This window comes from Pseudomonas sp. NPDC077649 (assembly GCF_044542855.1).
Classification (GTDB): domain Bacteria; phylum Pseudomonadota; class Gammaproteobacteria; order Pseudomonadales; family Pseudomonadaceae; genus Aquipseudomonas.
Genome location: NZ_JBITVF010000002.1, coordinates 279,107 through 335,642, shown reverse-complemented (window position 1 = coordinate 335,642; position 56,536 = coordinate 279,107). Strand labels below are relative to the sequence as shown.

General features: G+C 61.5%; 50 protein-coding genes. 37 read left to right on the top strand and 13 right to left on the bottom strand.

What is annotated here, in order from left to right; all coding sequences use genetic code 11:
* The first annotated feature begins 36 nt into the window (after window positions 1-36).
* Complete coding sequence (locus tag ACIGFL_RS08630) at window positions 37-1,038, top strand: AraC family transcriptional regulator (RefSeq protein WP_021442692.1); 1,002 nt, start codon at window positions 37-39, stop codon at window positions 1,036-1,038.
* Between the two features lie 135 nt (window positions 1,039-1,173).
* On the opposite strand, the gene ACIGFL_RS08625 is transcribed toward ACIGFL_RS08630, so the two are convergent.
* Both ACIGFL_RS08625 and ACIGFL_RS08620 read right to left on the bottom strand, forming a co-directional pair.
* On the bottom strand, window positions 1,174-2,628 hold the full coding sequence (locus ACIGFL_RS08625; protein ID WP_021442691.1) for a TrkH family potassium uptake protein: 1,455 nt from the start codon (window positions 2,626-2,628) through the stop codon (window positions 1,174-1,176).
* A gap of 4 nt (window positions 2,629-2,632) precedes the next feature.
* The gene (locus tag ACIGFL_RS08620; RefSeq protein WP_397496873.1) at window positions 2,633-4,087 is read right to left on the bottom strand and encodes a TrkH family potassium uptake protein; all 1,455 of its coding nucleotides are present in this window, start codon (window positions 4,085-4,087) and stop codon (window positions 2,633-2,635) included.
* Window positions 4,088-4,235: 148 nt separating this feature from the next.
* Between ACIGFL_RS08620 and ACIGFL_RS08615 the strand changes: the two genes are divergently transcribed.
* Window positions 4,236-4,607 (top strand): YkgJ family cysteine cluster protein, encoded by a 372-nt coding sequence (locus ACIGFL_RS08615; RefSeq protein WP_122108531.1) that lies wholly within the window; start codon window positions 4,236-4,238, stop codon window positions 4,605-4,607.
* A 61-nt stretch (window positions 4,608-4,668) separates the two neighbouring features.
* A complete protein-coding gene (locus tag ACIGFL_RS08610) occupies window positions 4,669-5,229 on the top strand; it encodes a nitroreductase family protein (RefSeq protein ID WP_397496872.1) in 561 nt (186 codons plus the stop codon).
* Between the two features lie 47 nt (window positions 5,230-5,276).
* On the opposite strand, the gene ACIGFL_RS08605 is transcribed toward ACIGFL_RS08610, so the two are convergent.
* The 5 genes from ACIGFL_RS08605 to ACIGFL_RS08585 all read right to left on the bottom strand — a co-directional run bounded on the left by ACIGFL_RS08605 (window position 5,277) and on the right by ACIGFL_RS08585 (window position 8,713).
* Window positions 5,277-6,608 (bottom strand): sensor histidine kinase, encoded by a 1,332-nt coding sequence (locus tag ACIGFL_RS08605; RefSeq protein WP_397496871.1) that lies wholly within the window; start codon window positions 6,606-6,608, stop codon window positions 5,277-5,279.
* Window positions 6,609-6,670: 62 nt separating this feature from the next.
* On the bottom strand, window positions 6,671-7,084 hold the full coding sequence (locus ACIGFL_RS08600) for a Spy/CpxP family protein refolding chaperone (protein WP_397496870.1): 414 nt from the start codon (window positions 7,082-7,084) through the stop codon (window positions 6,671-6,673).
* A 229-nt stretch (window positions 7,085-7,313) separates the two neighbouring features.
* Window positions 7,314-7,991 carry a response regulator transcription factor gene (locus ACIGFL_RS08595; RefSeq protein ID WP_021442456.1) on the bottom strand — a complete coding sequence of 226 codons (678 nt, stop codon included), beginning with the start codon at window positions 7,989-7,991 and terminating at the stop codon, window positions 7,314-7,316.
* A gap of 5 nt (window positions 7,992-7,996) precedes the next feature.
* Window positions 7,997-8,377 carry a hypothetical protein gene (locus tag ACIGFL_RS08590; RefSeq protein WP_021442455.1) on the bottom strand — a complete coding sequence of 127 codons (381 nt, stop codon included), beginning with the start codon at window positions 8,375-8,377 and terminating at the stop codon, window positions 7,997-7,999.
* A 36-nt stretch (window positions 8,378-8,413) separates the two neighbouring features.
* On the bottom strand, window positions 8,414-8,713 hold the full coding sequence (locus ACIGFL_RS08585) for a YciI family protein (protein WP_021442454.1): 300 nt from the start codon (window positions 8,711-8,713) through the stop codon (window positions 8,414-8,416).
* Window positions 8,714-8,831: 118 nt separating this feature from the next.
* On the opposite strand from ACIGFL_RS08585, the gene ACIGFL_RS08580 reads away from it, so the two are divergent.
* Window positions 8,832-9,698, top strand: a complete 867-nt coding sequence (locus tag ACIGFL_RS08580; protein ID WP_397496869.1) for a PHP domain-containing protein — start codon at window positions 8,832-8,834, stop codon at window positions 9,696-9,698.
* Between the two features lie 13 nt (window positions 9,699-9,711).
* Window positions 9,712-10,338: an L-threonylcarbamoyladenylate synthase gene (locus tag ACIGFL_RS08575; protein WP_021442452.1), complete on the top strand. Its 627-nt coding sequence runs from the start codon at window positions 9,712-9,714 to the stop codon at window positions 10,336-10,338.
* Here ACIGFL_RS08575 and ACIGFL_RS08570 read toward each other — a convergent pair.
* The gene (locus ACIGFL_RS08570; RefSeq protein WP_021442451.1) at window positions 10,335-10,688 is read right to left on the bottom strand and encodes a PA2779 family protein; all 354 of its coding nucleotides are present in this window, start codon (window positions 10,686-10,688) and stop codon (window positions 10,335-10,337) included. The two genes, ACIGFL_RS08575 and ACIGFL_RS08570, sit on opposite strands and share 4 nt — an antisense overlap.
* 163 nt (window positions 10,689-10,851) lie before the next feature.
* Here ACIGFL_RS08570 and ACIGFL_RS08565 point away from each other — a divergent pair, with 163 nt between their 5' ends.
* From ACIGFL_RS08565 to rluB, 5 genes are all read left to right on the top strand, one after another.
* Entirely contained in the window at window positions 10,852-12,066 is a 1,215-nt protein-coding gene (locus ACIGFL_RS08565; RefSeq protein ID WP_397496868.1) for a tryptophan--tRNA ligase, read from the top strand.
* A gap of 128 nt (window positions 12,067-12,194) precedes the next feature.
* Window positions 12,195-12,893 (top strand): ScpA family protein, encoded by a 699-nt coding sequence (locus ACIGFL_RS08560; protein WP_177342873.1) that lies wholly within the window; start codon window positions 12,195-12,197, stop codon window positions 12,891-12,893.
* The gene (gene scpB, locus ACIGFL_RS08555) at window positions 12,890-13,681 is read left to right on the top strand and encodes an SMC-Scp complex subunit ScpB (protein WP_397496867.1); all 792 of its coding nucleotides are present in this window, start codon (window positions 12,890-12,892) and stop codon (window positions 13,679-13,681) included. The genes ACIGFL_RS08560 and scpB overlap by 4 nt, the downstream gene beginning before the upstream one ends.
* Window positions 13,682-13,778: 97 nt before the next feature.
* Window positions 13,779-13,961, top strand: coding sequence for a DUF1289 domain-containing protein (locus tag ACIGFL_RS08550; protein ID WP_021442447.1), 183 nt, complete (start codon window positions 13,779-13,781; stop codon window positions 13,959-13,961).
* Window positions 13,962-14,043: 82 nt separating this feature from the next.
* Window positions 14,044-15,201, top strand: coding sequence for a 23S rRNA pseudouridine(2605) synthase RluB (gene rluB, locus ACIGFL_RS08545; RefSeq protein WP_397496866.1), 1,158 nt, complete (start codon window positions 14,044-14,046; stop codon window positions 15,199-15,201).
* 103 nt (window positions 15,202-15,304) lie between these two features.
* Here rluB and ACIGFL_RS08540 read toward each other — a convergent pair whose 3' ends face one another.
* The 5 genes from ACIGFL_RS08540 to ACIGFL_RS08520 all read right to left on the bottom strand — a co-directional run bounded on the left by ACIGFL_RS08540 (window position 15,305) and on the right by ACIGFL_RS08520 (window position 20,117).
* A complete protein-coding gene (locus ACIGFL_RS08540) occupies window positions 15,305-16,231 on the bottom strand; it encodes a GGDEF domain-containing protein (RefSeq protein ID WP_021444341.1) in 927 nt (308 codons plus the stop codon).
* Window positions 16,232-16,473: 242 nt separating this feature from the next.
* Window positions 16,474-17,214 (bottom strand): YciK family oxidoreductase, encoded by a 741-nt coding sequence (locus tag ACIGFL_RS08535; protein ID WP_021444340.1) that lies wholly within the window; start codon window positions 17,212-17,214, stop codon window positions 16,474-16,476.
* Between the two features lie 54 nt (window positions 17,215-17,268).
* Complete coding sequence (mupP, locus tag ACIGFL_RS08530) at window positions 17,269-17,940, bottom strand: N-acetylmuramic acid 6-phosphate phosphatase MupP (protein WP_397496865.1); 672 nt, start codon at window positions 17,938-17,940, stop codon at window positions 17,269-17,271.
* On the bottom strand, window positions 17,940-18,638 hold the full coding sequence (gene ubiG / locus ACIGFL_RS08525; protein ID WP_397496864.1) for a bifunctional 2-polyprenyl-6-hydroxyphenol methylase/3-demethylubiquinol 3-O-methyltransferase UbiG: 699 nt from the start codon (window positions 18,636-18,638) through the stop codon (window positions 17,940-17,942). The genes mupP and ubiG overlap by 1 nt, the downstream gene beginning before the upstream one ends.
* 159 nt (window positions 18,639-18,797) lie before the next feature.
* Entirely contained in the window at window positions 18,798-20,117 is a 1,320-nt protein-coding gene (locus ACIGFL_RS08520; protein ID WP_397496863.1) for a TRZ/ATZ family hydrolase, read from the bottom strand.
* A 169-nt stretch (window positions 20,118-20,286) separates the two neighbouring features.
* Here ACIGFL_RS08520 and mtnA point away from each other — a divergent pair, with 169 nt between their 5' ends.
* The 27 genes from mtnA (at window position 20,287) to ACIGFL_RS08385 (ending at window position 56,021) form a co-directional block, all read left to right on the top strand.
* A complete protein-coding gene (gene mtnA / locus ACIGFL_RS08515) occupies window positions 20,287-21,363 on the top strand; it encodes an S-methyl-5-thioribose-1-phosphate isomerase (RefSeq protein ID WP_397496862.1) in 1,077 nt (358 codons plus the stop codon).
* Between the two features lie 322 nt (window positions 21,364-21,685).
* Window positions 21,686-24,454: a DNA gyrase subunit A gene (gene gyrA, locus ACIGFL_RS08510; protein ID WP_021445088.1), complete on the top strand. Its 2,769-nt coding sequence runs from the start codon at window positions 21,686-21,688 to the stop codon at window positions 24,452-24,454.
* A 122-nt stretch (window positions 24,455-24,576) separates the two neighbouring features.
* Complete coding sequence (gene serC, locus ACIGFL_RS08505; RefSeq protein WP_397496861.1) at window positions 24,577-25,662, top strand: 3-phosphoserine/phosphohydroxythreonine transaminase; 1,086 nt, start codon at window positions 24,577-24,579, stop codon at window positions 25,660-25,662.
* 1 nt (window position 25,663) lies between these two features.
* The gene (gene pheA, locus ACIGFL_RS08500; RefSeq protein ID WP_021445090.1) at window positions 25,664-26,758 is read left to right on the top strand and encodes a prephenate dehydratase; all 1,095 of its coding nucleotides are present in this window, start codon (window positions 25,664-25,666) and stop codon (window positions 26,756-26,758) included.
* 96 nt (window positions 26,759-26,854) lie between these two features.
* Window positions 26,855-27,964, top strand: coding sequence for a histidinol-phosphate transaminase (gene hisC, locus ACIGFL_RS08495; RefSeq protein WP_397496860.1), 1,110 nt, complete (start codon window positions 26,855-26,857; stop codon window positions 27,962-27,964).
* Window positions 27,961-30,201, top strand: a complete 2,241-nt coding sequence (locus ACIGFL_RS08490; RefSeq protein ID WP_397496859.1) for a bifunctional prephenate dehydrogenase/3-phosphoshikimate 1-carboxyvinyltransferase — start codon at window positions 27,961-27,963, stop codon at window positions 30,199-30,201. The genes hisC and ACIGFL_RS08490 overlap by 4 nt, the downstream gene beginning before the upstream one ends.
* Complete coding sequence (cmk, locus tag ACIGFL_RS08485; protein ID WP_021445093.1) at window positions 30,198-30,863, top strand: (d)CMP kinase; 666 nt, start codon at window positions 30,198-30,200, stop codon at window positions 30,861-30,863. The genes ACIGFL_RS08490 and cmk overlap by 4 nt, the downstream gene beginning before the upstream one ends.
* 146 nt (window positions 30,864-31,009) lie before the next feature.
* Window positions 31,010-32,692 carry a 30S ribosomal protein S1 gene (rpsA, locus tag ACIGFL_RS08480; RefSeq protein WP_021445094.1) on the top strand — a complete coding sequence of 561 codons (1,683 nt, stop codon included), beginning with the start codon at window positions 31,010-31,012 and terminating at the stop codon, window positions 32,690-32,692.
* A 363-nt stretch (window positions 32,693-33,055) separates the two neighbouring features.
* The gene (ihfB, locus tag ACIGFL_RS08475; RefSeq protein WP_003243558.1) at window positions 33,056-33,340 is read left to right on the top strand and encodes an integration host factor subunit beta; all 285 of its coding nucleotides are present in this window, start codon (window positions 33,056-33,058) and stop codon (window positions 33,338-33,340) included.
* A gap of 340 nt (window positions 33,341-33,680) precedes the next feature.
* A complete protein-coding gene (locus ACIGFL_RS08470; protein WP_397496858.1) occupies window positions 33,681-34,949 on the top strand; it encodes a Wzz/FepE/Etk N-terminal domain-containing protein in 1,269 nt (422 codons plus the stop codon).
* Window positions 34,950-35,277: 328 nt separating this feature from the next.
* Entirely contained in the window at window positions 35,278-36,558 is a 1,281-nt protein-coding gene (locus ACIGFL_RS08465) for a Wzz/FepE/Etk N-terminal domain-containing protein (protein WP_397496857.1), read from the top strand.
* A gap of 186 nt (window positions 36,559-36,744) precedes the next feature.
* Window positions 36,745-38,322 (top strand): MBL fold metallo-hydrolase RNA specificity domain-containing protein, encoded by a 1,578-nt coding sequence (locus tag ACIGFL_RS08460; RefSeq protein WP_397496856.1) that lies wholly within the window; start codon window positions 36,745-36,747, stop codon window positions 38,320-38,322.
* Window positions 38,323-38,488: 166 nt separating this feature from the next.
* A complete protein-coding gene (tviB, locus tag ACIGFL_RS08455) occupies window positions 38,489-39,766 on the top strand; it encodes a Vi polysaccharide biosynthesis UDP-N-acetylglucosamine C-6 dehydrogenase TviB (RefSeq protein ID WP_397496855.1) in 1,278 nt (425 codons plus the stop codon).
* A gap of 116 nt (window positions 39,767-39,882) precedes the next feature.
* On the top strand, window positions 39,883-40,911 hold the full coding sequence (locus tag ACIGFL_RS08450) for an NAD-dependent epimerase/dehydratase family protein (protein ID WP_397496854.1): 1,029 nt from the start codon (window positions 39,883-39,885) through the stop codon (window positions 40,909-40,911).
* 176 nt (window positions 40,912-41,087) lie between these two features.
* Window positions 41,088-42,377, top strand: coding sequence for an oligosaccharide flippase family protein (locus ACIGFL_RS08445; RefSeq protein WP_397496853.1), 1,290 nt, complete (start codon window positions 41,088-41,090; stop codon window positions 42,375-42,377).
* Window positions 42,378-42,591: 214 nt separating this feature from the next.
* Window positions 42,592-43,731, top strand: coding sequence for a hypothetical protein (locus ACIGFL_RS08440; RefSeq protein WP_397496852.1), 1,140 nt, complete (start codon window positions 42,592-42,594; stop codon window positions 43,729-43,731).
* A gap of 435 nt (window positions 43,732-44,166) precedes the next feature.
* Window positions 44,167-45,360 carry a glycosyltransferase family 4 protein gene (locus ACIGFL_RS08435; RefSeq protein ID WP_397496851.1) on the top strand — a complete coding sequence of 398 codons (1,194 nt, stop codon included), beginning with the start codon at window positions 44,167-44,169 and terminating at the stop codon, window positions 45,358-45,360.
* Window positions 45,357-46,436, top strand: coding sequence for a glycosyltransferase family 4 protein (locus tag ACIGFL_RS08430; RefSeq protein WP_397496850.1), 1,080 nt, complete (start codon window positions 45,357-45,359; stop codon window positions 46,434-46,436). The genes ACIGFL_RS08435 and ACIGFL_RS08430 overlap by 4 nt, the downstream gene beginning before the upstream one ends.
* Before the next feature lie 23 nt (window positions 46,437-46,459).
* The gene (locus tag ACIGFL_RS08425; protein ID WP_397496849.1) at window positions 46,460-47,494 is read left to right on the top strand and encodes a polysaccharide biosynthesis protein; all 1,035 of its coding nucleotides are present in this window, start codon (window positions 46,460-46,462) and stop codon (window positions 47,492-47,494) included.
* Window positions 47,495-47,497: 3 nt separating this feature from the next.
* On the top strand, window positions 47,498-48,616 hold the full coding sequence (locus ACIGFL_RS08420; RefSeq protein ID WP_397496848.1) for a capsular polysaccharide biosynthesis protein CapF: 1,119 nt from the start codon (window positions 47,498-47,500) through the stop codon (window positions 48,614-48,616).
* Between the two features lie 23 nt (window positions 48,617-48,639).
* On the top strand, window positions 48,640-49,773 hold the full coding sequence (gene wecB / locus ACIGFL_RS08415; RefSeq protein WP_397496847.1) for a non-hydrolyzing UDP-N-acetylglucosamine 2-epimerase: 1,134 nt from the start codon (window positions 48,640-48,642) through the stop codon (window positions 49,771-49,773).
* An 8-nt stretch (window positions 49,774-49,781) separates the two neighbouring features.
* Complete coding sequence (locus ACIGFL_RS08410; RefSeq protein ID WP_397496846.1) at window positions 49,782-51,038, top strand: glycosyltransferase family 4 protein; 1,257 nt, start codon at window positions 49,782-49,784, stop codon at window positions 51,036-51,038.
* Window positions 51,032-51,991 carry a UDP-glucose 4-epimerase family protein gene (locus tag ACIGFL_RS08405; protein ID WP_397496845.1) on the top strand — a complete coding sequence of 320 codons (960 nt, stop codon included), beginning with the start codon at window positions 51,032-51,034 and terminating at the stop codon, window positions 51,989-51,991. The genes ACIGFL_RS08410 and ACIGFL_RS08405 overlap by 7 nt, the downstream gene beginning before the upstream one ends.
* Window positions 51,992-53,008 carry a glycosyltransferase family 4 protein gene (locus tag ACIGFL_RS08400; RefSeq protein ID WP_397496844.1) on the top strand — a complete coding sequence of 339 codons (1,017 nt, stop codon included), beginning with the start codon at window positions 51,992-51,994 and terminating at the stop codon, window positions 53,006-53,008.
* Entirely contained in the window at window positions 53,005-53,592 is a 588-nt protein-coding gene (locus tag ACIGFL_RS08395) for an acetyltransferase (RefSeq protein WP_397496843.1), read from the top strand. Before ACIGFL_RS08400 ends, ACIGFL_RS08395 begins: the two co-directional genes overlap by 4 nt.
* 9 nt (window positions 53,593-53,601) lie before the next feature.
* A complete protein-coding gene (locus ACIGFL_RS08390; protein ID WP_397496842.1) occupies window positions 53,602-55,605 on the top strand; it encodes a polysaccharide biosynthesis protein in 2,004 nt (667 codons plus the stop codon).
* A gap of 92 nt (window positions 55,606-55,697) precedes the next feature.
* On the top strand, window positions 55,698-56,021 hold the full coding sequence (locus tag ACIGFL_RS08385; RefSeq protein ID WP_021445111.1) for a helix-hairpin-helix domain-containing protein: 324 nt from the start codon (window positions 55,698-55,700) through the stop codon (window positions 56,019-56,021).
* Window positions 56,022-56,536 lie beyond the last annotated feature (515 nt).

Here is a 56,536-nt window from a genome sequence, read left to right as displayed (position 1 = left end):
CGTTGACGGCCTGATCCAACCTACAAGAACAAGAGCATGAGCGAGAGAACCACATCCTCCAGCTGGGCCCTGGCCATAGTGCAGGCGCTGGAGCTGGGCGGCGTCGACTGCGCCAGGCTGTTTGCCGAGCTGGGCCTGGATTACGCGGCGTTGAGCGACCCCGACGCGCGCTTTCCGCAGGACGCCATGACCCGCCTGTGGCAGCGCGCGGTGGCGTTGTCCGGCAACCCGGCGATCGGCCTGAACATGGCGCAGGTGGTGCGTCCGGCCTCCTTCCACGTGGTCGGCTACGCGCTGATGTCCAGCCGCAACCTGCGCGACGGCTTCACCCGCCTGGTGCGCTACCAGCGCATCATCGGCGAGGGCGCCGACCTGAGCTTCCTGCCTCAGCCCGACGGCTATGCGCTGACCCTGGCGATCCACGGCGACCGCCTGCCGCCGGCGCGGCAGAGCGCCGAGGCGTCGCTGGCCTACTGCCTGGCGTTCTGCCGCTGGATGACCGGCAAGCCGATCCGTCCGCGCGAGATCCGCCTGCAGGGGCCGCCGCCCGCCGATCTGGCGCCCTACCAGCAGGTGTTCCAGGCGCCGCTACGGTTCAATGCCGAGCACTACGGGCTGATCTTCGAGCGCGGCGATCTGGAGGCGCCGCTGCCCAGCGCCAACGAGGCGCTGGCGCAGTTGCACGACCGGTTCGCCGGCGACTACCTGGCGCGTTTCTGCGGCAGCCGCGTCACCCACCAGGCGCGCCAAGTGCTGTGCCGCCTGCTGCCGCAGGGCGAGCCGCGCCGCGAAGTGGTGGCGCAGGCCCTGCACCTGTCGCAGCGCACCCTGCAGCGGCGCCTGCAGGAGGAGGGCACCAGCTACCAGCAACTGCTCGACGACACCCGCCGCGAGCTGGCCGAGCAGTACCTGGCGCAGCCCAACCTGACCTTGCTGGAAGTCGCCTACCTGCTCGGCTTCGCCGACCCGAGCAATTTCTTCCGCGCCTTCCGCCGCTGGTTCGAGGAAACCCCGGGCGAGTACCGCGCGCGGCTATGAAGGGGCCGTAGCCCGGATGCCATCCGGGCTACGCCCCTTGCGAATACGGGTTCGGGGGATTTCAGCTCGGCCAGGCAATCCGTTGCCTGCGCGCCTCGGCCCTGGGCGGGAGCCGCGGATCCGAACGGCTTGTTCTCAGTGGCGCCAGAAGGCGGGCAGCAGCAGCACCAGCACGGTGAGGATTTCCAGGCGGCCCAGCAGCATGCCCAGGGTCAGCAGCCACTTGGCCAGATCCGGCAGGCTGGCGTAGTTGCCGGCCGGGCCGACCACTTCGCCCATCCCCGGGCCGACCCCGGAGACCATGGCCGCGGCGCCGGTCAGGGCGGTGATCCAGTCCACCCCGCACATGGCCACCGCCAGGGCCAGGCCGGCGATGGTGATGGTGTAGAAGAAGGCGAAGGCGAGGATCGAGCGGACGATGTCCTCGTCCAGGCGGTGGCGGTTGTATTGCTGCTTGATCACCGCGCGCGGGTGGATCAGCTGCTTGAGGTTGGCCTTGAGCAGAATGTAGGCGACCTGGAAGCGGAAGATCTTCAGGCCGCCGGCGGTGGAACCGGAGCAGCCGCCGACGAAGCCCAGGTAGAAGAACATCATGCTGGCGAAGGGGCCCCACAGGTGATAGTCGCCGACGGCGAAGCCGGTGGTGGTCATGATCGAGGTGATGTTCACCGCCACATGGCGCAGCGCGTCGAGCCAGTGCAGGTCGGTGGAGAGCCATTTCCAGCCGGTCAGCACCAGCCAGCTGCCCAGCAGCAGCACGAGAAAGCCGCGCACCTGCGCGTCGCGCGTCAGGGCCCGGTAGTTGCCGCGCAGGGTGGCGACATAGAGCACGAAGGGCAGGCTGCCGAGCACCATCACCAGCACCGCGACCCAGTGCACCGCAGGCTGCTGCCATTTGCCCAGCGAGGCGTCGGAGGTGGAGAAACCGCCGGTGGCGATGGCCGACATGGCATGGTTGATGGCGTCGAACAGGTTCATGCCGGCCAGCCAGAAGGCCAGCACGGCGAAGCTGCTGAGGCCGACATAGGCCAGCACCATGTACTTGGCGACCATGTGCGAGCGCGGCATGACCTTGTCCGAACGGTCCGAGGACTCGGTCTGGAACAGGCGCATGCCACCGATGCGCAGCATCGGCAGGATCGCCACGGCCATGGCGATGAAGCCGATGCCGCCGAGCCAGTGCAGCAGCGAACGCCAGATCAGGGTGCCCGGCGACATGTCGTCCAGGCCGCTGAACACCGTGGCGCCGGTGGCGGTGATGCCGGACATGCTCTCGAAGTAGGCGTCGGTGATGCTGGCGCGTTCGGCGAAGAGGAACGGCAGGGCGGCGAAGATCGACACCATCACCCAGCTCGACACCGTCAGCATGTACATGTCACGCGGGCGCAGCTGGGTCTGCTGCGGGCGCCCCTGGGCGACCATGGCCACGCCGACCAGCGCGGTGATCAGGCTGGACCAGAGGAAGGCATTGATGCCCTGCGGCTGCTCGAACGCCAGCAGGGTGCCGATCGGCACCAGCATGCTGACCGCCAGGGTGATCAGGAAGATGCCGTTGATGAAGGCGAGGATACGCAGGCTGGACAGGGACATCGGCTCAGTGCTTCCAGAAACTGCGGGTGACCAGCACCAGCACGGTGAGGATTTCCAGGCGGCCCAGCAGCATGCCCAGGGTCAGCAGCCACTTGGCCGAGTCTGGCAGGCTGGCGAAGTTGCCGGCCGGGCCGATGGTCGGACCGAGGCCCGGGCCGACGTTGCACACTGCGGTGGCGGCGCCGGTCAGCGCGGTGACCCAGTCCAGGCCGACCAGGGTCAGGGCCAGGGCCAGCACGCCGATGGTGATGGTGAAGAAGAAGGAGAAGGTGATCAGCGAGCGGACGATCTCCTCGTCCAGGTTGTGGTTGTTGTACTGCTGCTTGATCACCGCGCGCGGGTGCACCAGCTGCATCAGGTTGGCCTTGAGCAGCACGTAGGCGACCTGGAAGCGGAAGACCTTCAGGCCGCCGGAGGTGGAGCCCGAGCAGCCGCCGACGAAGGTCAGGTAGAAGAACAGCAGCACGGCGAAGCCGCCCCAGGTGGTGTAGTCGCCCAAGGCGTAGCCGGTGGTGGTGACCACCGAGGTGACGTTGACCGCGACGATGCGCACGGCGTCCAGCCAGCTGTGCTCGGAGTGCAGCCACAGCCAGGTGCCGAACACCAGCCAGGTCAGCAGCAGGAAGCCGAGGAAGCCGCGTACCTGGTGGTCGCGCAGCAGCGCCTGGCGGTTGCCGCGCACGAAGGCGACGTAGAGCATGAAGGGCAGGCCGCCGAGGATCATCAGCAGCACGGAGGTCCAGTGCACCGCCGGTTGGGGCCAGTTGGCCAGGGACGAGTCGGAGGTGGAATAGCCGCCGGTGGAGATCGAGGTCATCGCGTGGTTGATCGCCTCGAAGGGGTTCATGCCGGCGGCCCAGTAGGCCAGGAAGCCGAGCCCGGTGAGGGCCAGGTAGACCAGCAGCAGGTACTTGGCGGCCATGTGCGAGCGCGGCATCACCTTCTCGCCCCAGTCCGAGGACTCGGTCTGGAACAGGCGCATGCCGCCGACCCGCAGCAGCGGCAGGATGGCCACGGCCATGCCGATGAAGCCGATGCCGCCCAGCCATTGCAGCATCGAACGCCAGATCAGGATGCCCGGCGACATGTCGTCCAGGCCGACCAGCACGGTGGAACCGGTGGTGGTGACGCCGCTCATGGTCTCGAAAAAGGCGTCGGTGTAGCTGATATGGGCAATGAGCATCATCGGCAGGGCGGCGAAGCAGCACACCACGCTCCAGCTGCCGGTGGTCAGCAGGTACATGTCGCGCGGGCGCAGCTGGGCGTTCTGCGGGCGCCCGGGAATCACCAGGGCCAGGCCGGCGACCAGGGTGATCAGGCTCGACCAGAGAAAGGCGTCGAGGTCTTCGGGGTGTTCGAAGATCAGCAGGGTGAGCATGGGAATGACCATGCTCACCGCCAGAGTAATGAGAAAGATGCCGATGATGAAACCGATGATGCGCAGCGTCGGCAAGGCCATGGAGTGGGCTCTGGGAGGTTGCAAAAGGCGCCATTCTACCCGCGGACGGGCGGCTGTAAACCGCCGCGGACGGGGCTTTACAAGCGCATGGCGGAGAATAGAATAGCTGCCAGTTGCCGGCGTCCGCCGGTTTCCGAGTCCTCCTCAAATGTCCGACGCTAATCCCTGCCTCACGTGCGGTGCCTGCTGCGCGTTTTTTCGTGTGTCCTTCTTCTGGGGCGAGTGCCAATCGGCCGGCGGTAGCGTGCCGGACGAGCAGGTCATCCAGATCAGCCCGCACTACGTCGCCATGCGCGGCACCGAAAGCAAACCGGCGCGCTGCACCCAGCTACTCGGCGAGGTCGGCTGCGGCGTGCGCTGCACCCTGTACGAACAGCGCTCGAGCAGTTGCCGCGAGTTTGACGCGTCCTGGGAGAACGGCGTGCACAACCCGCGCTGCGACGAGGCGCGCCAGGCCCACGGCCTGCCGCCGCTGACGCCGCCGATCCAGCCGGTGGTGTCGCCCGATCGCGTGGCCTGAGCCGGCGTCGCGCGGCGCGGGCCTGCTAGAATGCCGCCTCTTTGATTCTCGGAGGTGGCCGATGGAGGCTCTCGACGCTCTGCTCAACCGTGTTTCCGTTCCCCGTCTGGTCGACCCGGCGCCGAGCGCGGTGCAGCGCGAGCTGTTGTTTCGCGCGGCCCTGCGCGCGCCGGATCATGGCCAGCTGCGGCCCTGGCGCTTTCTCACCGTCGAAGGCGAGGCCCGCGGGCGCATGGGTGAGCTGTTCGCCGAGGCGCTGCTGGCCGGCGACGCGCAGGCGCCCGCCGAGGCGCTGAGCAAGGCACGCGGCATGCCGTTGCGGGCGCCGCTGCTGGTGGTGGTGATCGCCCGGTTGCAGGCGCATGCCAAGGTGCCGGCGCAGGAGCAGCTGATCGCCGCCGGTTGCGCCGCCCACGGCATATTGCTCGCCGCCCATGCCCAGGGCATCGGCGCGGTCTGGCGCACCGGCGACCTGGCCTACAACGCCCAGGTGGCCAAGGGCCTGGGGCTGGGTGCGGACGAGCGGATCGTCGCCTACCTCTATCTCGGCACCCCGGAACGCGAGCTGCGCCGGCCGCCGGAACTGGCGGTCGAGGATTTCGTCAGCGCCTGGAACGGCTGAGAGCGTCCCCGTCCGGCGAGCCTGGCACCAGCCCGATCGCATCCGGACTACGGGCGATTCTGAGGTTGCAGCGGCAGGCTGAGCGTGGCGACGAAACCGCCCTCCGGGTGGTTGGCCAGCAGCAGTTCGCCGCCATGGCGCTGCGCGGCGCGGCGGGCGATGGCCAGGCCCAGGCCATGGCCGGCGCCGTTCTGCCCCGGCGCGCGAAAGAACGGCTCGCCCAGGCGCTGCAGATGATCGGTCGCCACCCCGGGGCCGTGGTCGCGCACGTTGAGCAGCAGGCGCTCGCCCTGGCGCCGGACCTCGATCTCGATGGGTTGCCCGCTCGGGTTGAAGCGCAGGGCATTGCGTAGCAGGTTGTCCAGCGCCCGTTCCAGCAGATCCGGCCAGCCGTGCAGCGCAGCGCCGTGCTCGAGGCGGATCTGCAGGCGCTGCTCGGGTGCGATCAGGCTCGCGTCCTCTTGCAGCTTGCCGAGCATTGCGGCGAGGTCGACGGGCTGTGCGGCGCCGAGGTCGGCATCCAGGCGGGCGAGGGCGAGAATCTCGCTGATCAGCGCCTCCAGGCGGTCGCACTCCTGGTTCAGGCGCGGCCACAGCTTATCGCGCTCGGCCGCCTCGGCGCGTTCGGCCAGGGCCAGGGCGATGCGCAGGCGCGCCAGCGGCGAACGCAATTCGTGGGAGACGTCGCGCAGCAGCTGGCGCTGGCTGCCGATCAGCCCCTGCAGGCGCTCGCCCATGCGGTTGAAGTCCTTGGCCAGCAGGCCCAGTTCGTCGCGACGGGTGGCCAGGCGCGCCAGGCTGTTCTGCTGGTAGGCGGTCTGCCCGAGGTCGTGCACGGCGCCGCGCAAACGATCCAGCGGGCGGGTGATCGACAGCGTCAGCAGCAGGCTGAACAGGGTCAGCACCACCAGGGCGATGCCCAGCGCGCTGAGCGGCCAGAACAGGCTGCCGCGGTGCCAGGCGGCCAGTTCCGGGTGGGGGATGCGGTAGATGAACAGGTAGCTGTCGCCGCTCTCCGGGCTGGTGTACTCGGCGGTCAGGCGACGCCAGGGCAAGCGGCGGGCCTCGCCGTGGCGGGCTTCGAAGGCGGCGGCGCGAGGCGGGAAGGTGCCCTTGACCAGCGGCTGGCCGCTCTCGCCGATTACCTGGGTGTTGATGCGATATTTTTGCTTGCGCTGTTCGAGGAACTGCTGGGCGGCGTGCGGGCCTTGCTGCTCATAGCGCTTCACCCACTTGCGGTCGAGGTCGTCGAGGCCCGGGTGCAGGCTGAGAACCCAGGCGTCCTGGTTCAGCGCGCGGCCGAGCAGCATGGACAACCCGGCGACCAGGGCGATGGCCAGCCAGAAACTGGCGAAGATGCGCCAGAACAGTGAACGCACGGTGATTCCTCATGCGAAAGCCCGCCGCTTCGGGGAAGCGGCGGGCCGTGGGTTGAGTCGGCTCAGTTGCCCTGGCCTTCCTTCTCGGCCTTCCAGGCCTTGAACTCGGCCATTTCGGCGCGGCGCGCCTCCATCTTCTTCTGGTGTTCGTCGAAGGCCTTCTGCTGCTCGGGATTGAGCAGCTCGCGCAGGGCCTTGTGCTGGTCGGCGCGAGCCTTCTCCAGCTCCTTGTGCATGGCCTGCTTGTCGGCCTCCGGCAACTTGTCCAGGTAGCGCTGAGTGATCTCGCGCTTGCTCTTCATCTGTTCGCCCATCAGCTTGCGAAATTCCTGGCGTTGCTCTTGGCTCAGGTTGAGCTCCTTGAACATGCCGTGGCCGCGGTCGTGATGGCGCGGGCCGCCTTCGTGCATGGGCATGGCCATCGCCAGGGTCGGCAGGGTGGCGGCGAGCAGCAGGGCGGTGAGGGTCTTGCGCATGGTGGTTCTCCTTGTCTCGAAACCGGTCGTTACCGGATGGGCTCAGTATGCGGCGGTCAAGGTCAAGGGCGGTCAGGCCTGGGTAAAGCTTGGGTAAAGGCATTGTTGCGTGGGCTTTACCGGGGCGTGGTGGTATCGAGTGGCGCTGCAGGTGCCGGGTGGAGCCTCGGGTACGCCGGGCGGAGCCGCGGGCGGCTCCCTGTTGGGCTTCGCTGCGCTCAGCGCCAACCTACGGCGCGTAGTAGTAGCCACGGCTGCGCAGGGCGAGGATACGCGGGCGGCCGTCCGGGTGCGGGCCGAGCTTCTTGCGCAGGTTGCTGACGTGCATGTCCAGGCTGCGGTCGTAGAGGGTCAGCTTGCGGCCCAGGGCCAGTTGCGCCAGTGCCTGCTTGTCCAGCGGCTCGCCGGGTTGGCGCAGCAGGGCTTCGAGCAGGCGGCTCTCGGAGACGGTCAGCGGCACGTCGTGCGCGCCGATGCTGACCACGCCGCGGTTGGGGCTGAAGCTCAGGTCGCCCAGCTCCAGCTGGCTGCTGGTCGGCGCCGGTGCGCTACGCCGCAGCACCGCGCGCAGGCGGGCGGTCAGCTCGCGCGGGTCGCAGGGCTTGGCCAGGTAGTCGTCGGCGCCCAGCTCCAGGCCGAGGATGCGATCGAGCGGCTCGCCGCGGGCCGAGAGCATCAGCACCGGCAGTTCCGGATGTTCGCCGCGCAGCTGCTTGAGCAGCTCCAGGCCGCTGCCGTCGGGCAGCATCACATCCAGCACCACGGCGTCCGGCGCCTGCTCGACGAGGGCCTGGCGCGCGCTGCCGGCCTCATGGCAGGCGGTGACCTGGAAGCCTTCCTGGGTCAGCCAGCTGGCCAGCAGCTCGCACAGCTCCTGGTCGTCGTCGATCAGCAGTAAGCGGCTCATGGCGCTCAGTTGATCCACTCGCGGCGGGTCTTGCGGCGGCCGCGCAGCAGGGCGCCGACCAGCACGGAAAGCAGGCTGAGCCCGGCGCCGAGGGCGAACCAGGTCTGCTCCTCGCTGAGCAGGCCGGGCTGCTGCCGGGCCTGGCTCTCCTTGAGCTGCAGGCGCAGGCGCTGGTTTTCCTGGCGCAGGCGTTGCAACTGCGCGGCGCTGTTGGCCTGCTGTTCGCTACGCAGCTGTTCGCTCTGCGCCAGGCGCTGTTCCAGGGTATCGGCCTGCGCCTCGGCCGAGGTGGCCGCGGCGAGCGGCTGGGGAGGTGTTTCCTCGGCTTGCGCCAGGGCGCAGGTCAGCAGCAGGGTAGCCAGCACGGACAGCGGGATCGGGCGCATCGCGATTCCTTGTAAGCGAAAGCAGCGTGGGAGGGATCAGGGCAGCACTTTCTTGAACGGCTTGACCACCACGCTGGCGTACACGCCGGCGGCGCGGTAGGGGTCGGCGTCGGCCCAGCTCTGCGCGGCGGCGAGGGAGTCGAACTCGGCGACGATCAGGCTGCCGCTGAAACCGGCCGGGCCCGGGTCGTTGCTGTCGATCGCCGGGTGCGGGCCGGCCAGCAGCAGGCGGCCTTCCTGCTTGAGCGCCTCGAGGCGGGCGAGGTGGGCGGGGCGAGCGGCCAGACGGTTGTCCAGGGAGTTTTCGACGTCGGTGGCGATGATGGCGTAGAGCATCTCAGTCCTTAGATGGGGTCGATCATGGAGCGGGGGCAGGCTTTTTACTGCGCGGCGGCAGCCAGAAGTCGCATGTGCCGGCATAATAACAAACATCAATCTCAACGAAAGCGCCGCCATGACTGTCGATCTGCACTGCCACAGCACCGCCTCCGACGGCGTCCTGGCCCCCGCCATGCTGGTGAGCCGGGCCTTCGAGCGTGGCGTGCGGCTGCTGGCGCTGACCGATCACGACACCCTGGAGGGGCTGGACGAGGCGCGCCGCGCCGCCGAGGCCCTGGACATGCAGCTGGTCAACGGCATCGAGCTGTCCTGCACCTGGGGCGGCGCCACCATCCACGTGCTGGGCTACGCCTTCGCCAGCGACGCCCCGGCTTTGCGTGCGGCCATCGAGGCGCTGCACCACGGGCGCTGGCAGCGCGCCGAGGAAATCGACCGGCGCCTGGCGGCCAAGGGCATGCCCGGGGCGTTGCAGGGTGCGCGCGCGGTGCAGCAGGAGTTGGGCGACAGCGGCAATGCGCCGGCGCGGCCGCACTTCGCCGAGTTCCTGGTGCGCGCCGGGCATGTGCGCGACCGCGCCGAGGCCTTTCGCAAGTGGCTCGGTTCGGGCAAGTTGGGCGACGTCAAGCAGCACTGGCCGGCGCTGGAGGACGCGGTCGGCACGCTGCGCGCGGCCAAAGCCTGGATCAGCCTGGCGCATCCGTGGCAATACGACTTTACTCGCAGTAAGCGTCGGCGTTTGGTCGCCGACTTCGTTGCGGCGGGCGGGCATGCCCTGGAAGTGGTCAATGGCATGCAGCCGGCCGAGCAGGTCGGCGGCTTGGCGATTCTGGCGCGCGAATTCGGCTTGATGGCCAGCGTCGGCAGCGACTTCCATGCGCCGGGCGACTGGTCCGAACTGGGCATGTACCGCCCGTTGCCCGACGACCTGACGGCGCTCTGGAAGCGCTTCGAACATGCACAGCCACCCGCTGTCACTTCATGAGCAGGGAGCAAACGTGAGTCAGTTTTTCCAGGTTCACCCGGAGAATCCCCAGGCGCGCCTGATCAAACAGGCGGTGGAGATCATCCGCGGCGGCGGCGTGGTGGTCTACCCGACCGATTCGTCCTATGCGCTGGGTTGCGCCATCGGCGACAAGAACGCGGTGGAGCGCATCCGCCGTCTGCGCCAGCTCGACGACAAGCACAACTTCACCCTGGTGTGCCGCGACCTGTCGCAGATCGGCCTGTTCGCCAAGGTCGATACCGCCGCCTTCCGCCTGCTGAAGAACCACACCCCGGGGCCCTACACCTTCATCCTCAATGCCACCCGCGAAGTGCCGCGCATGCTGCTGCACCCCAAGCGGCGCACCATCGGTCTGCGCGTGCCCGGCCACCCCATCGCCCTGGCGCTGCTGGAGCAGCTCGGCGAACCGCTGATGAGCGTCAGCCTGATCCTGCCGGGTGACGACCTGCCGCTGTCCGATCCCTACGAGATGCGCCAGATCCTCGAACACCAGGTCGAGCTGATCATCGACGGCGGCTTCGGTGGCCTGGAGGCCTCCACCGTGGTCAACCTGGCCGACGACGAGCCGGAAATCGTCCGCGTCGGCTGTGGCGATCCCTCGCCTTTTCTCAAGCCCTAGAGAATCAGCGCCACCAGTATCGCCACCAGCAAGATGATGATGAAGTCGGTGCCGCTCAGCGCGCCGGCCACCGGCAGGCTGTCGAGGCGTTGCGACAGGCTGGCGATTTCCGCCGGGGTCATGGCGTCGACCCGTTCGCGGGCCAGTTGCGGCGGTACGTCCATGGCCTGCAGGGCTTGCTGCACGTCGCTGCGGGCGAGCAGGGCGTCGAGCTTGGCGCGTTCGGCGGCGAGGTTCTGTTCGCTGAGGATTTCCTCGGTACCGATCATCTGCGCCTGGGCCGGCAGGGCCAAGGCGAACAGGCAGGCGAACAGCAGGCTGGCGCAGAGGGAGAGGGCATTGTTGTTCATGGTGTGCTCCCGGTGGGTTGTCGTGGGCCCCGGCGCGGCGAGCCGGCGCCGGCATCAATGTTTGGACTGGGCGTGGCGGACGGCGTTCCCGTCGGGGTTTTTCCGTTCGGCGCCTGGCTGCCCTATACTTCGCCGCCTTGTCTGTTCGTTTAGGTAAACCGGTTTGAGCCTTATCGACTCCGAGCGGCGCGTGCTGTCGGGCATGCGCCCCAGCGGCCGTCTACACCTCGGGCACTACCATGGCGTGCTGAAAAACTGGGTCAAGCTGCAGCACGAGTACGACTGCTTCTTCTGCATCGTCGACTGGCATGCGCTGACCACCGACTATGCCGAGGTCGGCCAGCTGTCGCAGCACGTCATGGACATGGCGGTGGACTGGCTGGCGGCGGGCGTCAGCCCCAGCTCGGCGACCCTGTTCATCCAGTCGCAGGTGCCCGAGCACGCCGAGCTGCACCTGCTGCTGTCGATGATCTGCCCGCTGAGCTGGCTGGAACGGGTGCCGTCCTACAAGGAGCAGCAGGAGCGCCAGGCCGGCAAGGACCTGTCCACCTACGGCTTTCTCGGCTACCCGCTGCTGCAGGCGGCGGACATCCTGCTGTACCGCGCCGGCGTGGTGCCGGTGGGAGCGGACCAACTGCCGCATATCGAGTTCGCCCGCGAAGTGGCGCGGCGTTTCAACCACCTGTACGGCAGCGAGCCGGATTTCGAACTCAAGGCCGAGGCCGCCATCGGCAAGCTCGGCAAGAAAGCCGGCAAGCTCTACAGCAGCCTGCGCAAGGCCTACCAGGAGCAGGGTGACGGCGAGGCGCTGGAGACCGCGCGGGCGCTGCTCAAGGAGCAGAGCAACATCACCCTGGGCGATCAGGAACGTCTGTTCGGCTATCTGGAGGGCAGCGCCAAGGTGATCCTCGCCGAACCCCAGCCGCTGCTCGCCGAGCTCGCGCGCATCCCCGGGCTGGACGGGCAGAAGATGGCCAAGTCCAGCGGCAACGCGATCTTCCTGCGCGACGGCGACGCCGAGATCGAGGAAAAACTGCGGCGCATGCCCACCGACCCGGCACGGGTGCACCGCGATGATCCGGGCGAGCCGCAGCGCTGCCCGGTGTGGCCGCTGCACCAGCTGTATTCCAGCGACGAGCAGCTGCATTGGGTGGTCAATGGCTGCCGCAGCGCCGCCATCGGCTGCCTGGACTGCAAGGGCGCGCTGTGCACGGCGCTGCAGAGCGAACTGGCGCCGCTGCAGCAGCGCGCCATCGATTACGAGGACAGCCCCGACCTGGTGCGCAGCATTCTCGCCGAGGGTGCCGAGCGCGCCCGCGACGAGGCCCGCGACACCCTGGCCGAGGTGCGCCTGGCCATGGGCCTGAAGTACCGATGAAGGAGCCGCAGCCGATGAGCGAATCCGTCGACAGCCAGGCCGGCGCGCAGCAGGAACTGCCCTTCGCCCTGGTCTACGGCGAGGCGGTCACCGAGCTGCCGCTGGACCTGTATATCCCGCCGGACGCCCTGGAGGTGTTTCTCGAAGCTTTCGAGGGGCCGCTGGACCTGCTGCTGTACCTGATCCGCAAGCAGAACATCGACATCCTCGACATCCCGGTGGCGGAAATCACCCGCCAGTACATGGGCTACGTCGAGCTGATGCACACGGTGCGCCTGGAGCTGGCCGCCGAATACCTGGTGATGGCCGCCATGCTCGCCGAGATCAAGTCGCGCATGCTGCTGCCGCGCTCGGCCGAGGCCGAGGAGGAAGAGGACGATCCACGTGCCGAGCTGATCCGCCGACTGCAGGAGTACGAGCGCTTCAAGGCCGCCGCCGAGGGCCTCGACGAGCTGCCGCGGGTCGGCCGCGACGTCGTCGTGCCGCGCCTGGACGCCCCCGAGGCGCGTGCGCGCAAGCTGCTGCCAGAGGTCAGCCTGGAAGAGCTGCTGCTGTCGATGGCCGAGGTGCTGCACCGCGCCGACATGTTCGAGAGTCACCAGATCACTCGCGAGGCGCTGTCCACCCGCGAGCGCATGAGCGAGGTGCTCGAACGCCTCAAGGGCGGCGCTTTCGTGCCCTTCGTCGAGTTGTTCGCCGCCGAGGAGGGGCGCCTGGGGGTGGTGGTGACCTTTATGGCGGTGCTCGAATTGATCAAGGAATCCCTGGTCGAGCTGGTGCAGAATGAGCCCTTCGCCGCCATCCACGTCCGAGCCCGAGCCGAATGAACCTGACCGACCCCCGCGAACTGGCCCAGTTGCTCGAAGCCTTTCTGCTGGCTTCCGGCAAGCCGCAGTCCCTGGAGCGCCTGTACGAGCTGTTCGAGGAGGGCGAGCGACCGGAGCCGGCGCAGTTCAAGGCGGCGCTGGAGGTGTTGCGCGATTCCTGCGAGGGGCGCGCCTTCGAGCTCAAGGAGGTCGCCTCGGGTTACCGCCTGCAGGTGCGCGAGCGTTTCGCCCCCTGGGTCGGCCGGCTGTGGGAGGAACGTCCGCAGCGCTACTCGCGCGCGCTGCTGGAAACCCTGGCGCTGATCGCCTACCGCCAGCCCATCACCCGCGGCGAGATCGAGGACGTGCGCGGCGTGGCGGTCAACAGCAACATCACCAAGACCCTGCTCGAACGCGAGTGGATTCGCGTGGTCGGCTACCGCGACGTGCCCGGGCGCCCGGCCATGTTCGCCACCACCAAGGGCTTTCTCGACCACTTCAACCTGAAGAGCCTCGACGAGCTGCCGCCGCTGGCCGCCCTGCGCGAGCTGGAGCCGGAGCCCGAGCTGGCCCTGGACGACGACGCCGAGGTGCCGGCAGGGCTGCAGGCGCGTGCCGACCTGGCGCTGCAGGAAGGCGGCGAAGTCGCCGAACCGCGCGAGGAAACCAGTTTCCGTAGCCTGCTGGCCGAACTGGACACCATGGAGCAGGGGTTGAAGACCGATTTCGACGACCTGCGCCTGGTCGAAGACGAGGAGCAGGGCGACGAGCGTATGGCCGACCTGGATGCCGACGAGTCGTTGCATTGAGTCTGTTTAAGCGCGGCATGCAATTCTTCAATCCCGCCTAGGCGCCTGCTGTCTTTATCCTTGCCCGCATTCGATCAATGCCCGCAAGGTGGCCGTCATGAGCAAGAGTCCCTGCATCAAGGTCTGCGAATTCGAGCAGGATATCTGCCTGGGCTGCGGTCGCAGCCGCCAGGAAATCAAGGGCTGGAAGCGTCTGGACAAGGCCGGGCGGCGGGCGCTGCTGGCCGAGGCCGACATGCGCCTGCTGGCGCTGCAGGCGACCGGCCGGCGCAAGTTGTAACTCTCGGCTACCCTAAGAGTCCTGCCGCGCGTATGATTCGCGCCCCTTCGATCATCCGTTACTACACCGGGAGGTGCCCAAGATGACAGAGCACGAACAACCGCGTCCTGCAGGCGAGAAACTGCAGAAAGTCCTGGCTCGTCTGGGCCTGGCCTCGCGTCGCGAGATCGAGACCTGGATCGGCGAAGGTCGGGTCAAGGTCAATGGCGCCACCGCCAGCCTCGGCCAGCGCGTCGACAGCCATGACGCCATCGCCCTCGACGGCCGCCTGCTCAAGCGCGAAGAGATCGCCGGCTCGGTGCGCCGCGTGCTGATCTACAACAAGCCGGACGGCGAAATCTGCACCCGCGACGATCCGGAAGGCCGGCCCACCGTGTTCGACCGCCTGCCGCGGCCGAAAGAGGGGCGCTGGATCAATATCGGTCGCCTCGACATCAACACCACCGGCCTGCTGCTGTTCACCACCGACGGCGAACTGGCCAACCGCCTGATGCACCCCTCCTATCAGATGGACCGCGAGTACGCCGTGCGCGTACGCGGCGAAGTCACCGAGGAGATGCTGGAGAACCTCAAGCGCGGCGTCATGCTCGAGGATGGCCCGGCCAAGTTCACCGACATCAAGGAAGCGCCCGGCGGCGAGGGCTTCAACCACTGGTACCACTGCGTGGTAATGGAAGGCCGCAACCGCGAGGTGCGTCGTCTGTGGGAGTCCCAGGGGCTGGTGGTCAGTCGCCTGAAGCGGGTGCGCTTCGGTCCGGTATTCCTCACCTCCGAGCTGACCATGGGCCGCTGGCGCGAGATGGACCAGCGCGAGGTGGACATCCTCAGCGCCGAGGTCGGCCTGACCCCGCAGGCGCTGCCGGCGATGAAGGAGAAGGTGCGCGAGAAGCTCGATCGTCTGCAGCGCAAGTCGGCCAAGCCGGTGGACCCGCGGGCCAAGCGCGTGCTGCGCCCGGCCGCGGACGAGGCGGCCGGCGAAGGTGTCCGTCCGGCCCGTGCGCCGCGTTCGCAGGGCGGTGAACAACGTCCGCAGCGCGCACCACGCAAGGACAGCGGCGAGCGTCGCGAGGGTGGTCGCGGCACGCCGGTGGCCGAGCGACCGAGCGACGTGAAGAAACGCCAGCCGCGCCCGGCGGTGGAGCTGGCCGAGCGTCCCGCGCGCAAACCGCGCCCGGCTGCGCCGAGCAAGCGTCCGCCGGCCGGCGACGGCCAGCGTCCGGGCTTCGGCCGCAAGCGCTAAGTGTCAGCCAGAAAAAAGGGGCCTCCGTATGGGGCCCCTTTTTTTGTCCTGCCATTCGTGTTGGTCACCCTTGGGGCTACGAACCTGCAGCTTGCCGCGGCCTCTATCCCGCCATGGTCAGGCGATTGCGTCCCTCGCGTTTGGCGATATACAGGGCGCCGTCGGCGCGGCGCAGCAGGCTTTCGCTGGACTCGCCCGGCAGCAGGCTGGCGCAACCGAGGCTGATGGACACCTCGATCGGCCGGCCGCCGTCCAGGCACTGCAGTTCCAGCACGGCGTAGCGCAAGCGCTCGCCGACCAGCGCCGCGGCCTCGCGGCAGGTGTTGGAGAGCACCACGAGAAACTCCTCGCCGCCGTAGCGGAACACCATGTCGATATTGCGCAGCTGGTTCTTCAGGGTCTGCGCCACGGCCTTGAGTACCTCGTCGCCGAGGGCGTGGCCGTGGCTGTCGTTGATCTGCTTGAAGTGATCGATATCCAGCATCAGCAGCGACAGCGGCTGCAGGTTGCGCCGGGCCAGGTCCACCTCGCGCTGCAGTACCTGGTCCATGGCGATGCGGTTGCCGGTGTCGGTCAGCGGGTCGCGCAGCGCGTTCTGCAGCGCGGTGCGGTAGAGCAGGGCGTTGCGCAGCGGAAACAGCAGGCAGGCCAGCAGCGATTCCAGTTGCGCCAGTTCGTCGTCGGCAAAGCGCAGCTTGCGGCGGAAGATCAGTTCGCCCAGGTACTCGCCCTCGTGGCTCAGGCGGTAGCCGGCCGAGTGCGGCGCCCGTTCGCCCAGCTCCAGGCGCAGGTCGTGGGTCGGATGGGCGAAGGCCAGGGCATCGAGCGGCACCAGGCGCTGCACTTCGCGGAAGAACAGGCTGACGATGCGCTCGGCGTCCAGGCTGGTCTGCAGCTGCAGGCCCAGCTGCTGGCGCAGCTCGACCAGGCTGGCGGGCTTGAGTGGCAGGTTGCGGTTGCCGGTGAAGCCCAGACGCTGCAGCTTGGCCGCGTCGAAATCGATGGTGTTGGTCTGGTTGGGGGGAACCATGGAGCTGATCCTCTGGCGCGATGTAGCGACGACGAGAGGGTTAGAGCGAATTTCATGCCAGCTGGTTCAAATGCGGTGAAAGCCCTGTGAAGTCAGTCACTTATGTGTCGTGAAAGGTGGCCAATGGCCGGCTTTTGCCGGTTGTCCGGCGGGGAGGTGGCAATCTGATGCCGCTTGCGCCGGCGGGCGGCGGATTTCTGTCGCGGCGTAACCCGGCGGCGGGCGCCGGGTCTGCCTTGGCTTTACTGGGCGTCGAAGGCCTGGCCGTTGACGCCGCTGCTGTCCGGGCCCATCAGGTAGAGGTAGACCGGCATGATCTCCTCCGGCAGCGGACGGCTGGCCGGGTTCTCGCCCGGATAGGCCTGGGCGCGCATGGCGGTGCGGGTGGCGCCGGGGTTGACGCTGTTGGCGCGCACGTTGCCGATGCCGTCCAGTTCGTCGGCCATCACCTGCATCAGGCCCTCGGTGGCGAACTTGGATACCGCGTAGGCGCCCCAGTAGGCGCGGCCCTTGCGCCCGACGCTGCTGGAGGTGAACAGCACCGAGGCGTCGTCCGACAGCTTGAGCAGCGGCAGCAGGGTGCTGCTGAGCATGAACATGGCGTTGACGTTGACGTGCATCACGCGCATGAAGTTGTCGCCGGAGAGCTGCTCCAGCGGCGTGCGCGGGCCGAGGATCGAGGCATTGTGCAGCAGGCCGTCGAGGCGGCCGAATTCGTTCTCGATCATCACCGCCAGTTCGTCGTACTGGTGCGGCAGGGCGGTTTCCAGGTTGAAGGGAATCACCACCGGCTGCGGATGGCCGGCGGCCTCGATCTCGTCGTAGACCTGGCTGAGGTTGGCTTCGGTCTTGCCCAGCAGCAGCACGGTGGCGCCATGGGCGGCGAAGCTCTTGGCCGCCGCCGCGCCGATGCCGCGACCGGCGCCGGTGATCAGGATCACCCGATCCTTGAGCAGGTTGGGGCGGGCTTGATAGTCGAACATGGATCGTATCTCGTGATGGCGTAGGTTGGGTTGAGCGCAGCGAAGCCCAACGAGTCAGCAGCTGCAGAGCGCGTGGTCGAGCACGGCGCGCAGTTCCAGCGGGTGGTCGACCACCACGTCGGCGCCCCAATGGCGTGGGTTGTCGTCGGGGTGGATATAGCCGTAGGTGACCGCCGCGGTCTTGCAGCCGGCGGCGCGGCCAGACTCGATGTCGCGCGCATCGTCGCCGATGAACAGCACTTCGCCGGGCTGCACGCCGAGCTGCTCGCAGGCCAGCAGCAGCATGTCCGGCGCCGGCTTGCTCTGTTCGACGTGATCCGGGCAGACCAGCACGGCCGAGCGCTCGGCCAGGCCTAGGCGCTGCATGATCGGCTCGGCGTAGCGCAGCGGCTTGTTGGTGGCCACGCCCCACAGCAGGCGCGCCTGCTCGATGTCGCCGAGCAGGGCGTCGATGCCGTCGAAGGGGCGGGTCAGCACCGCGCAGTGCTCCTGGTAGCGTTCGAGGAATTCCTGGCGCAGGGCCTCGAAGGCGGCCGAGTCCGGGTCGTCGGCGAAGGCGCAGGCGACCATGGCGCGGGCGCCGCCGGAGACCTGGTCGCGAATCGCCTTGTCCGCCAGCGGCGGCAGGCCGCGGGCGGCGCGCATGGCCTGGGTGATGGCGATGAAGTCCGGCGCCGAGTCGAGCAGGGTGCCGTCCATGTCGAAGAGAACCGCGCGCAGGCGCATCAGGCCTCCTTCAGGGTCTGGATCATGTAGTTGACGTCGACGTCGGCTTCCAGCTTGTAGTGCTTGGTCAGCGGGTTGTAGGTCAGGCCGACGATATCCTTGACCTCCAGGCCGGCGGCGCGGCTCCAGGCGCCCAGCTCGGAGGGGCGGATGAATTTCTTGAAATCGTGGGTGCCGCGCGGCAGCAGGCGCAGCAGGTACTCGGCACCGATCACCGCGAACAGGTAGGCCTTGGGGTTGCGGTTGATGGTGGAGAAGAACACCTGGCCGCCGGGCTTGACCAGCTTGTGGCAGGCGCGGATCACCGAGGACGGGTCGGGCACGTGTTCGAGCATCTCCAGGCAGGTGACCACGTCGAACTGGTCGGGCAGTTCCTCGGCCAGGGCTTCGGCAGTGCTCTGCCGGTACTCCACCTCGACGCCGGACTCCAGCTGGTGCAGCTGGGCCACCGACAGCGGCGCCTCGCCCATGTCGATACCCATCACCGTGGCGCCGCGCTGGGCCATGGCCTCGCTGAGAATGCCGCCGCCGCAGCCGACGTCCAGCACGCGCTTGCCGGCCAGGCCGACGCGCTCGTCGATCCAGTTGACCCGCAGCGGGTTGATGTCGTGCAGGGGTTTGAACTCGCTCTGAAGATCCCACCAGCGATGGGCCAGGGCCTCGAATTTGGCGATTTCGGCGCGGTCGACGTTGCTCATAGGGTTCTCTGCAAAAGCCTTGAATTCGGTGTGCCGCCCATGTTGCCAGTTTCGGCGGCGGCATTGGGCGACGCGGGGACTCTCAATGTATGTCAGTTTGTCGCAGTCGTATCGGCGTTGTGGCCTGGACGGACCGCTATTTCCCGGGTTTCAGCCGGATTACCGCTTGGCGATCCGCTCGCCCCAGGCCCTGGCCCGGGCGATCAGCTCGTCTTCGTCCATGCGCGTCAGGCGGCGCTCGTCGAGCAGCTGCTTGCCGCCGACCCACAGGTGCTTCACGCAGTCGCGGCCGCTGGCGTAGATCAGCTGCGACACCGGATCGTAGATCGGCTGCTGGGCCAGCCCCGAGAGGTCGAAGGCGACCAGGTCGGCGAGCTTGCCGACTTCCAGCGAGCCGATCTGGGCGTCCAGGCCGAGCGCGCGGGCGCCGCCCAGGGTAGCCATGCGCAGTGCGCTGTGGGCGTTCAGGGCGGTGGCCGAGCCGGCCACGGCCTTGGCCAGCAGCGCGGCGGTGCGGGTCTCGCCGAGCAGGTCGAGGTCGTTGTTGCTCGCCGCGCCGTCGGTGCCGATGGCGACGTTGACCCCGGCCTGCCACAGGCGCTCGACCGGGCAGAAGCCGCTGGCCAGCTTGAGGTTGGATTCCGGGCAGTGGATCACGCTGCAGTTGTGCTCCACCAGCAGCGCCAGGTCGGCGTCGTCGATCTGGGTCATGTGCACGGCCTGGAAGCGCGGGCCGAGCAGGCCGAGCCGGGCCAGGCGGGCCAGCGGCCGCTCGCCGCGCTGGGCCAGGGCCTCGGTCACTTCCTGGGCGGTCTCGTGCACGTGCATATGGATGCCGGCGTCCAGCTCGTCGGCCAGCACGCGGATTTGCTCGAGCTTGTCGTCGCTCACCGTGTAGGGCGCGTGCGGGCCGAAAGCGATGCGGATGCGTGGGTGCTGCTTGAGGTCGTCGAACAGCTGCAGGCCCTTGCGCAGCGCCTCGGCGGCGTCGCGCGCGCCGGGGATGGCGAAGTCCAGCACGGGAATGGTGATCTGCGCGCGCATGCCGGCGTTGTGCACCCGCTCGGCGGCGACCTGCGGGTAGAAGTACATGTCGGAGAAACAGCTGATGCCGCCCTTGAGCTGCTCGGCGATGGCCAGGTCGGTGCCGTCGCGGACGAAGGCCTCGTCGACCCACTTGGCCTCGGCCGGCCAGATGTGCTCGTGCAGCCAGGTCATCAGCGGCAGGTCGTCGGCGATGCCGCGCAGCAGGCTCATGGCGGCGTGGCCGTGGGCGTTGACCAGGCCGGGGGCGAGCAGGCAGTCCGGCAGTTCGCGCACCTCGCGGGCGGGCAGGCGCAGGGCCTCGGCGCGCGGCGCGAGCAGGGCGATGCGGCCGTCGCGGATGCCCAGGGCATGCTCGCGCAGCACCACGCCGGCCGGCTCCACGGGCACCAGCCAGGTGGGCAGGAGCAGCAGGTCGAGAGGGGCGTCGGGCATGGTCGGCGGTCCGCTTGGCGTGAAGGTTGCGTGTGAAGGTCGCCAGTGTATAGAGGAACATCCGGCGCTTGAAGTCGAAGGCCGGCGCGGCGCGGCTGGATTCTTCGGTCGGCAGCTGCTTGTCTGCGTATAATCCGCGATTTTTTGGCGGCGAAGGGCGAGGTGTGCGATGCGCGAGCAATTGCTGGCGGCGGAGAAGGTTCAGGCAATCGACTGGCGCGACGGCGCCCTGTACCTGCTCGATCAGCGTCGGTTGCCGCAGCGCCAGACCTGGCTGCGCTTCGATTCGGCGGCAGCGGTGGCCGAGGCGATCACCGACATGGTGGTGCGCGGTGCGCCGGCCATCGGCATCGCCGCCGCCTATGGTCTGGTGCTGGCGGCGCGTGCGCGGCTGCAGGCCGGCGGCGACTGGCGCGCGGCGCTGGAGGCCGACTTCGCCCGGCTCGGCGAGTCGCGGCCGACCGCGGTCAACCTGTCCTGGGCGCTGCAGCGCATGCGCGAGCGCCTGCAGCGGCTCAAGGACGGCGAAGAGGTGCTGGCCCAGCTCGAAGCCGAGGCCGTCGCCATCCACACCAGCGACCGCGAAGCCAACCTGACCATGGCCCAGCTGGGCATGGAGCTGATCCGCAAGTATCAGGGCAATCCGCAGGTGCTGCTGACCCACTGCAACGCCGGCGCCCTGGCCACCGGCGGCTTCGGCACCGCACTGGGAGTGATCCGTGCGGCTCATCTGGAGGGCCTGGTCGAGCACGTGCATGTCGACGAGACCCGGCCCTGGCTGCAGGGCGCGCGCCTGACCGCCTGGGAGCTGGCCGGCGACGGCGTGCCGGTGAGCCTGAACGCCGACGCCGCGGCGGCGCACCTGATGAAGACCAAGGGCATCAGCTGGGTGATAGTCGGCGCCGACCGCATCACCGCCAACGGCGACGTGGCCAACAAGATCGGCACCTATCAGCTGGCGGTCAACGCCATGCACCACGGCGTGCGCTTCATGGTGGTGGCGCCCAGCTCGACCATCGACATGGCGCTGGAAAGCGGCGAGGACATCGTCCTGGAGGAGCGTGACGGCGCCGAGCTGCTGGAAGTCGCCGGGCAGCGGGTGGCGGCGGAGGTGGCGGTGGTCAATCCGGTGTTCGACGTGACGCCTGCCGATCTGATCGATTACATCGTGACCGAGAAAGGTGTGGTCGAGCGCCCGGACAGCGCCAAGATGGCCCAGTTGATGTGTCGCAAGCGTCTGCACTGAACGGGCTGTGCTGCTTCGCACAAGGTGAGGCGGTGTCGTTCGCGGCGTCCATCGGTGCTCGACCCTCGCCATTCGCGGTGGGCTGGCCCGCCGTCCTCTCGTCCCGCCCAGGGCCGGTTCCGGGGTAGGTGTGCGGCACGCTTTGTGGTAATCTCCGGCAGTTTTCAAGGGGGCTGCTCGCGGCCGCCTTCACTGCATCGAATCGTGGCATAACTCGTTGATTTGTCGTGAGTCGCTGATGGCCTGAGGCCATGGCGACGTACTCCATGGCGTTCAGGAAGAATGACGCGGAGTTTCACCAGAAAAAGGAACCAGGCTTCTCATGGGCGAACTGGCCAAAGAAATCCTCCCGGTCAATATCGAAGACGAGCTGAAACAGTCCTACCTCGACTACGCGATGAGCGTGATCGTCGGGCGTGCACTGCCGGACGCGCGCGACGGCTTGAAGCCGGTGCACCGTCGCGTGCTGTTCGCGATGAGCGAGCTGGGCAACGACTGGAACAAGCCGTACAAGAAGTCCGCCCGTGTGGTCGGTGACGTGATCGGTAAGTACCACCCGCACGGCGACACCGCCGTGTACGACACCATCGTGCGCATGGCCCAGGACTTCTCCCTGCGCTACATGCTGGTGGACGGCCAGGGCAACTTCGGTTCGGTGGACGGCGACAACGCCGCGGCCATGCGTTACACCGAGGTGCGCATGGCCAAGCTGGCGCATGAGCTGCTGGCCGACTTGGACAAGGAAACCGTCGACTGGGTGCCCAACTACGACGGCACCGAACAGATTCCTGCGGTGATGCCGACCAAGGTGCCGAACCTGCTGGTCAACGGCTCGTCCGGTATCGCCGTGGGCATGGCCACCAACATCCCGCCGCACAACCTCGGTGAAGTGATCGACGGCTGCCTGGCGCTGATCGACAACGCCGACCTGACCGTCGACGACCTGATGCAGTACATCCCGGGTCCCGACTTTCCCACCGCCGGCATCATCAATGGCCGTGCCGGTATCATCGAGGCCTATCGCACCGGTCGCGGGCGCATCTATATCCGCGCCCGCGTCGAGGTCGAGGACATCGACAAGGTCGGCGGCCGCCAGCAGCTGGTGGTCACCGAGCTGCCGTACCAGCTGAACAAGGCGCGTCTGATCGAGAAGATCGCCGAGCTGGTCAAAGAGAAGAAGATCGAAGGCATCACCGAGCTGCGCGACGAGTCCGACAAGGACGGCATGCGCGTGGTGATCGAGCTGCGTCGTGGTGAAGTGCCGGACGTGGTGCTGAACAACCTGTACGCCCAGACCCAGATGCAGAGCGTGTTCGGTATCAACGTGGTGGCGCTGGTCGACGGCCAGCCGAAGACGCTGAACCTCAAGGACATGCTCGAAGTGTTCGTCCGTCACCGCCGCGAAGTGGTGACCCGGCGTACCGTCTACGAGCTGCGCAAGGCGCGCGAGCGCGGCCATATCCTCGAAGGTCAGGCGGTCGCCCTGTCCAACATCGACCCGGTGATCGAGCTGATCAAGGCCTCGCCGACCCCGGCCGAAGCCAAGGAGCGCCTGATCGCCACCGCCTGGGAATCGTCCGCCGTGGAGGCCATGGTCGAGCGCGCCGGCGCCGACTCCTGCCGCCCGGAAGGCCTGGATGCGCAATACGGCCTGCGCGACGGCAAGTACTACCTGTCGCCGGAGCAGGCCCAGGCCATCCTCGAGCTGCGCCTGCACCGCCTGACCGGCCTGGAGCACGAGAAGCTGCTGGCCGAGTACCAGGAAATCCTCCAGCTGATCGGCGAGCTGATCCACATCCTGACCAGCCCCGAGCGGCTGATGGAAGTGATTCGCGAGGAGCTGGAGAAGGTCAAGGCCGAGTTCGGCGACGCCCGCCGTACCGAAATCGTCGCCTCGCGCATGGATCTGACCATCGCCGACCTGATCACCGAAGAAGAGCGCGTGGTCACCATCTCCCATGGCGGCTACGCCAAGAGCCAGCCGCTGGCCGCCTACGAGGCGCAGCGCCGCGGCGGCAAGGGCAAGTCGGCCACCGGGGTGAAGGACGAGGACTACGTCGAACACCTGCTGGTCGCCAACAGCCACGCCACCCTGCTGCTGTTCTCCAGCAAGGGCAAGGTCTACTGGCTGCGCACCTTCGAGATTCCCGAGGCCTCGCGTACCGCGCGCGGTCGTCCGCTGGTCAACCTGTTGCCGCTGGACGAGGGCGAGCGCATCACCGCGATGCTGCAGATCGACCTGGAAGCCCTGCAGCAGAGCGCCGGCGCCGACGAAGACCTGGACGACGAAGGCGTGCTGATCGAAGGCGAAGTGGTCGAGGCCGAAGCGCCTGCCGCCGAGCCGGCCGAAGACGGCGAGACCGAACTGGCCAACGACGAGCCGACCGGCGCCTACATCTTTATGGCCACCGCCTTCGGTACCGTGAAGAAGACCCCGCTGGTGCAGTTCAGTCGTCCGCGCAGCGCCGGTCTGATCGCGCTGAAGCTGGAAGAGGGCGACACCCTGATCGCCGCGGCCATCACCGATGGCGCCAAGGAAGTCATGCTGTTCTCCGACGGTGGCAAGGTCATCCGCTTCCAGGAAAAACACGTGCGCATCATGGGCCGTATTTCCCGTGGCGTGCGCGGCATGCGCCTGCCGGAAGGCCAGCGCCTGATCTCCATGCTGATCCCCGAAGCCGGCGCGCAGATCCTCACCGCCTCCGAGCGCGGCTATGGCAAGCGTACCCACCTGGGCGACTTCCCCCGTCGCGGTCGCGGCGGCCAGGGCGTGATCGCCATGGTCAGCAACGAACGTAACGGCAAGCTGGTCGGCGCCATCCAGGTGCAGGACGGCGAGGAAATCATGCTGATCTCCGACCAGGGTACCCTGGTGCGTACCCGCGTCGACGAGGTCTCCAGCTCCGGCCGCAACACCCAGGGCGTGACCCTGATCAAGCTGGCCAAGGACGAGACCCTGGTCGGCCTGGAGCGGGTGCAGGAACCGACCGTGGTCGAGGACGAGGAGCTGGTCGAAGGCGAGGAGGGCGCCGAAGTCGCCGAATCCGCCGAGGCGCCGGTCGCCGACGCCGAGGACGGCAGCGAGGAGTGAAATCGGGCTCCGTGGGGGCTTCAGCCGCGACTGTCGCCGTTGAAGCGCCCCCACAGGCGCGGTGACAGTGTGGACATGCCATCGCCTGGTGGTGGCGTTCTGTGAATCTGAGAGAGACAGACGTGAGCAAGCGAGCTTTTAACTTCTGCGCCGGCCCGGCCGCGCTGCCGACCGCCGTACTGGAACGCGCCCAGGCCGAGATGCTCGACTGGCAGGGCAAGGGTCTGTCGGTGATGGAAATGAGCCACCGCAGCGACGAGTACGTGGCCATCGCCAGCCAGGCCGAACAGGACCTGCGCGACCTGCTCGCCGTGCCCAACGACTACAAGGTGCTGTTCCTTCAGGGCGGCGCCAGCCAGCAGTTTGCCGAGATTCCGCTCAACCTGCTACCGGAAGACGGCGTGGCCGATTACATCGAGACCGGTATCTGGTCGAAGAAGGCCATCGAGGAAGCGCGTCGCTACGGGCGCATCAACGTCGCCGCCAGCGCCAAGGCGCACGACTACTTCGCCATCCCGGGGCAGAACGACTGGCAGCTGTCCAAGGGCGCGGCCTACCTGCACTACTGCAGCAACGAGACCATCGGCGGCCTGCAGTTCGACTGGGTGCCGCAGACCGGCGATACCCCGCTGGTGGCGGACATGTCCTCGGACATCCTCTCGCGCCCGCTCGACGTCTCGCAGTTCGGTCTGATCTACGCCGGCGCGCAAAAGAACATCGGCCCCAGCGGCCTGGTGGTGGTGATAGTGCGCGAGGACCTGCTCGGCCGCGCCCGCTCCAGCTGCCCGACCATGCTCGACTACAAGGTCTCGGCCGACAACGGCTCGATGTACAACACCCCGGCCACCTATTCCTGGTACCTGTCCGGCCTGGTGTTCCAGTGGCTCAAGGAGCAGGGCGGTGTCGAGGCCATGGAGCGTATCAACCGCGCCAAGAAGGACCTGCTGTACAAGGCCATCGACGGCAGCGATTTCTACAGCAACCCCATCGCCCACAACGCCCGTTCCTGGATGAACGTGCCGTTCCGCCTGGCCGACGAGAAGCTGGACAAGGTCTTCCTCGCCGGCGCCGACGCGCGCGGCCTGCTCAATCTCAAGGGCCATCGCTCGGTGGGCGGCATGCGTGCCTCCATCTACAACGCGGTCGGGATGGATGCGGTCGAGGCGCTGGTGGCCTATATGGCCGAGTTCGAGAAGGAGCATGGCTGAGATGTCCGAGCAGGAACTGCAGGCCCTGCGCCTGCGCATCGACAACCTCGACGAACGCATCCTCGAGCTGATCAGCGACCGCGCGCGCTGCGCCGAAGAAGTGGCGCGGGTGAAGATGAAGGAACTCAAGGAAGGCGAGTCGCCGGTGTTCTACCGCCCTGAGCGCGAGGCCCAGGTGCTCAAGCGCATCATGGAGCGCAACCAGGGCCCGCTGGGTAACGAGGAAATGGCGCGGCTGTTCCGCGAGATCATGTCCTCCTGCCTGGCCCTGGAGAACCCGCTGAAAGTCGCCTATCTCGGTCCTGAAGGCACCTTCAGTCAGGCCGCGGCGATGAAGCATTTCGGTCACGCGGTGATCAGCGTGCCGATGGCGGCCATCGACGAGGTGTTCCGCGAAGTGGCCGCCGGCGCGGTGAACTTCGGCGTGGTGCCGGTGGAGAACTCCACCGAGGGTGCGATCAACCACACCCTGGACAGCTTCCTCGAGCACGACATGGTGATCTGCGGCGAAGTCGAGCTGCGCATCCACCATCACCTGTTGGTCGGCGAGACCACCAAGACCGACAAGATCACCCGCATCTACTCCCATGCCCAGTCGCTGGCACAGTGCCGCAAGTGGCTCGATGCGCACTACCCGAACGTCGAGCGCGTGGCGGTCTCCAGCAACGCCGACGCCGCCAAGCGGGTCAAGAGCGAGTGGAACAGCGCGGCCATCGCCGGCGACATGGCGGCCAATCTGTATGGCCTGACCAAGCTGGCCGAGAAGATCGAGGACCGCCCGGACAACTCCACGCGCTTTCTCATCATCGGCAGCCAGGAAGTGCCGCCGACCGGCGACGACAAGACCTCGATCATCGTCTCCATGCGCAACAAGCCGGGCGCGCTACACGAGCTCCTGGTGCCGTTCCACAACAACGGCATCGACCTGACCCGCATCGAAACCCGGCCGTCGCGCAGCGGCAAGTGGACCTACGTGTTCTTCATCGACTTCGTCGGCCACCACCGCGACCCGCTGATCAAGGACGTGCTGGAGAAGATCGGCCAGGAGGCCGTGGCGCTCAAGGTGCTGGGTTCCTATCCGAAGGCGGTGCTGTAACCCGCGTCCTCGTAGGAGCGGCTTTAGTCGCGATATTGGCGACTGAAGTCGCTCCTACGAGGCCTATGGCGCTCGGTCGAGACAATGAGGTTTGTGATGAGTTGCGATTTCCTAGCCCTGGCCCAGCCAGGCGTGCAGAAGCTGTCCCCCTATGTGCCGGGCAAGCCGGTCGACGAGCTGGCCCGCGAGCTGGGTCTGGATCCGGCCGGCATCGTCAAGCTGGCCAGCAACGAGAACCCACTCGGCCCCAGCGCCAAGGTGCTGGCGGCGATCCGTGCCGAACTGGACGAGCTGACCCGTTATCCGGATGGCAATGGCTTCACCCTCAAGACCGCGCTGGCCGCCCGCTACGGCGCGGGCGCGGCGCAGGTCACCCTGGGCAACGGCTCCAACGACATTCTCGAGCTGGTCGCCCGCGCCTACCTGGCGCCGGGGCTTAACGCCGTGTTCAGCGACTACGCCTTCGCCGTCTACCCCATCGCCACCCAGGCGGTCGGCGCGCAGGGCAAGGCGGTGCCGGCCAGGGACTACGGCCACGACCTGGACGCCATGCTCGCGGCCATCGACGCCAATACCCGCGTGGTGTTCATCGCCAACCCCAACAACCCGACCGGCACCTGGTTCGGCCCGGCGGCGCTAGACGCTTTCCTGGCCAAGGTGCCGGAGTCGGTGCTGGTGGTGCTGGACGAGGCCTATATCGAATACGCTGAAGGTGATGAGCTGCCGGATGGCCTCGATTACCTGGCCCGCTATCCGAACTTGCTGGTTTCGCGCACCTTCTCCAAGGCCTATGGCCTGGCCGCGTTGCGCGTGGGCTATGCGATCAGCTCGCCGGCCATCGCCGATGTGCTCAACCGCGTGCGCCAGCCGTTCAACGTCAACAGCCTCGCGCTGGCCGCTGCCTGCGCGGCGCTCGCCGATGCCGAGTACCTGGCCGAGAGCCGTCGCCTCAACGATGCCGGCATGCAGCAGCTGCAGGATGGCTTGCGCGCGCTGGGTCTGAGCTGGATTCCCAGCAAAGGCAACTTTATTGCCGTCGACTTTGGCCGCGACACCGCGGCGATCAACCAGGCGCTGCTGCGCGAGGGCGTGATAGTGCGGCCGATGGCCGGCTACCGCATGCCCCACTTCCTGCGCGTATCCATCGGCCTGCCGCAGGAGAACGCGCGCTTCCTCGAGGCCCTGGCCAAGGTGTTGTCGGCGTGACTGTCACCGCAGTGCAATCGAGCGCCCCTAAGATCGGCCGCCTGGTGGTGGTCGGCCTCGGCCTGATTGGCGGCTCCTTCGCCAAGGGCCTGCGCGAGCGCGGCCTGTGCCGCGAGGTGGTGGGCGTCGATCTGGATGCCGAGTCGCGGCGCCTGGCGGTGCAGCTGGGCGTGGTCGATCGCTGCGAGACCGATCTGGCCGCCGCCTGTCAGGGTGCCGAGGTGATCCAGCTGGCGGTGCCTATCCTGGCCATGGAGAAGCTGCTGGCCGAGCTGGCCAAGCTCGATCTCGGCGATGCGGTGCTGACCGACGTCGGCAGTGCCAAGGGCAATGTGCTGCGCGCCGCGCGCCTGGCCTTCGCCGGCAAGAGCGTGCGGCTGGTGCCGGGCCATCCCATCGCCGGCTCCGAGCAGAGCGGGGTGGAGGCGGCCAAGGCGACGTTGTTTCGCCGCCACAAGGTCATCCTGACGCCTTGCGAGCACAGCGACGAGGCGGCCCTGGCGCTGGTGGAAGGCCTGTGGCGCGAGCTGGGTGCGGATGTCGAGTCGATGGAGGTGGAGCACCACGATCAGGTGCTCGCCGCCACCAGCCACCTGCCGCACCTGTTGGCCTTCACCCTGGTCGACTCGCTGGCCAAGCGCAGCGAGAACCTGGAGATTTTCCGTTACGCCGCCGGCGGCTTTCGCGACTTCACGCGGATCGCCGGCAGCGATCCGGTGATGTGGCACGATATCTTCCTCGCCAACCGCGAGGCCGTGCTGCGCACCCTGGACACCTTTCGCGACGACCTCGACGCCCTGCGCGACGCGGTCGACGCCGGGGATGGGCATCAACTGCTGGGCGTGTTCACCCGCGCCCGCGTGGCCCGCGAACATTTCAGCAAAATTCTGGCCCGCAGGGCCTATGTGGACGCTATGCACTCGACCGATCTGATTTTCCTGGCAAAACCCGGTAGCAGCCTGTCCGGACGCATTCGCGTGCCCGGCGACAAGTCCATCTCGCACCGCTCGATCATGCTCGGCTCGCTGGCCGAAGGCACCACTGAGGTCGAGGGCTTCCTCGAAGGCGAAGACGCCCTGGCCACCCTGCAGGCCTTCCGCGACATGGGCGTGGTGATCGAAGGCCCGCACCACGGTCGCGTCACTATTCATGGTGTCGGCCTCAATGGCCTGAAGGCGCCGGCCGGCCCGCTGTACATGGGTAACTCCGGCACCTCCATGCGCCTGCTCTCCGGCCTGCTCGCCGCGCAGCCGTTCGACACCACCCTGACCGGCGACGCCTCGCTGTCCAAGCGTCCGATGAACCGCGTGGCCAAGCCGCTGCGTGAAATGGGCGCGGTGATCGAGACCGGCCCGGAAGGGCGTCCGCCGCTGACCATCAAGGGCGGCCAGCGCCTGACCGGCATGGACTACGAGATGCCGATGGCCAGCGCCCAGGTCAAGTCCTGCCTGCTGCTGGCCGGCCTGTACGCCGCCGGCAAGACCTCGGTGACCGAGCCGGCGCCGACCCGCGACCACACCGAGCGCATGCTGCGCGGCTTCGGCTACCCGGTGAGCGTGGAGGGCAGCACCGCCACTGTCGAGTCCGGGCACAAGCTCAGTGCTACCCGTATCGAAGTGCCGGCCGATATTTCCTCGGCGGCCTTCTTCCTGGTGGCGGCGAGCATTGCCGAAGGTTCCGAACTGGTGCTGGAGCACGTCGGCATCAACCCGACCCGCACTGGGGTGATCGACATCCTCAAGCTGATGGGCGGCGATATCAGCCTGGAAAACCAGCGCGAGGTGGGTGGCGAGCCGGTGGCCGATATCCGCGTGCGCTCGGCCAAGCTCAAGGGCATCGATATTCCCGAAGACCTGGTGCCGCTGGCCATCGACGAATTCCCGGTGCTGTTCATCGCCGCCGCCTGCGCCCAGGGCCGCACCGTACTGCGCGGCGCCGAAGAGCTGCGAGTGAAGGAGTCCGACCGTATCCAGGTCATGGCTGACGGTCTGGTCGCCCTGGGCGTGAAGGCCGAGCCGACTCCGGACGGCATCGTCATCGAAGGTGGCGCCATCGGCGGCGGCGAAGTCTGGGCGCACGGCGACCACCGTATCGCCATGTCCTTCAGCGTCGCCTCGCTGCGCGCCAGCGCGCCGATCCGCATTCACGACTGTGCCAACGTCGCCACCTCCTTCCCCAACTTCCTCGCCCTGGCGGCCGAAGTCGGCATCCAGGTGGCCGAAGAGGGCAAGGCATGAACGCCCCGGTGATCACAGTCGACGGGCCGAGCGGTTCCGGCAAGGGCACGCTTTGTGCCCTGCTGGCCAAGCAGCTGGGCTGGAACCTGCTCGACTCCGGTGCGCTGTACCGCCTGCTGGCCTTCGCCGCCGGCAACCACGGCATCGACCTGACCAACGAGGAGGCGCTCAAGCAACTGGCCGCCCACCTCGACGTGCAGTTCACCGGCAAACGCATCGTCCTCGAAGGCGAGGAAGTGACCGACGCCATTCGCAACGAACAGATCGGCGCCGGCGCGTCCATGGTCGCTTCGCTGCCGGCGGTGCGCGAGGCGCTGCTGCAGCGCCAGCGCGCCTTCCAGGAGGCGCCGGGGCTGGTGGCCGATGGCCGCGACATGGGCACCGTGGTGTTTCCCGATGCGCCGCTGAAGGTCTTCCTCACCGCCAGCGCCGAGGAGCGTGCGCGTCGCCGCTACTTGCAGTTGAAGGCCAAGGGCGATGATGTTAATCTCGCGAGTCTTCTCGACGAGATTCGGGCGCGCGACGAGCGCGATACCCAGCGCGCGGTGGCGCCGCTCAAGCCGGCTGCTGACGCAATCCTGCTGGATTCCACCGAGCTGTCCATCGAGCAAGTGTTAGAGCGCATTCTGCGCGAGGTCGCCGATCGCGATCTCGCCGGGTAAGAGCCACAGCTGCCTAAGCTGACCGGCTCGCAAGGAGGCATGCGGGAGACCAGTCCTAGTCCCGCAGGCCTCTTTTTACATGAACGAACCCACATTGTCTGGAGTGTGGTTTGGGCGAATCCCCGCCCTTGACAACAGGAATCAACATGAGCGAAAGCTTTGCAGAACTTTTTGAAGAAAGCCTGAAATCCCTCGACATGCAGCCGGGCGCCATCATCACCGGCATCGTCGTCGACATCGACGGTGACTGGGTTACCGTCCATGCCGGTCTGAAGTCCGAGGGCGTCATCCCGCTCGACCAGTTCTTCAACGAACAAGGCGAGCTGACCATCAAGGTCGGTGACGAAGTCCACGTTGCGCTGGACGCGGTTGAAGATGGCTTCGGTGAAACCAAGCTGTCCCGCGAGAAAGCCAAGCGCGCTGAGTCCTGGCTGGTTCTGGAAGCTGCGTTCAACGCTGAAGAAGTGGTCAAGGGCGTTATCAACGGTAAGGTCAAAGGCGGCTTCACCGTTGACGTCAACGGCATCCGCGCGTTCCTGCCGGGTTCCCTGGTCGATGTCCGTCCGGTGCGTGATACCACTCACCTGGAAGGCAAAGAGCTCGAGTTCAAGGTCATCAAGCTGGACCAGAAGCGCAACAACGTTGTCGTTTCCCGTCGCAGCGTGCTGGAAGCCGAGAACAGCGCCGAGCGCGAAGCCCTGCTGGAATCCCTGCAGGAAGGTCAGCAGGTCAAAGGTATCGTCAAGAACCTCACCGACTACGGCGCCTTCGTGGACCTGGGCGGCGTAGACGGCCTGCTGCACATCACCGACATGGCCTGGAAGCGCATCAAGCACCCGTCCGAGATCGTCAACGTTGGCGACGAGATCGACGTCAAGGTCCTGAAGTACGACCGCGAGCGCAACCGCGTCTCCCTGGGTCTGAAGCAGCTGGGCGAAGATCCGTGGGTTGCCATCAAGGCCCGTTACCCGGAAAACACCCGCGTCATGGCGCGCGTCACCAACCTCACCGACTACGGCTGCTTCGCCGAGCTGGAAGAAGGCGTGGAAGGCCTGGTACACGTGTCCGAAATGGACTGGACCAACAAGAACATCCACCCGTCGAAAGTCGTCAACGTCGGCGACGAAGTGGAAGTCATGGTTCTGGACATCGACGAAGAGCGTCGTCGTATCTCCCTGGGTATCAAGCAGTGCAAGACCAACCCGTGGGAAGACTTCTCCGGTCAGTTCAACAAGGGTGACAAGATCTCCGGCACCATCAAGTCGATCACCGATTTCGGTATCTTCATTGGTCTGGACGGCGGCATCGACGGCCTGGTTCACCTGTCCGACATCTCCTGGAACGAAGCCGGCGAAGAAGCCGTGCGTCGCTTCAAGAAGGGCGACGAGCTGGAAACCGTCATCCTGTCGGTTGACCCGGAGCGCGAGCGCATCTCCCTGGGCATCAAGCAGCTGGAAGACGATCCGTTCAGCAACTACGTCTCGATCAACGACAAGGGCACCATCGTCCGCGGCGTCGTGAAGGAAGTGGATGCCAAGGGCGCCATCATCGACCTGGGCAACGAGATCGAAGCTACCCTGAAAGCCTCCGAAATCAGCCGTGACCGCGTTGAAGACGCGCGCAACGTCCTGAAAGAAGGCGACGAAGTCGAAGCCAAGATCATCAGCGTCGACCGCAAGTCCCGCGTTATCAGCCTGTCCATCAAGTCGAAAGACGTCGAGGACGAGAAGGACGCGATGAAGGAACTGCGTAACAAGCAAGACGTTGAAAGCACCGGCCCGACCACCATCGGTGATCTGATCCGTGCTCAGATGGAAAACCAGAACTAAGTTCGGGTAACTCCATCAAGAAAAGGGCGACCCTCGGGTCGCCCTTTTTGTTTCTCGCCTTCCTGAATCTCGCCACTGCCGAGATGGATTTACCCGCAAACCTCGCGCGTGAAGCGCCATGGCTGTGGGGTAGGGTGGAAGCGTTTTCCGCCGGCATGCGTACAAAGGTGCGGTATATGCCTGATGCCGCCATGGCCTGCGCGGCGTTGCCGGGCAAGGGCTTGCGCGCATGCGCTCGGCGATATAAGGCGATCACTCCCCAGATTGCGCTAACACCTTGTTTTTTAGGCTGTTCAAATGCTGATCAGCATGCTAAAACCACTCTATCGAGTGATCTAGCCGCTTGAAAAAGAAGGGAAAACCATGACCAAGTCGGAGTTGATCGAAAGAATTGTCACCCACCAAGGTCAGCTGTCCTCCAAGGATGTCGAGCTGGCTATCAAGACCATGCTGGAACAAATGTCCCAGGCACTGGCCACTGGCGACCGCATCGAAATTCGCGGCTTCGGCAGTTTCTCTCTCCACTACCGCGCCCCGCGCGTGGGTCGCAACCCGAAAACCGGCCAGTCGGTGCGCCTGGACGGCAAGTTCGTGCCGCATTTCAAGCCGGGCAAAGAGCTGCGCGACCGGGTGAACGAAGACGAGTAGGCCGGCGCTGTAGAGCCATGCCTCAGGGCAGGCTGCTTTGGCGTTGTGTTTGGTCTGCAGGTAAGACGAATGCTCGGTTCCGGCGACCCTCCTGAAGCGCTAGGTTTTGCGCGCGAGTTCCTTCGCTGACATGCAGCCCGATGCTCTTGATTTCTATGGATTTTCCCATCGGTCCCGATTGTGCGGAGTAAATCACTGTAATAGGGGAACATTTCGAAGGAAAAACTGCCATATTCTCCCTGAGCACATGTGGATGCGCGCTCTGCCGATCCTGAAGTCGGGTTGGTGGAGGTTTATGGAGGAGCGTTGACGAATTGCTCATATGGAGTTTCCTCGCGATATGCAAGACCAATCTCCGCGGCCCCGCCGTGATGATGAGATCGACCTGGTCGAACTGCTTCAATCCCTGTTTCGGCAAAAATATCTGATTTTATTCATTGCTTGCATGGTCGTTTTGGTGGCTGTGGCATATGCCTTTCTGGCGACGCCGTACTATCAAGTGCAAAGCATCCTTCGTCCTGTTGAGCGGGGGAGTCTCGATGAGCTCAACGGTACCGGTGTCTATGAATTGACCCCGGAAGAGGCGCTGGGGCGCGTTGCCTCAAGCCTCTCTTCTTACGAAAGCCGCCTTAGATTTTTCCGCGATCGCCAAGAGTTATTCGCGGGGCTGATCCAGCCCGGCCGCTCGCTGGAGCAGGCGTTCGAGGAATTCAATCGCACCGCGTTCAGCATGCTGCAGCCCGACCCCAAGAAAACCAACAACCTGAGTGCATTTGTAGGTATCTCTTTGACTTACCCAGAGGGGGTCGCCGGAGTTGAAGTGGTCAACGCGCTGGTCGCCGATGTGCTGAGGGGGGAGCGTGAGCGTATCGCGAGTGATTTAGAGGTACTGATTGCCAATCGCCTGCTCTCGCTAGAGAAAAAGGTCGAAGCGGCGCGCGCGAGTTACGAGGCTGGCAAGGAGGCAGAAATAGCCAGTCTGCTGGAACAAGACACTTTGCGCCGCGCCGAACTGCAAGATGAGCTGCAAGCCTTGCGTGGTGAGTTGAAAGCTCGCCGCGAGAGCCGTATTAAATTGCTCGACGAAGCTATCCAAATAGCCGAGTCGCTGGGTATCGGTAAGCCTACTACGCCTTCCGCCATGGCAGACGCCCAGCGTCAGGGGCAAGTGGTGCGCACCGAAGTGAACAATCGCGAAATTCCGCTTTATTTCATGGGGAGCGAAGCGCTGCGGGCCGAGCGGCAGGCGCTGAGCGAGCGTCGTTCGGACGACTTCAGCGAACCTCGAATAGCCGAGATAGAGAAGGAGTTGGCTCTGTTGAGCCACAATCGGCAGGTGGAGATCCTCAAACAGCGCAAGAATGAAGACCTGTACCTCACAGGCTTGGCGGAATGGCGGCAAGAGGCGGCTCAGCTTAGAGGGATCAAGTTCGATAGCAGTACCTTGCAACTGGTCCGCCTAGATCAGCTGGCGCTCGAGCCGCTCGCAGCGCTCAAGCCGAAGAAGACGTTGATCATTGGTCTTGGCGCTGTCGCCGGTCTGATGCTGGGGGGCGTGGTGGCATTGCTGCGTAACCTGCTCCATCCCCGCATGCGCGAAGTCCCCTAGCGTTAGAGGTTTGCAATTCTATGAGCAGCTTTGCAGCTTCCGCTTGCACCTGGAGGATAAAGCGTTAATGGGCGAGGTGTGGAGAATATGCTGTCCATCACAAAGTTCCCGTCCGTCTGTCATTGACTGCAAGGTGGTTGTCAAGACTTGAAATGTTGTGTGGCGCAGGCAAAATGCCGCCACGTCCTTACAGGTGGGGCGTAAGCCCTCTATGCCGCGCTCCAAAGTGAGCGGCGCGTGGCAGAAAAGTGCGACGGCGTGCTTTCAAGGATCGCTGCCGCCCACCGATGCATGAGTGACGCATTTTTTGGAAGATGGATCTCAAGTCGTGAATGCAATCTCTCCCGCCGTACAGCAAGCCCCCAGCGACGAAATCGACCTGGCTGCATTATTTCATTCGCTCTGGGAGCAGAAGTGGCTGGTTGCACTGGTCACTCTGCTGGTTGGTTTGGCTGCCGTAACCTATGCCTTTCTGGCCACTCCGGAGTATCAGGTGCAAAGCGTGCTGCGCCCTGCAGCTATTAAAGACCTTGATGCCCTGAACGGTACCGACATTTATGAGCTCGAGCCGGCTCAAGCCATGCGCCGCGTTGGAGCCGCTTTGGAGTCCTATGACAGCCGTCTGGAGTTCTTTCGAGCGAATCAGGGGTTGTTCGAGGCCTTGCGCCAACCCAATCGTAGCCTCGAGCAAACCTTCGAGAGCTTCAATCGGGAGGCTTTCAAGATGCTCCAGCCCGATCCGAAGAAAACCGACAGCCTCAGCGCTTATGTCGGTATCCAGCTGACCTATCCGGCGGGTGTCGACGGCGTTGCCTTGGTCAATGGCCTGGTCGAGCACGCCATCCAGTTGGAGCGCGGGCGGATCGCCGCGGATCTGCAGGCGGTAATCCAGAACCGCCTTAATCAACTCGAGCTGAAGACTGCCGCAGCTCGTGCAAATTACGAGGCCAGCAAGGAAGCCAGGATCGCCGAGTTGCTCGAGGCGGATAGCCTCAAACGTGCGGAGCTGCAAGATGAACTGAAGGCGCTGCGCCAGCAACTCAAGGCCCGCCGCGACAATCGCATCATCCAGCTCGATGAGGCGATCCGCATCGCCAAGGCGCTGGGGATCGCCAAACCCACCACGCCTTCCGCGCTAGGCGAAGGCGAACGTGTAGCGCAAGGCAGCGTGATCCGTACCGAGGTCAATAACCAGCAGATACCGCTCTATTTCATGGGCAGCGAAGCGCTGGAAGCCGAGCGCAACGCCTTGCTGCAGCGTCGCTCCGACGACTTTACCGAGCCGCGCATCGCGCAGATCGGCAAAGAACTCAAGCTGTTGGAAAGCAACCGCCAGGTCGAGGTGCTCAAGCAGCGAGAGAATGAAGACCTGTTCCTCAAGGATCTGGCCATTTGGCGCGAAGAGGCTGCTCGCCTGCGTAACCTGCAGTTCGAGGTTGCCGATCTCAAGCTGGTAGCGATCGATCAGTCCGCCGTGGAGCCCCTGAAACCGATCAAACCCAAGAAGGCGCTGATTCTGGCAGTGGGTCTGGTGCTCGGCGGCATGCTAGGCCTGTTTATCGCCCTATTGCGCAATATGTTGCGCCGCAAGCCCGATGCTTTCGCCTAGGTGAACGCTGTACGAGAATCGGCGCATAGCCTGTAGGGGCAGGGGGCACCCAGTCCTTGCCGCGGCTCGCATTCCGGCGATCCATTTGTAGGGTGCGCTGTGCGCACCAAGTTTACAAAGGCAAGCAATGGATCGCAGCCGGCGCTCAGCCGCCGGCATCGTTAACGGATTAACAGGATCGAGCAGATGAATTACCCCGATATCCTGCATCACGGCTCCAAGGATGGTGTGACCGGCTCCTGCCACCAACTGCTGATGGACGCCGAGCACAGCCTGCTGATCGATTGCGGCCTGTTCCAGGGCGCGGAGACTTCGCCCGAAGGCAAATCCGGCGCCGGCCACCTGGCCATTGAGTTTCCCCTGGACACGATCAGGGCCCTGGTCGCCACCCACGTGCATATCGATCACGTCGGGCGTATCCCCTACCTGCTGGCTGCCGGCTTCAAGGGGCCGATTCTCTGTAGTGAACCCTCTGCCAAACTGTTGCCCATCGTGCTGGAGGATGCCTTCAAGCTCGGTTTCAGTCGCGAGCAGAAGCAGGTCGAGCGCTACATCAAGCTGATCGAACAGCGCATCATCGCCTTGCCCTACAAAACCTGGTTCACCCTGCACGATACAGAGAACCTGATCTGCCGCATTCGTCTGCAGCGCGCCGGGCATATCCTAGGCTCGGCCTATGTGGAGATTGACCTGCACTATCCCCAGTCCAGCGAGAAGAAACGCATCGTTTTCTCCGGCGACCTGGGTGCGCCACATGCGCCTCTGTTGCCGGCCCCCAAGCCGCCGTACCGTGCGGACATCCTGGTGATCGAAAGCACCTACGGCGACCGCCTGCACGAGGATCGCCGCAGCCGCCGGCGACGCCTGGAAAGTGTCATCGAGCACGCCCTGGCCGACAACGGCACGGTACTGATCCCGGCTTTCAGCATCGGCCGTACCCAGGAACTGCTCTACGAGCTGGAAGACATCATCCACCGCAAACTCAATGCTGATGGAAAAGGGCGAGGGAGCAGAGTCGCTCTTAGTCCCCGCCTCCCTCCGGGAGACGACTGCATGGATGCAGGAGATAGAGCGACGCAGGATGCCAAAGCCGAGGGGCTAGGTGTGAGGGAAGGCGGGGTGAGAGGCAAAGCCGGTAGCGACAGCAAAGCCAACATCGACTGGCCTGCATTACCCATCATTCTCGACTCGCCCCTGGCCAGCCGATTCACCCAGGTCTACCGCGACCTCAAACCCTTCTGGGATAACGAAGCGCTGCAGCGAGTGAAACAGGGCCGCAACCCACTGGAGTTCGCGCAGCTGCTCACCGTTGACAGCCACCAGGCGCATCTGGCCATGGTCCGCCACCTGACGGAAACCGCTCGTCCGGCCATCGTCATTGCAGGGAACGGAATGTGCAGCAGCGGTCGAATTGTCAATTATCTGAAATCCATGCTGCACGACCCGCGGCACAACGTCCTCTTCGTCGGCTACCAGGCCCAAGGCACCCCGGGCCGGGTCATCCAGACCTATGGCCCGCGTGGCGGCTATGTAGATCTGGACGGGCAACGCTATGACATTCGAGCTCAAATCCATACCATAGGCGGCTATTCGGCCCATGCGGACCAGAAGGGATTAGTAAATTTTGTTACGCGAATGCGGGAATGGCCGTCAGAAGTGAGGATTGTGCATGGCGAGCCAGAGGCGAAGCAGCAACTGAGTGCGGCATTGCATGTCAGATATAAAGAGGTGGAATGGGATGTAAGTATTGCTATTCCGCGCTAGGTCGTGTGGAGCGCACCTGACTGGGATGCACTCCTCACAGGAAGGCCGCATGGTAACGCGATAGAAGCATCAGCAGTGCACCTCCTGGTTAGAGTGATTGCAGAAGCGAAGCGGCCTCTGGATTTCGCTCCAGTGCCTTGATTCAGTAAGACTTTTAGGAAAGACAATGCTCAAGCTTGAAGATGTAAGACTGGCAGTTATTGGCCTTGGCTATGTCGGGCTGCCGCTGGCTGTCGAGTTCGGCAAGGTGCGTTCGGTAGTGGGGTTCGATATCAATGCTCCGCGTATTCGCGCCCTTGAAGAGGGACATGACACGACCCTAGAGGTAAGTAATGAAGACCTCACCAGTGCAAAGCAACTGAGTTTCACAACGAGCATTGCAAGTTTGACTGAATGCAATGTGTTTATCGTTACTGTCCCGACGCCTATCGATGAGCATCGGCAACCTGATCTGACTCCGCTGGTGAAAGCTTCGGAAACTATCGGGAAAGTTTTGAAACGTGGTGACATCGTCATCTATGAGTCAACAGTATACCCAGGTGCAACAGAAGAAGACTGTGTACCGGTTCTAGAGGAAGTTTCCGGCCTGAAGTTCAATGTCGACTTTTTTGCCGGGTACAGCCCTGAGCGTATCAATCCGGGTGACAAGGAACATCGTGTTACCACCATAAAGAAGGTCACTTCTGGCTCTACTGTAGAAGTTGCGGAATTGGTAGATGCGCTCTATAAGCAAATCATCGTTGCTGGCACACACAAAGCGGGCAGTATCAAAGTAGCCGAAGCTGCTAAGGTCATCGAGAACACTCAGCGGGATCTCAATATTGCATTGATTAATGAGTTAGCCATCATCTTCAATAGAATGGGAATCGATACTGAGGCTGTACTCCAGGCCGCCGGCACCAAATGGAACTTCCTGCCCTTTCGTCCTGGGCTGGTCGGTGGACATTGTATCGGAGTCGATCCGTATTATCTCACGCACAAAGCGCAATCCATCGGCTATCACCCCGAGATCATTCTTGCCGGTCGCCGCTTGAATGATGGCATGGGTGCTTATGTGGTATCACAGCTGGTCAAGGCCATGCTCAAGCGGCGGATTCATGTCGATGGCGCTCGAGTATTGATTATGGGCCTGACCTTCAAGGAAAACTGCCCAGACCTACGCAACACTAAGGTAGTGGATATTATTCGTGAGTTGGCGGATTACAACATTGAGGTCGATGTCTACGATCCTTGGGTTAGCGTCGAAGAGGCACAGAATGAATATGGTATCACTCCTATTATAGAGCCAGCAGTCAATACTTACGACGGTATAATACTCGCTGTAGCCCACAATGAATTTTGCGCTTTGGGCGCAAAAAACATTCGCAAGCATGGTAAGGTCGATCATGTGTTATATGATCTTAAATACCTGCTGAGCGCTGAGGAGTCCGACCTCCGCCTGTAACTGTCGTCGATGGGCTCGTACGACAGGGATTTATAAAACCTGGCACATTGCTTTAATCGACATCCCTTTCGAAAGCAGCGAGCGTGCCGGTCCACCTCAAAAATAGAATTGAGTTTATGACATCCTACGAATCTTTGTTGCAAGAACTACCTGCTACTCCGAAAGTCTGGCTCATAACCGGAGTAGCCGGTTTTATCGGCTCCAATCTGTTGGAAACGCTACTTAAACTCGACCAGCGTGTAATTGGGGTGGACAACTTTGTCACTGGTCACCGTCGTAACCTCAACGAAGTTCAAAGCCTAGTTACTGCTGAGCAATGGGAATGTTTTCGCTTTATTGAAGGCGACATTCGTAATCTACAGACATGCCAAAAAGCATGTGACGGTGTTGATTACGTCCTTCATCAAGCCGCACTAGGCTCAGTTCCGCGCTCTATCGCTGATCCGATAGCCACCAACGACACTAATATCAGCGGCTTTCTTAATATGCTAGTCGCCGCACGCGATGCAGAGGTGAAAAGCTTTACCTACGCCGCGTCTAGCTCCACCTACGGCGATCACCCCGGCCTGCCCAAAGTAGAAGACGTCATCGGTAAACCGTTATCGCCGTATGCCGTGACCAAGTACGTCAACGAACTCTATGCAGACGTCTTTGCCAAAACCTACGGATTCAACACCATCGGTTTGCGTTACTTCAATGTATTCGGTAAACGGCAGGATCCAGAAGGGGCTTATGCCGCTGTCATCCCCAAGTGGACCGCTGCCATGATTAAGGGGGAATGTATTCATATCAATGGAGACGGTGAAACCAGTCGAGATTTTTGTTTCGTGGAAAATGCTGTTCAAGCCAATCTACTGGCAGCAGTTACTTTTGCGTCTGAGGCGAAAAACCAAGTATATAATGTTGCAGTTAGTGGTAGAACCACTCTGAATGAGCTTTTTATACATATAAAAAATGCATTAATAGTAAATGGCATTAATTATGATGGGGAGCCTATCTTCAGGGGGTTTCGTCCAGGCGATGTTCGTCACTCTCAAGCCAGTATAGTTAAGGCGGAACATATGTTGGGGTATTCGCCAAGGTATGACATCAGAAGTGGAATCGATAGCAGTATGCCTTGGTATATTGGGTTTGTTAGGGGGTGATTTGGTTGTCGTATGTATTGCGGGGGGGGGGGGCATATTTTTTTGTTAGGTTGTTGCGCTAAGGAAGCGACAAGCTAGGCACTTCGTGCAGGGATGCTGCCTGGCTTTTTAGGTGTTTGTGGGTAAGGTTTATAACGCCGTGCTGAGTGGGGTCGAGTAACTAAAAGATATGAATAATGCAAGCTAGGAATCGTGGAATAGTAACGGGTATTATCGGTGGTGCTCTGGGGAAGTTTATTTCACTGGCGGCGCCTTTCGTTGTTATGCCTGCAATGCTGCGCTATTTGGGAGAGGCTGATTTTGGAGTTTGGATGACTGCAGTTTCTCTTACGAGTGCAGCAATGTTTTTGGATTTCGGGATTGGTAATGGGTTGTTGACACGGCTATCTAGGGCGTTTGGTCTAGGAGACTATGTCACTATGCGCTCTTACATTGTAAGTGCGTATGTAGCACTTACTGTTGTAGCGGTAGTGCTGGGTATCAGCCTTGTAGTCGTTTACGTGATTGTCAACAGTGGATGGGTAAGTTTCACATATCAGGTAACTGCTAATTTTTTAGCTATCGCAGCAGCATGCATTTTTACTTTCATATTTGGCATCCCTGCATCCGTAATTCAACGGGTGATGCTTGCTTGCCAAAAAACATGGATGAGCAATGTATGGCAGATCATGGCTGCCTTGCTTTCTGTTGTGCTTTGCTTGTTGTCGATCTGGCTAAAAATGGCCAGCTGGATGGTTGTTCTCGCATATGCGTTACCTCCAATCGTCATGATGTTCTGTTCTGCTTTCTGGTTTTTCTCTAAGCATCTTGAGCTAAAGCCAAAATTAACCGAATTTTCTCGGGCATATTCTTTCGACCTATTGTCCATTGGCTCTCGCTTCTTTGTACTGTCGATCTTCACATCGATTGCGCTGAATATCGACAACTTTATCATCGCACAGCGTCTAGGGGTCGAGGCGGTAACCGAATATTCGGTTCCAGCAAGGTTGGCCGGGCTCCTAGGGTTGGTAGTCAACGTACTATTCATGCCTCTCTGGGCCGCAAATGGTGAAGCATTGGCAAAAAATGACTATGTATGGCTCAGGCAGACCATGATGAAAATGAGTTTTCTGGGCGGGGGGGCGATACTTATTTTGAGCATACTCCTGATCGCGCTAAGTACCCCAATTCTCAACTTATGGATGGGCAGGAGTTTCGAGGGGCAAGAAGCAAATATAGCCGCACTCTGCCTACTGTCATTTTTTATGGCTGTGACTTCTCCTTTCAATATGCTTCTCAATAGTGCTGGTGATTTGAGGGTTCAAGTAATGGCATGGAGTTTGTTCTTGTTGGTAACAGTGCTTGCAAAGTACTGGTTCATCTCGGGGCAAACCGTGTGGGTTGTTCCGTTGATCAGCGCCCTAGCCTACCTATTTATTATTTCCCCTTTCGTTGCTTTAAGCGCTCGAAGAATTGTGCGCGGATGAAACTGAGGGGGATAGAGATCAGATCGCTGCCATTTTGGGCTGAAACTAAATGTTTGGTTTAATTTCTCTACTTGCGGTTTTAGTGTCTATTCTGTGTGGGGTAGGTTGGTTTGCTCTGCTTCTCTATGGAGTCCTAGGTTCGGACAGAGACGGATATGCGTTTCTGCAGTATCTATCTGAAGGGAACGAATATTACAAATTTTTCATGAGGGGCATGTTTTTGCTCATCTATGGTTACTGTTCTTTATACTATATTAAAGTGCGGCATACCCTCGCTGGAAGTCTAAATGTTGCGATAATTTTCTGTCAGGTTCTTAGCTTCTATATACTGCTCTCCAGCTTCTTAAAGGGCTACGGACCTTTAGAGGTGCTCTCGTTTCTCGTTTATTCCGGTGTTCCTGTGTTTGTCTCCTGGGTTGTTTATTCTTCGCAAAAAGATCATGCAAGAGGTTTTCTGATTTTTGTATTTGTGCAGGTGTTTTTGGCGATATTGGTGCTTGCTTTTCCGGGGTTGGAGTTTCTTGATGGTGGAAAATATAAAGCATTAGAGGGGGTCTATGTTTTGCCTCGAGATGGAATAAGTCTAGATATTCCCGGGGTGTCAACCATGAAGGGAGATGTCGGTGCATATGCCCAGTTCCATAATCCTAATGCCTTAGGCTTCTATTCGGTAGTGTCGATTGCTTGCGGTATTGCTATATTGCTTGGGCGGGCTAGCGCATTAAAATATATTGCTGGTTTTGTTTTTATTATCTTGGGCGGCATGGCTTGGTTGAATGCTTTGACAAGAGGTCCGATGCTTCTCCTTATATTGGCTATTGGCGTGATCCTATTATTTTATCCTATTGATAAGCATAGGTTCGGGTTGCATTTAAAGTCATTGTTCTTGCTGCTCGTGGCGACGCTTCTTGTGTTGGCATTAATGCAGTTTCAAATATTTGCCTATTTGGTTCCTGACTCCTCGTCTGTGTCAGTATCCGCAAGATTTATTGGGTATGCGCGGGGAGTCGAGGCCATTTTCACTTACCCTCTGTGGGGGGTAGGCATGGACTGGGAGTGGGGAGAGTTGGGGTATCCTCACTTTATCAGCTTGGCATTCGCTGCTGATTTTGGGATATTTGCCGGTGTGCTTATATCGCTAATGATCTTCGGTGGCGGGGCGGTGGTTGTAGTTGAGTTGCTGAAAAAAATATCTAATAGGCGAGGTGAGTTTGGGAGTTTGGCAAGCGGCGTTTTTCTGGTTTTCATTGTGTGGGGGGTCGCGTCGACGAATAATATTGTCTCGCCAATTTTATTTTGGATTTGTCTTGCTCAGGCTTCATTGCTGGCTTTTCCTTCGCAGTATAGAAGGTAGTTTTAAGTATAAAAATTGTGAGCTTTATATCTATCTGTTTTTAAAAAATGACTCTCTAGACCTGTGTCAGATGTCTTGGGGCGTGTGCGGTGATGTCGGATATGTCACATTAAGCTAATTATGTTGAGTGGAGAGTCTTGGTTTATTGGCCCCGGAAGTAATGTTCATTTTGTCAGTGGTGCAAACTCACCATTCACGATGGCGGGGCTGGTTGTTAGAGGAGGCTACGCTTGAAATGATTGCTCCGATAGTCGTTGGTGTCGGCTCTATCGTTACAGACCTCCGAGTAATGGTGCACATGTGGGAGTGTTTTATGCGTTCCTTGGATGACGTACCTAACGTCTGGCAAAGAACGCTCCCTTGGTTATGAGGCTCTTTCTGTGAAATATAAGGAAGCGCCCCTGAAAGAGCATTTTTGAGTTAATGGTGTTAGTCATGGATAAAAAGTGGGTTGCATATGTTGGGCCTATAAAATTCCCTTGGGGGCAAGCAGCGTCAAAGCGCGTCAGAGGTAATGCGCAGGCCATTCTTGAGCTTGGATACGATGTAATTGTCGCCAGTGGTGAGAAGGCTTCGCCTGTGCAGCGGCTGGAGGAGACAGCATCTGGTGCTACCTTGTCTTGGTGCGGGCTTGGTGAACTCCGAGAAAGTGGCAGGAGCCTAGGTAAGCTTCTTCACCAGTTGTTCTTTTGTGGTAGTAGAACTGCGAAGTGGTTAGATAGGCAAGAAAAGAAGCCTGAGTTTGTGATAGTTTACGGTGGGTTGTCGACCTTCGCTTGGCATGTCAGGCGCTGGTGTCGTGCAAATAATGTTCCGGTGGTAATTGATCTTGTTGAATGGTATGACCCAAGCCAGATGTTGGGTGGGCGATTTGGGCCCTTCTATCTTAGTTCATGCATAGCAATGAACTGGGTATATCCCCGCTTTGATGGTGCAATAACAATTAGTACCTTCCTAGATAGTCATTTTAAGAAAAATTATCCTACTGTGATTGCTCCGCCTCTTTTGCAGGTCCCGCTTTCTTCGATTATGCAATCTATGTCTGGGCGGTTAAATCTGATATATGCAGGTACTCCAGGGAAAAAGGACTTGCTGAAAGATATAATTCTCGGGGTCGAGGAAGCTGTGTCACTAGGGCGCAATGTAAAGCTAACTATCCTTGGTCCCGACTGTGAAGAGGTCAAGTATTTATGTGGGCTGGACAGTTTGCCTTCCTCTGTGTCGGTCTTAGGAAAGGTCTCGCAGCAGGAAGTTGAGGCCTACTATCGGGCAGCCGATTTTAGTGTGATATTGCGCGAGTCAGAGCGTTTTACGAATGCTGGCTTTCCTACTAAATTTGTAGAAAGTCTTTCGTTTTCCACTCCGGTCATATCAAATATAACGTCTGATCTTGGTATGTATTTGAAGGACGGTGTAAATGGCTACGTCGTGAGTTCGGTTGGGGTGGCGGATATAAGTAGTGTTCTTTGTAAGGCTGCTGACCTTTCTGGAGGCGAGAAAAGCGAAATGCGAAAACAAGCGCTCGTAACAGCAATTGAGTCGTTTTCGCCGAGCAGTTATTCAGAAAGGTTTAGGAGTTTTTTTGATCGCGTCGGGAGTTCGCGATCCGGGCGGAGTGATTTGTTATGAGCTTGCGTGTTCTTTTGGTGTCCCCGTTGCCGCCGCCATACGGTGGAATAAGTCATTGGACGGGGATGATAGAAAAACACTCTAAGTTGCAGGGTAACTTAGAGTTAAAGGTTCTAGATATATCTCCTCGTTGGCGCAGTGTATATGATTATGCAGTTTGGAAGCGCGCCCTGGGTGGTGGCATTCAATTGGTTCGTGACGTTTTCCGGTTTCTCCACCTGCTGTACAGATTTCGGCCAGATGTTGTGCATATCACTACACCCGGTCAGATGGCGTTGGTGAGGGATGTATTTATCTTGCTAGTGGCTCGAGTTGTTGGGGTTCGATCTGTTTATCATATAAGATTTGGTCGCGTTCCGGTGTTACTGGCTAGAGATGCAGGTCTTGAAGCAAAGCTTTTTAAATTTGCGGCGCGTCTTGCTGGTGTAGTTGTGTCTATCGACAAAAAGACATTTGATGCTGTGTCTTCACTGTCAAGAGTAAGGCGATCCCTTCTCATTCCAAACTGCTATGACCCAGCGGTGCTGCCTGTTGTTAATGTGGAGTTGAAGCAGGTAGTGTTCATCGGATGGGTAATTCCAACAAAAGGCATAGAAGAGCTTCTGGACGCTTGGTCTTCTCTTCGGCGGGAAGGATGGACACTGTTGGTGGTTGGTCCCGGAGACCCGGATTACGTCAATTCACTCGCTTTGCGATCTGACGATTCAGTGAAGTTTCTTGGTGGCATGAGCCACCCAAAGGCAATGGAGGTTCTTGCCTCGGCGAGCATGCTCGTACTTCCAAGCCACACCGAAGGTTTCCCCAATGTGGTTCTGGAGGGGATGGCGCTAGGTAAGGCAGTTGTGGCTACCAGTGTCGGGGCGATCCCCGAAATGTTGGCGAGCGAGTGCGGTACATTGGTGCCAGTTAAGGATCGCCAGAATCTGGCGGCAGCGATCGGCGAGCTCATCTTGAATGATGCCAAACGAAAAAGCCTAGGGGCTGCAGCATTGTGTCGGGCAAGGGAAGAGTTTTCGCTGGATAAAGTATTTAGCTCTTACCATTCGGTCTGGGCTGACCGCAAACTAGATGTCTAATTTTGAAGGGTTGAGTGGTTTATATGTTTAAAGATAAAAAACTTTTTATTAGTGGTGGTACTGGATCATTTGGTAATGCAGTCCTGAAGCGTTTTCTGGATAGCGATATTTCCGAAATAAGGATATTTAGTCGGGACGAAAAAAAGCAAGATGACATGAGGAGGCGATACGCCAATTCAAAACTAAGGTTCTATGTTGGCGATGTTCGTGACTTTCGGAGTTTGTTGGACGCTACTCGCGGCGTGGATTACATTTTTCATGCCGCGGCATTGAAACAGGTACCCTCCTGCGAGTTCCATCCGATGGAGGCGGTCAAGACCAATGTGATCGGTACTGAAAACGTGTTGGAGGCAGCGATCCAGAATGGTGTCAAGCGCGTTGTCTGCTTGAGCACTGACAAAGCGGTTTATCCGATCAATGCCATGGGTATTTCCAAGGCGATGATGGAAAAGGTCATGGTCGCCAAGTCGCGCAATGCCGATGATGATAGGACAGTCATTTGCGGTACTCGTTACGGCAATGTCATGGCCTCGCGTGGTTCGGTGATCCCCTTGTTTATCGAGCAAATTCGTGCCGGTAAGCCGCTGACGTTGACCGACCCGAACATGACTCGTTTTATGATGACGCTGGCCGATGCTGTTGATCTGGTGCTGTATGCCTTCGAGCATGGCAACAACGGCGATCTGTTCGTGCAGAAGGCACCTGCGGCGACAGTCGAGATCCTGGCCCGAGCACTGACACTGATGCTCGACAAGCCTGAGCACCCGATTCAAGTGATCGGCACGCGGCATGGCGAAAAGCTGTATGAAGCACTGCTTAGCCGTGAGGAAATGGCTTGTGCCGAAGACATGGGCGATTACTATCGCGTGCCGCCGGATTTGCGAGACCTCAACTACGCGAAGTTTGTCGAGCAGGGCGAAGAGAAAATTTCTCATATGCAAGACTACAACTCGCACAACACCGAGCGCTTGGATGTCGAGGGGATGCAGCGTCTGCTGCTCAAGCTGGATTTCATGCGTGCCATCCAGCGTGGTGAGCACGCCACCCCGGAGGAGTGATCGATGAAAGTACTGGTCACCGGTGCCAACGGCTTTGTTGGGCGGAATCTTGTCGCGCATCTGGGGGAGCGACAAGATATAGAGGTGTTGCGCTTTACCCGGAATGATTCGTTAGAGACTCTGTCGGAGCTTGTAGAGCAGGCAGACTTCGTGTTTCACCTGGCTGGCGTCAATCGCCCGCAAGATCCCCTGGAGTTTCAAAGCGGCAATGCTGACCTGACGCGTAAGTTGTGTGAGGCCATTGAGGCCAGTGGCCGGCAAATTCCTCTGCTGTATACCTCATCCAGTCAGGCTGAGTTGGACAACCCATATGGCAGTAGCAAGAGAGGTGCCGAGGAGGCGCTGCTCGATCTGGCTAACAGGCATGGCTCTGTTGTGCACCTTTTCCGCTTACCCAACGTGTTCGGCAAGTGGGCGCGCCCGAATTACAACTCGGCGGTGGCGACCTTCTGTCACAACATCGCTCGCGACCTACCTATCCAGATCAACGACCCCCAGGCGTGTATCACCCTGGTTTATATTGATGATGTGATTGGCCATTTCATTGCGGTAATGGAAGGTCGGCTGGTCGGTACCCCCTTTATTACGGTCGATCCGCAGTACGGCATCACGGTTGGCGAACTGGCAGAACAACTGCGCATCTTCCGCGACAGCCGTGGCACGTTGATTACCGAGGCGGTCGGCACTGGGTTTTTGCGTGCGCTGTACTCCACCTACCTCAGTTATTTACCGCCCGAGAGCTTCACTTACGAGGTGCCGAAATATGGTGATTCGCGTGGTGTGTTCGTTGAAATGCTGAAAACCCGCGACTCGGGTCAGTTTTCCTTTTTTACTGCACATCCGGGCATTACCCGAGGTGGCCATTACCATCACTCCAAGACGGAGAAGTTCCTTGTTATCAAGGGCAAGGCATGCTTCCGTTTCCGTCATATTGCTACTGGCGAATTCCATGAACTATTCACCATGGGAGACAAGCCGGAAATAGTCGAAACTGTACCCGGTTGGACCCATGACATCACCAATGTCGGTGATGACGAGATGATCGTGATGCTCTGGGCCAACGAGATTTTTGATCGCGAACACCCGGATACCTATGCGCGCCCTGTTGGTACCGAGGCATAAACGTAGCTGTGAAGAGAATTGCAATGAAGAAGCTAAAAGTCGTTACCGTAGTGGGTACGCGCCCGGAAATCATCCGTCTGTCACGGGTCATGGCCAAGCTGGACCTGTACTGCGAGCATGTACTGGTCCACACCGGCCAGAATTATGATTATGAGTTGAACGAGATATTCTTCCAGGATCTTGGTATCCGGAAACCGGATCATTTTCTCAACGCCGCTGGCACGACAGGTGCTGAAACCATCGGTAACGTGATTATCGCCGTGGATCGCGTATTGGCAGAAGTGCAGCCGGAGGCCTTGTTGGTGCTGGGTGATACCAATAGCTGCATGGCAGTGATTCCAGCCAAGCGGCGCAAGATCCCGACTTTCCACATGGAAGCTGGAAACCGTTGTTTCGATATGCGTGTACCGGAAGAAATCAACCGCCGCATCGTGGACCATACTGCCGATATCAACCTGACCTACAGCACCATCGCCCGTGACTATCTCTTGCGAGAAGGACTACCGCCGGACATGGTGATCAAGACCGGCAGCCCGATGTTCGAGGTGCTCAATCACTACCGTGATGGTATCGAGGCTTCGGACGTGTTGGAGCGCTTGGGGTTGGAGGCAGGGAAGTTTTTTGTGGTCAGCGCTCATCGCGAGGAGAATGTCGATTCCGACCGGAATTTTCTCAAGTTGGTGGATGTGCTTAACACCGTGGCTGAACACTATGGCTACCCGGTGATCGTCTCCACCCATCCGCGTACCCAAAAGCGTGTGGACACCATGGGTGTGAAGTTTCATGCCAATGTGCGTCTACTCAAGCCCTTAGGCTTCAAGGATTACAACAAACTGCAGCTCAAGGCTAAGGCGGTGCTGTCAGACAGTGGCACCATCAATGAAGAGTCCTCGATTCTCAACTTCCCGGCGCTGAACATCCGTGAAGCACATGAGCGCCCGGAGGGCATGGAAGAGGCCGCTGCGATGATGGTTGGATTGGAAGTCGAGCGAGTCATGCAGGGATTGCAGATACTGGAGTGCCAGGCACGTGGGGAAGAGCGTGGCTTGCGCATGGTAGCCGACTACAGCATGCCTAACGTTGCTGAAAAAGTGGTGCGGATCATTCACAGCTATCGCGATTATGTGATGCGCAATGTCTGGAAACGGAACGACTGAGCTTTCGTATGCCTGAGCAAAAGTTGAAAGTTCTGATCGTCAGCCAGTATTTCTGGCCGGAAAACATGCGTATCAACGATCTCGTCGAGGGATTGATACAGCGTGGGCACGAAGTCACCGTTTTGACTGGCTGGCCGAATTATCCTGAAGGACACGTATTCGAGGATTACCGCCGGTCACCCGAGCAGTACGCCGAGTATCGGGGGGCAAAGATCGTGCGGGTGCCGTTCATTCCACGCGGCAAGCGTAGCATCACTCTTATCCTGAACTACGTGTCGTTCTTCGTTAGTGGCTCTGTGCTAGGCAGTTGGAAGCTACGCGGAAGAGAATTCGACGCGATTTTCGTCTACGCGGTATCGCCGATCATGTCGGCTATTCCTGCGCTGGTGATCGGTAGGTTTAAGCGGGCGCCTGTGTTTATCTGGGTTCTGGATCTGTGGCCCGAGACATTAAAGGCGGTTGGTGTATTGAGTAATGCGCGCCTGCTTGCTCTAGTGGGCAAAGGGGTGTCCTGGATATATAACAGGGCCGATTATTTGCTCCTTCAATCGAGAGCTTTTGGCCCCAGTGTGCAGAAGTACTGTACGCGGGAAATGCCTTCCGAGCGGCTGGTGTACTTCCCAAGTTGGGCCGAGGACGGTTTTTCTAGCCTGCCGGCGGAGGGATCGTCTCTGATCAAGCGTGATCCGCAGTCTTTCACCATTCTGTTTGCCGGCAACTTGGGTGAAGCGCAGGACTTTCCCGCCATCTTGGATGTCGCCGAGGCTTCGCGCGGCAAGTTGGCCATACGTTGGTTGATCGTCGGAGACGGCAGGATGAGCGAGTGGCTGGAGCGGCAGGTCGCCGAGCGGGGGTTGGACAATGTTTTTCTATTGGGTCGCCATCCTCTGGACGCCATGCCCCCTTTGTTTGCGACGGCAGATGCATTACTGGTCTCGCTGAAAACTAATGAAGTCTTCGAGAAAACCATCCCTGGCAAGGTGCAGGCCTATTTGGCAGCCGGTAAGCCAATCCTGGGGATGATCGATGGTGAAGCCGCCCGTGTCATTGAAGAGGCTGGTGCCGGTCTGGCTTGTTCTTCGGGGGATCGTCAGGCCTTCGCCAGTATTGTCGAGCAGATGGCGCTCATGAGCTCGCCGCAACGGGAGGCGATGGGGGCGTTGGGTAAACGTTACTATGAAGAACATTTCTCCAAGGGAAAGCTCTTCTCGGATCTTGTGAGTTTGTTTCGTCAGGCCACTCTTAGGGACAGCAAGCCATGCTGAAGAAAGTGCTGTTGACCGGTGGTACAGGTTTCGTTGGGAGGACTGTACTCGATCGCCTTTGTAGGGACGGCCTGAACGTAGTTGCCTGTTCGCGAGCCGAGACGATGAATGTGCCAAGCGGCGTTATGCATTTGTCCGTGCGTGGACTCGATTCCAACACAGATTGGAAACCTGCACTCGACGGGATCGAGGTGGTTATTCACAGCGCTGCTCGCGTTCACGTGATGCACGATACCTCTTCCGACCCACTCGCCGAGTTCCGCAAGGTCAATGTCGAGGGCACGTTGAACCTTGCCCGCCAGGCGGCGGTATCGGGTGTGCTCCGCTTTATCTTTATCAGCTCGATCAAGGTCAATGGTGAAGGAACCGCACTTGGTAAGCCCTACACCGCGGACGATACGCCGATGCCCGTCGACCCTTATGGCATTTCCAAGTTGGAGGCTGAGCAGGGCTTGCAGGCACTCTCGCAAGAAACCGGGATGGAGGTGGTGATTATTCGGCCGGTCCTGGTCTACGGGCCAGGCGTCAAAGCCAACTTTCGCAGCATGATGAACTGGTTGAAGAAAGGCGTCCCGTTGCCATTAGGTGCCATTCACAACAAGCGCAGTATGGTCGCGCTGGACAATCTGGTTGATCTGATCGTGACCTGTATCGACCACCCGAAGGCTGCCAATCAGGTGTTCTTGGTCAGCGATGGGGAGGATCTGTCCACGACCGAGCTGCTGAGACGTACCGGGCAATCTCTCGGTAGGCCAGCCCGGCTCTTGCCCATACCGACCTTCATGTTGGCGACAGCCGCTCGATTACTGGGTAAGCCCGGTATTGCCCAGCGTCTGTGTGGTTCGCTGCAGGTCGACATCGGCAAAACCCGTGCATTGTTAGGCTGGCAGCCGCCTGTGACGGTCGATGAAGCGTTGGCCAAAACTGCTCGCCATTTCCTGGATCAGTACTAAATGTCTCTCTGGTTATTTTTGCCGGTTGTGGCCGGCCTGGCTTTGGCTTTGACCGGTGTTTTGCGTCGGTATGCCTTGGCTCGCAGCATCATCGATATCCCCAATGCACGTAGCTCGCATACGGTGCCTACGCCGCGCGGTGGGGGAGTGGCCATCGTGGCAAGTTTTCTTCTGGCCCTGCCTTTGGCCGCTGTATCTGGTTTGGCAAGTTGGTCGGTCGTCGTGGCGCTGTTGGGGGCAGGAGCAGGGATTGCTCTGCTGGGGTTTCTCGATGATCACGGTCATATCGCTGCGCGTTGGCGGTTGTTGGGGCATTTCGTCGCGGCCATTTGGGCCTTGTTCTGGCTGGGCGGGCTGCCGCCGCTGAGCCTGTTCGGCATGAGCTTCGACCTGGGCTGGCTGGGGCATGCGTTGGCCGCGCTCTACCTGGTTTGGTTGCTCAATCTCTACAATTTTATGGACGGTATCGACGGTATCGCCAGTTTAGAGGCCATCTGCGTATGTATCGGCGGCGCTTTGCTCTTCGTCTTATCCGGGCATGCGGGCGAAGCGGCCTTGCCGTTGCTGATGGCGGCGGCTGTCGCCGGCTTTCTGTTTTGGAATTTTCCACCCGCTCGCATTTTCATGGGGGATGCCGGTAGTGGCTTCCTGGGCGTTTCCCTGGGCATTTTGTCGCTTCAAGCGGCTTGGGTGGCGCCGCAGTTGTTGTGGAGTTGGCTGATTTTGCTCGGCGTGTTCGTGGTGGATGCGACCTTCACCCTGTTGCGGCGTTTATTGCGCGGCGACAAGGTTTATGAGGCGCATCGCAGCCATGCTTATCAATATGCCTCACGCCGGTTTGGTCGACATTTGCCCGTAACCCTGGCGGTCGGTGCGATCAATCTGCTGTGGTTGCTACCCATTGCCCTGTGGGTTGGCGCGGGAGGGCTTGATGGGGGGCTGGGCGTAGTACTGGCCTATACACCCCTATTGGCCTTGGCCGTCAGGTTTCGGGCTGGCGAGCTGGAGCGTAAATGAAGTCGGAGCGTACTTTACTGGTGCTGGGGGCTGGCGGTCATGGTCAGGCGGTTGCCGAGGCGGCATTGCTATCCGGTGATTGGCAGCGTGTGTTGTTCGTGGATGATCGCTGGCCGCAACTGACGGAGTCGTCTGGCATTGCGGTAGTTGGCAATCTGCAGTCTGTGGCCGCCTTGTCATGCGAGGTCGATGCCGGGATCGCGGCCGTGGGCAACAATGCGCTGCGTCAGCGCTGGCAGGAGGCGCTCACTGTTGCGCAGATCCCGCTGGGGCGTGTGGTGCACCCGCGAGCTTGGATTAGCCCTAGGGCTGAAGTTGGGGGTGGTTGTGCCGTTATGGCCATGGCCGTGGTAGGCACCAATGCGCGTCTCGGAGACGGTGTTATTGTGAATGCCGGTGCGATTGTCGATCACGATGCGGTGGTGGCGGATTTCGCGCATCTGGGCGTCGGCGTCAGTTTGGCTGGCGGAGTGCGGGTAGGGGCTGCGGCTTGGTTACAGGCCGGCTGCAATGCAGGTTACGGGGTTGTGGTTGAGCGTGGTGTCGTTGTTCTTCCCGGCACTGCCCTGACTTCCATGGAGTAAGGAACGGATATGGTTTGGCATCGGGTTGATCAATTTCGTCAGCAGCTGTTGCGCTTGCCCCGGCGGAAAAAGCGCGTGCTGCAGGTGGTTGTCGATGTGGTTTTGGTCTGGATCGCCCTGTGGCTGGCCTTTGTTGTGCGCTTGGGCGACTTCGGTGCCGTGCATCCCTTTGCCGGGCATGGCTGGTTGTTCATCAGTGCACCGCTGATTGCACTGCCTTTGTTCATTCGCTTTGGCATGTACCGGGCTGTGATGCGCTATCTGGGTAACGATGCGCTGGTTGCTATTGCCAAGGCTGTTTCGCTTTCGGCCCTTATATTGGCCTTGGTGGTGTACTGGTACCGGGAAAGCCCTATAGCGATACCGCGCTCGATGGTCTTCAACTACTGGTGGCTGAGCCTCGTCCTGCTGGGTGGCCTGCGTCTGATGATGCGGCAGTTCTTTATGGGCGACTGGTTCGATCCCAATGTGAGAGCGAATGTTGCCCGCGGTGATGGTCGTGTGCGCGTGGCTATCTATGGCGCTGGCGCGGCAGGCAATCAGTTGGTCGCCGCTTTGCGGATGGGGCGCTCTATGTTGCCGGTAGCTTTTATCGACGATGATTCTTCGATTGCCGGCCGGATAATCGCCGGTCTGCGAGTGTACAAGCCCAAGCATATCCAGCAGATGATCGACGAAACCGGGGCTGAAGAGGTGTTGCTGGCTATCCCTTCGACCTCGCGTGGTCGCCGCCGGGAGATGTTGGGCATGCTGGAAGCTTACCCGTTGCACGTCCGTTCGGTGCCGGGATTCATGGATTTGGCCAGTGGCAAGGTCAAGGTCGATGATCTGCAAGAGGTGGATATCGCCGACTTGCTCGGCCGTGATGCGGTACCGCCACAGCGGGAGTTGTTCGAGCGCTGCATCAAGGGGCAATCGGTATTGGTGACTGGTGCGGGCGGCTCGATCGGTTCGGAGCTGTGCCGGCAGATTCTGTCCTCTGGCGCCCGGGTTCTGATCCTATTCGAGCACTCCGAGTTCAACCTCTACAACATTCATCGCGAGTTGGAGCGGCGCATCGTGCGTGAGTCGCTGAGCATTCAGCTGGTACCAATACTTGGCTCGATTCGTAATCCGGTGCGGCTGCAGGATGTATTGCGTACTTGGCAGGTCAATACCGTTTATCACGCCGCAGCCTATAAGCATGTGCCGATGGTCGAGCACAATATCGCTGAAGGGGTGCTGAACAACTTGTTGGGCACGTTGTATACCGCGCAGGCGGCGATCAAGGCTGGTGTGGCGAATTTTGTCTTGATCTCAACGGACAAGGCGGTGCGTCCGACCAATGTCATGGGGAGCACCAAGCGACTGGCTGAGATGGTCTTGCAGGCCTTGAGTCGCGAGGCCGCGCCTGCGCTGTTCGGCGACGCAGGTGTGCATCAGGTCAACAAGACTCGTTTCACCATGGTGCGCTTTGGTAATGTCCTGGGGTCATCGGGCTCTGTGATCCCCTTGTTTCGTGAGCAGATCAAGCGCGGCGGCCCGGTCACGGTGACCCACCCGAACATCACCCGCTACTTCATGACTATCCCGGAGGCTGCGCAGTTGGTGATTCAGGCGGGCTCGATGGGGAAGGGCGGCGATGTATTTGTGCTCGACATGGGGTCACCGGTCAAGATCGTCGATCTGGCGGAGAAGATGATCAGGCTGTCCGGTCTCAGCGTGCGCTCTGAGTCCAATCCGCATGGAGATATCGCCATCGAGTTCTCCGGTTTGCGCCCTGGTGAAAAGCTCTACGAGGAATTGCTGATCGGCGATAACGTGCAACCGACCGAGCATCCCATGATTATGCGGGCCAATGAGGAATACCTTGCTTGGGACGTGTTCAAGGAGCGTCTTGCTTCCTTGCTTACTGCGGTTGAAGCAGATGACTTTGTGCGAGTTCGGCAGTTGCTGCGCGAAACCGTGAGCGGGTATGTGCCGGACGGTGAAATTGTCGATCACATTTATATCCAGCGTCGAACCGATGCATGAGAGGTAGTTTGACAATCTGAGAGTAGCGTCTAGTTTTTCCTCCGTGGAGCTTGGAAGTCCCACATGGATCAACTCACGAAAGGATGCACATCATGCTGAAAGCCCGTCTTTCTTCCCTGCTGTTCGCTGTTCTCGCTTCTCTCTCCCTGGCTGCCGTGGCCGCCGAAACGCCGAAATCCGAAAGCGCCAAGCCGGCTGCCGTGCAGGTGGCGCAGGTGGCCGTGGTCAACCTGAACACCGCCGATGCGGATACCCTGCAGCGCGAGCTGGCGGGTATCGGCGAGACCAAGGCCAAGGCGATCGTGGCGTACCGTGAGGAGCATGGTAACTTCGCGTCGGTCGACGAGTTGCTGGAGGTCAAGGGGATTGGCCAGGCGACGCTGGAGAAGAATCGCGACAAGTTGAGTGTGAACTGACGCCTGGCGGCGTTGCCATTTGGGCCGGTCCTTGACCGGCCTTTTTGCTTTTAGGCGGCGTATTTTGTCGGCGCCAGGCCTTGGCTCTCGAGTGCTGCCGGTGCGCACGGCGCACCCTAGGTTGGGTGTCCACAGGCAATAAAAAACCAGCGGTCAGGCTGGGTTTTCGGATATGGCTCCGCGACCTGGACTCGACGGCGTCAGCCGAACGCGCTTTAGCGCGGCCCCGAAGGGGTGAGCGAAGCGAATAACCTGGGACAGGGTCCCTGGTGAGAGTCCACAGGCAATAAAAAACCCAGCGGTTAGGCTGGGTTCTCGAATTTGGCTCCGCGACCTGGACTCGACGGCGCCAGCCGAACGCGCTTTAGCGCGGCCCCGAAGGGGTGAGCGAAGCGAATAACCTGGGACAGGGTCTCTGGCGAGAGTCCACAGGCAATAAAAAACCCAGCGGTTAGGCTGGGTTCTCGAATTTGGCTCCGCGACCTGGACTCGACGGCGCCAGCCGAACGCGCTTT

What these genes read in the sequence shown, in the direction of transcription:
- ACIGFL_RS08630 (WP_021442692.1), top strand. Translation starts at nt 37, where the DNA reads ATGAGCGAGAGAACCACATCCTCCAGCTGGGCCCTGGCCATAGTGCAG.
- ACIGFL_RS08625 (WP_021442691.1), bottom strand. Translation starts at nt 2,628, where the DNA reads ATGTCCCTGTCCAGCCTGCGTATCCTCGCCTTCATCAACGGCATCTTC.
- ACIGFL_RS08620 (WP_397496873.1), bottom strand. Translation starts at nt 4,087, where the DNA reads ATGGCCTTGCCGACGCTGCGCATCATCGGTTTCATCATCGGCATCTTT.
- ACIGFL_RS08615 (WP_122108531.1), top strand. Translation starts at nt 4,236, where the DNA reads ATGTCCGACGCTAATCCCTGCCTCACGTGCGGTGCCTGCTGCGCGTTT.
- ACIGFL_RS08610 (WP_397496872.1), top strand. Translation starts at nt 4,669, where the DNA reads ATGGAGGCTCTCGACGCTCTGCTCAACCGTGTTTCCGTTCCCCGTCTG.
- ACIGFL_RS08600 (WP_397496870.1), bottom strand. Translation starts at nt 7,084, where the DNA reads ATGCGCAAGACCCTCACCGCCCTGCTGCTCGCCGCCACCCTGCCGACC.
- ACIGFL_RS08595 (WP_021442456.1), bottom strand. Translation starts at nt 7,991, where the DNA reads ATGAGCCGCTTACTGCTGATCGACGACGACCAGGAGCTGTGCGAGCTG.
- ACIGFL_RS08590 (WP_021442455.1), bottom strand. Translation starts at nt 8,377, where the DNA reads ATGCGCCCGATCCCGCTGTCCGTGCTGGCTACCCTGCTGCTGACCTGC.
- ACIGFL_RS08585 (WP_021442454.1), bottom strand. Translation starts at nt 8,713, where the DNA reads ATGCTCTACGCCATCATCGCCACCGACGTCGAAAACTCCCTGGACAAC.
- ACIGFL_RS08580 (WP_397496869.1), top strand. Translation starts at nt 8,832, where the DNA reads ATGACTGTCGATCTGCACTGCCACAGCACCGCCTCCGACGGCGTCCTG.
- ACIGFL_RS08570 (WP_021442451.1), bottom strand. Translation starts at nt 10,688, where the DNA reads ATGAACAACAATGCCCTCTCCCTCTGCGCCAGCCTGCTGTTCGCCTGC.
- scpB (WP_397496867.1), top strand. Translation starts at nt 12,890, where the DNA reads ATGAACCTGACCGACCCCCGCGAACTGGCCCAGTTGCTCGAAGCCTTT.
- ACIGFL_RS08550 (WP_021442447.1), top strand. Translation starts at nt 13,779, where the DNA reads ATGAGCAAGAGTCCCTGCATCAAGGTCTGCGAATTCGAGCAGGATATC.
- rluB (WP_397496866.1), top strand. Translation starts at nt 14,044, where the DNA reads ATGACAGAGCACGAACAACCGCGTCCTGCAGGCGAGAAACTGCAGAAA.
- ACIGFL_RS08540 (WP_021444341.1), bottom strand. Translation starts at nt 16,231, where the DNA reads ATGGTTCCCCCCAACCAGACCAACACCATCGATTTCGACGCGGCCAAG.
- ACIGFL_RS08535 (WP_021444340.1), bottom strand. Translation starts at nt 17,214, where the DNA reads ATGTTCGACTATCAAGCCCGCCCCAACCTGCTCAAGGATCGGGTGATC.
- mupP (WP_397496865.1), bottom strand. Translation starts at nt 17,940, where the DNA reads ATGCGCCTGCGCGCGGTTCTCTTCGACATGGACGGCACCCTGCTCGAC.
- ubiG (WP_397496864.1), bottom strand. Translation starts at nt 18,638, where the DNA reads ATGAGCAACGTCGACCGCGCCGAAATCGCCAAATTCGAGGCCCTGGCC.
- ACIGFL_RS08520 (WP_397496863.1), bottom strand. Translation starts at nt 20,117, where the DNA reads ATGCCCGACGCCCCTCTCGACCTGCTGCTCCTGCCCACCTGGCTGGTG.
- mtnA (WP_397496862.1), top strand. Translation starts at nt 20,287, where the DNA reads ATGCGCGAGCAATTGCTGGCGGCGGAGAAGGTTCAGGCAATCGACTGG.
- gyrA (WP_021445088.1), top strand. Translation starts at nt 21,686, where the DNA reads ATGGGCGAACTGGCCAAAGAAATCCTCCCGGTCAATATCGAAGACGAG.
- pheA (WP_021445090.1), top strand. Translation starts at nt 25,664, where the DNA reads ATGTCCGAGCAGGAACTGCAGGCCCTGCGCCTGCGCATCGACAACCTC.
- hisC (WP_397496860.1), top strand. Translation starts at nt 26,855, where the DNA reads ATGAGTTGCGATTTCCTAGCCCTGGCCCAGCCAGGCGTGCAGAAGCTG.
- cmk (WP_021445093.1), top strand. Translation starts at nt 30,198, where the DNA reads ATGAACGCCCCGGTGATCACAGTCGACGGGCCGAGCGGTTCCGGCAAG.
- rpsA (WP_021445094.1), top strand. Translation starts at nt 31,010, where the DNA reads ATGAGCGAAAGCTTTGCAGAACTTTTTGAAGAAAGCCTGAAATCCCTC.
- ihfB (WP_003243558.1), top strand. Translation starts at nt 33,056, where the DNA reads ATGACCAAGTCGGAGTTGATCGAAAGAATTGTCACCCACCAAGGTCAG.
- ACIGFL_RS08470 (WP_397496858.1), top strand. Translation starts at nt 33,681, where the DNA reads ATGCAAGACCAATCTCCGCGGCCCCGCCGTGATGATGAGATCGACCTG.
- ACIGFL_RS08460 (WP_397496856.1), top strand. Translation starts at nt 36,745, where the DNA reads ATGAATTACCCCGATATCCTGCATCACGGCTCCAAGGATGGTGTGACC.
- tviB (WP_397496855.1), top strand. Translation starts at nt 38,489, where the DNA reads ATGCTCAAGCTTGAAGATGTAAGACTGGCAGTTATTGGCCTTGGCTAT.
- ACIGFL_RS08450 (WP_397496854.1), top strand. Translation starts at nt 39,883, where the DNA reads ATGACATCCTACGAATCTTTGTTGCAAGAACTACCTGCTACTCCGAAA.
- ACIGFL_RS08445 (WP_397496853.1), top strand. Translation starts at nt 41,088, where the DNA reads ATGCAAGCTAGGAATCGTGGAATAGTAACGGGTATTATCGGTGGTGCT.
- ACIGFL_RS08440 (WP_397496852.1), top strand. Translation starts at nt 42,592, where the DNA reads ATGTTTTTGCTCATCTATGGTTACTGTTCTTTATACTATATTAAAGTG.
- ACIGFL_RS08435 (WP_397496851.1), top strand. Translation starts at nt 44,167, where the DNA reads ATGGATAAAAAGTGGGTTGCATATGTTGGGCCTATAAAATTCCCTTGG.
- ACIGFL_RS08430 (WP_397496850.1), top strand. Translation starts at nt 45,357, where the DNA reads ATGAGCTTGCGTGTTCTTTTGGTGTCCCCGTTGCCGCCGCCATACGGT.
- ACIGFL_RS08425 (WP_397496849.1), top strand. Translation starts at nt 46,460, where the DNA reads ATGTTTAAAGATAAAAAACTTTTTATTAGTGGTGGTACTGGATCATTT.
- ACIGFL_RS08420 (WP_397496848.1), top strand. Translation starts at nt 47,498, where the DNA reads ATGAAAGTACTGGTCACCGGTGCCAACGGCTTTGTTGGGCGGAATCTT.
- wecB (WP_397496847.1), top strand. Translation starts at nt 48,640, where the DNA reads ATGAAGAAGCTAAAAGTCGTTACCGTAGTGGGTACGCGCCCGGAAATC.
- ACIGFL_RS08410 (WP_397496846.1), top strand. Translation starts at nt 49,782, where the DNA reads ATGCCTGAGCAAAAGTTGAAAGTTCTGATCGTCAGCCAGTATTTCTGG.
- ACIGFL_RS08405 (WP_397496845.1), top strand. Translation starts at nt 51,032, where the DNA reads ATGCTGAAGAAAGTGCTGTTGACCGGTGGTACAGGTTTCGTTGGGAGG.
- ACIGFL_RS08400 (WP_397496844.1), top strand. Translation starts at nt 51,992, where the DNA reads ATGTCTCTCTGGTTATTTTTGCCGGTTGTGGCCGGCCTGGCTTTGGCT.
- ACIGFL_RS08395 (WP_397496843.1), top strand. Translation starts at nt 53,005, where the DNA reads ATGAAGTCGGAGCGTACTTTACTGGTGCTGGGGGCTGGCGGTCATGGT.
- ACIGFL_RS08390 (WP_397496842.1), top strand. Translation starts at nt 53,602, where the DNA reads ATGGTTTGGCATCGGGTTGATCAATTTCGTCAGCAGCTGTTGCGCTTG.
- ACIGFL_RS08385 (WP_021445111.1), top strand. Translation starts at nt 55,698, where the DNA reads ATGCTGAAAGCCCGTCTTTCTTCCCTGCTGTTCGCTGTTCTCGCTTCT.